The sequence below is a fragment of the Pseudomonas sp. SORGH_AS_0211 genome, assembly GCF_031453455.1.
GTDB classification, from domain to species: Bacteria; Pseudomonadota; Gammaproteobacteria; order Pseudomonadales; family Pseudomonadaceae; genus Chryseomonas; species Chryseomonas aestiva.
The window spans coordinates 453172-508909 of record NZ_JAVIZV010000001.1 but is presented as its reverse complement, the minus strand read 5'-3'; the positions used below and the strand labels follow the sequence as shown (position 1 = coordinate 508909).

The 55738-nt window shown below is 66.1% G+C and carries 52 protein-coding genes, 2 rRNA genes and 1 pseudogene (1 of these 55 cut by a window edge); 22 read left to right on the top strand and 33 right to left on the bottom strand.

Going from position 1 to position 55738, the window contains the following annotated elements:
* Positions 1–83, bottom strand: partial view of a dihydrofolate reductase gene (locus tag QE393_RS02355; RefSeq protein WP_310041912.1) — the start only. Its footprint begins 433 nt before the window's first position; 83 of the gene's 516 nt are visible here — the first part of the coding sequence; the start codon lies at positions 81–83; its stop codon lies off the left edge, out of view.
* Between the two features lie 81 nt (positions 84–164).
* On the opposite strand from QE393_RS02355, the gene QE393_RS02350 reads away from it, so the two are divergent.
* Both QE393_RS02350 and QE393_RS02345 read left to right on the top strand, forming a co-directional pair.
* The gene (locus QE393_RS02350) at positions 165–1553 is read left to right on the top strand and encodes a DUF2868 domain-containing protein (protein ID WP_310041910.1); all 1389 of its coding nucleotides are present in this window, start codon (positions 165–167) and stop codon (positions 1551–1553) included.
* Positions 1550–2926, top strand: coding sequence for a GTPase/DUF3482 domain-containing protein (locus tag QE393_RS02345; RefSeq protein WP_310041907.1), 1377 nt, complete (start codon positions 1550–1552; stop codon positions 2924–2926). Before QE393_RS02350 ends, QE393_RS02345 begins: the two co-directional genes overlap by 4 nt.
* Here QE393_RS02345 and QE393_RS02340 read toward each other — a convergent pair.
* The 4 genes and pseudogenes from QE393_RS02340 to QE393_RS02325 all read right to left on the bottom strand — a co-directional run bounded on the left by QE393_RS02340 (position 2923) and on the right by QE393_RS02325 (position 7486).
* Complete coding sequence (locus tag QE393_RS02340; RefSeq protein ID WP_310041904.1) at positions 2923–3816, bottom strand: proline iminopeptidase-family hydrolase; 894 nt, start codon at positions 3814–3816, stop codon at positions 2923–2925. The two genes, QE393_RS02345 and QE393_RS02340, sit on opposite strands and share 4 nt — an antisense overlap.
* A 1043-nt stretch (positions 3817–4859) precedes the next feature.
* Positions 4860–5022 (bottom strand): annotated as a pseudogene (locus tag QE393_RS02335) (DUF2474 domain-containing protein).
* On the bottom strand, positions 5022–6044 hold the full coding sequence (gene cydB / locus QE393_RS02330) for a cytochrome d ubiquinol oxidase subunit II (RefSeq protein WP_017640935.1): 1023 nt from the start codon (positions 6042–6044) through the stop codon (positions 5022–5024). The pseudogene QE393_RS02335 and the gene cydB overlap by 1 nt, the downstream one beginning before the upstream one ends.
* Positions 6041–7486 (bottom strand): cytochrome ubiquinol oxidase subunit I, encoded by a 1446-nt coding sequence (locus QE393_RS02325; protein ID WP_310041900.1) that lies wholly within the window; start codon positions 7484–7486, stop codon positions 6041–6043. Before QE393_RS02325 ends, cydB begins: the two co-directional genes overlap by 4 nt.
* Before the next feature lie 302 nt (positions 7487–7788).
* Between QE393_RS02325 and QE393_RS02320 the strand changes: the two genes are divergently transcribed.
* The 4 genes from QE393_RS02320 to QE393_RS02305 all read left to right on the top strand — a co-directional run bounded on the left by QE393_RS02320 (position 7789) and on the right by QE393_RS02305 (position 13506).
* The gene (locus QE393_RS02320; RefSeq protein ID WP_310041899.1) at positions 7789–9018 is read left to right on the top strand and encodes an MFS transporter; all 1230 of its coding nucleotides are present in this window, start codon (positions 7789–7791) and stop codon (positions 9016–9018) included.
* A gap of 131 nt (positions 9019–9149) precedes the next feature.
* Positions 9150–10796 carry a methyl-accepting chemotaxis protein gene (locus tag QE393_RS02315; protein ID WP_310041898.1) on the top strand — a complete coding sequence of 549 codons (1647 nt, stop codon included), beginning with the start codon at positions 9150–9152 and terminating at the stop codon, positions 10794–10796.
* Positions 10797–10880: 84 nt separating this feature from the next.
* Positions 10881–11684: an SDR family oxidoreductase gene (locus QE393_RS02310; RefSeq protein ID WP_310041896.1), complete on the top strand. Its 804-nt coding sequence runs from the start codon at positions 10881–10883 to the stop codon at positions 11682–11684.
* Positions 11677–13506 (top strand): glycoside hydrolase family 15 protein, encoded by a 1830-nt coding sequence (locus tag QE393_RS02305; RefSeq protein WP_273809712.1) that lies wholly within the window; start codon positions 11677–11679, stop codon positions 13504–13506. Before QE393_RS02310 ends, QE393_RS02305 begins: the two co-directional genes overlap by 8 nt.
* 461 nt (positions 13507–13967) lie before the next feature.
* Here QE393_RS02305 and QE393_RS02300 read toward each other — a convergent pair whose 3' ends face one another.
* Positions 13968–14372, bottom strand: a complete 405-nt coding sequence (locus QE393_RS02300) for a response regulator (RefSeq protein WP_310041895.1) — start codon at positions 14370–14372, stop codon at positions 13968–13970.
* 247 nt (positions 14373–14619) lie between these two features.
* On the opposite strand from QE393_RS02300, the gene betT reads away from it, so the two are divergent.
* Positions 14620–16584 carry a choline BCCT transporter BetT gene (gene betT / locus QE393_RS02295; RefSeq protein WP_310045606.1) on the top strand — a complete coding sequence of 655 codons (1965 nt, stop codon included), beginning with the start codon at positions 14620–14622 and terminating at the stop codon, positions 16582–16584.
* Between the two features lie 129 nt (positions 16585–16713).
* Positions 16714–17784 (top strand): AbrB family transcriptional regulator, encoded by a 1071-nt coding sequence (locus tag QE393_RS02290; RefSeq protein WP_405046223.1) that lies wholly within the window; start codon positions 16714–16716, stop codon positions 17782–17784.
* 21 nt (positions 17785–17805) lie between these two features.
* On the opposite strand, the gene QE393_RS02285 is transcribed toward QE393_RS02290, so the two are convergent.
* Positions 17806–18066, bottom strand: a complete 261-nt coding sequence (locus QE393_RS02285) for a hypothetical protein (protein ID WP_133862885.1) — start codon at positions 18064–18066, stop codon at positions 17806–17808.
* Between the two features lie 205 nt (positions 18067–18271).
* Here QE393_RS02285 and QE393_RS02280 point away from each other — a divergent pair, with 205 nt between their 5' ends.
* Positions 18272–19810: a sensor domain-containing diguanylate cyclase gene (locus QE393_RS02280; protein ID WP_310041893.1), complete on the top strand. Its 1539-nt coding sequence runs from the start codon at positions 18272–18274 to the stop codon at positions 19808–19810.
* 28 nt (positions 19811–19838) lie between these two features.
* Here QE393_RS02280 and QE393_RS02275 read toward each other — a convergent pair whose 3' ends face one another.
* The gene (locus QE393_RS02275; protein ID WP_310041890.1) at positions 19839–20858 is read right to left on the bottom strand and encodes a GGDEF domain-containing protein; all 1020 of its coding nucleotides are present in this window, start codon (positions 20856–20858) and stop codon (positions 19839–19841) included.
* A gap of 340 nt (positions 20859–21198) precedes the next feature.
* Between QE393_RS02275 and QE393_RS02270 the strand changes: the two genes are divergently transcribed.
* Together QE393_RS02270 and QE393_RS02265 are read left to right on the top strand one after the other, a co-directional pair.
* Positions 21199–22011, top strand: a complete 813-nt coding sequence (locus tag QE393_RS02270; RefSeq protein ID WP_310045605.1) for an HDOD domain-containing protein — start codon at positions 21199–21201, stop codon at positions 22009–22011.
* Positions 22012–22135: 124 nt separating this feature from the next.
* Positions 22136–22408 (top strand): hypothetical protein, encoded by a 273-nt coding sequence (locus QE393_RS02265; protein ID WP_133862881.1) that lies wholly within the window; start codon positions 22136–22138, stop codon positions 22406–22408.
* Between the two features lie 66 nt (positions 22409–22474).
* On the opposite strand, the gene QE393_RS02260 is transcribed toward QE393_RS02265, so the two are convergent.
* Positions 22475–22729: a hypothetical protein gene (locus QE393_RS02260; RefSeq protein ID WP_273809705.1), complete on the bottom strand. Its 255-nt coding sequence runs from the start codon at positions 22727–22729 to the stop codon at positions 22475–22477.
* A 152-nt stretch (positions 22730–22881) separates the two neighbouring features.
* Between QE393_RS02260 and QE393_RS02255 the strand changes: the two genes are divergently transcribed.
* Complete coding sequence (locus QE393_RS02255) at positions 22882–23649, top strand: hypothetical protein (protein WP_310041886.1); 768 nt, start codon at positions 22882–22884, stop codon at positions 23647–23649.
* A gap of 4 nt (positions 23650–23653) precedes the next feature.
* Here the strand turns inward: QE393_RS02255 and QE393_RS02250 are convergent, their stop codons facing one another.
* Positions 23654–24427: an NAD-dependent deacylase gene (locus QE393_RS02250; RefSeq protein WP_310041885.1), complete on the bottom strand. Its 774-nt coding sequence runs from the start codon at positions 24425–24427 to the stop codon at positions 23654–23656.
* 196 nt (positions 24428–24623) lie between these two features.
* On the opposite strand from QE393_RS02250, the gene QE393_RS02245 reads away from it, so the two are divergent.
* A complete protein-coding gene (locus QE393_RS02245; RefSeq protein ID WP_310041883.1) occupies positions 24624–26552 on the top strand; it encodes an AAA family ATPase in 1929 nt (642 codons plus the stop codon).
* A 71-nt stretch (positions 26553–26623) separates the two neighbouring features.
* Here the strand turns inward: QE393_RS02245 and QE393_RS02240 are convergent, their stop codons facing one another.
* Both QE393_RS02240 and QE393_RS02235 read right to left on the bottom strand, forming a co-directional pair.
* Complete coding sequence (locus tag QE393_RS02240; RefSeq protein ID WP_273809697.1) at positions 26624–27922, bottom strand: flavohemoglobin expression-modulating QEGLA motif protein; 1299 nt, start codon at positions 27920–27922, stop codon at positions 26624–26626.
* Between the two features lie 90 nt (positions 27923–28012).
* On the bottom strand, positions 28013–28438 hold the full coding sequence (locus QE393_RS02235; RefSeq protein ID WP_133862875.1) for a VOC family protein: 426 nt from the start codon (positions 28436–28438) through the stop codon (positions 28013–28015).
* Positions 28439–28576: 138 nt separating this feature from the next.
* Between QE393_RS02235 and QE393_RS02230 the strand changes: the two genes are divergently transcribed.
* A complete protein-coding gene (locus QE393_RS02230; protein WP_310041880.1) occupies positions 28577–29461 on the top strand; it encodes a LysR family transcriptional regulator in 885 nt (294 codons plus the stop codon).
* Here the strand turns inward: QE393_RS02230 and QE393_RS02225 are convergent.
* Positions 29429–31039, bottom strand: coding sequence for an inorganic phosphate transporter (locus QE393_RS02225; protein WP_310041877.1), 1611 nt, complete (start codon positions 31037–31039; stop codon positions 29429–29431). The genes QE393_RS02230 and QE393_RS02225 overlap by 33 nt on opposite strands.
* A 154-nt stretch (positions 31040–31193) precedes the next feature.
* Between QE393_RS02225 and QE393_RS02220 the strand changes: the two genes are divergently transcribed.
* Complete coding sequence (locus QE393_RS02220) at positions 31194–31838, top strand: hypothetical protein (RefSeq protein ID WP_310041876.1); 645 nt, start codon at positions 31194–31196, stop codon at positions 31836–31838.
* On the opposite strand, the gene zapE is transcribed toward QE393_RS02220, so the two are convergent.
* The 3 genes from zapE to QE393_RS02205 form a co-directional block, all read right to left on the bottom strand.
* Positions 31835–32884, bottom strand: coding sequence for a cell division protein ZapE (zapE, locus tag QE393_RS02215; protein WP_310041874.1), 1050 nt, complete (start codon positions 32882–32884; stop codon positions 31835–31837). The genes QE393_RS02220 and zapE overlap by 4 nt on opposite strands.
* Positions 32885–32972: 88 nt before the next feature.
* Positions 32973–33359 carry an MAPEG family protein gene (locus tag QE393_RS02210; RefSeq protein ID WP_310041871.1) on the bottom strand — a complete coding sequence of 129 codons (387 nt, stop codon included), beginning with the start codon at positions 33357–33359 and terminating at the stop codon, positions 32973–32975.
* A gap of 68 nt (positions 33360–33427) precedes the next feature.
* Positions 33428–34600, bottom strand: coding sequence for a multidrug effflux MFS transporter (locus QE393_RS02205; RefSeq protein ID WP_273809685.1), 1173 nt, complete (start codon positions 34598–34600; stop codon positions 33428–33430).
* Between the two features lie 112 nt (positions 34601–34712).
* Between QE393_RS02205 and QE393_RS02200 the strand changes: the two genes are divergently transcribed.
* Positions 34713–35342, top strand: coding sequence for a TetR family transcriptional regulator (locus tag QE393_RS02200; protein ID WP_273809684.1), 630 nt, complete (start codon positions 34713–34715; stop codon positions 35340–35342).
* Here QE393_RS02200 and QE393_RS02195 read toward each other — a convergent pair.
* Positions 35324–35518, bottom strand: a complete 195-nt coding sequence (locus QE393_RS02195; protein WP_310041867.1) for a cation transporter — start codon at positions 35516–35518, stop codon at positions 35324–35326. The genes QE393_RS02200 and QE393_RS02195 overlap by 19 nt on opposite strands.
* Positions 35519–35629: 111 nt before the next feature.
* Here QE393_RS02195 and QE393_RS02190 point away from each other — a divergent pair, with 111 nt between their 5' ends.
* From QE393_RS02190 to QE393_RS02175, 4 genes are all read left to right on the top strand, one after another.
* Entirely contained in the window at positions 35630–38014 is a 2385-nt protein-coding gene (locus tag QE393_RS02190; RefSeq protein WP_310041865.1) for a heavy metal translocating P-type ATPase, read from the top strand.
* Positions 38011–38397 (top strand): Cu(I)-responsive transcriptional regulator, encoded by a 387-nt coding sequence (cueR, locus tag QE393_RS02185; RefSeq protein ID WP_310041864.1) that lies wholly within the window; start codon positions 38011–38013, stop codon positions 38395–38397. Before QE393_RS02190 ends, cueR begins: the two co-directional genes overlap by 4 nt.
* A 59-nt stretch (positions 38398–38456) precedes the next feature.
* A complete protein-coding gene (locus QE393_RS02180) occupies positions 38457–38696 on the top strand; it encodes a hypothetical protein (protein ID WP_310041863.1) in 240 nt (79 codons plus the stop codon).
* 67 nt (positions 38697–38763) lie between these two features.
* Complete coding sequence (locus tag QE393_RS02175; protein WP_310041862.1) at positions 38764–39957, top strand: class I SAM-dependent rRNA methyltransferase; 1194 nt, start codon at positions 38764–38766, stop codon at positions 39955–39957.
* A gap of 54 nt (positions 39958–40011) precedes the next feature.
* Here QE393_RS02175 and QE393_RS02170 read toward each other — a convergent pair whose 3' ends face one another.
* From QE393_RS02170 to QE393_RS02130, 9 genes are all read right to left on the bottom strand, one after another.
* Positions 40012–40413, bottom strand: coding sequence for a Rho termination factor N-terminal domain-containing protein (locus QE393_RS02170; RefSeq protein WP_310041860.1), 402 nt, complete (start codon positions 40411–40413; stop codon positions 40012–40014).
* A gap of 13 nt (positions 40414–40426) precedes the next feature.
* Positions 40427–40648, bottom strand: coding sequence for a YgdI/YgdR family lipoprotein (locus tag QE393_RS02165; RefSeq protein ID WP_042138265.1), 222 nt, complete (start codon positions 40646–40648; stop codon positions 40427–40429).
* On the bottom strand, positions 40645–40881 hold the full coding sequence (locus QE393_RS02160) for a hypothetical protein (RefSeq protein ID WP_133862860.1): 237 nt from the start codon (positions 40879–40881) through the stop codon (positions 40645–40647). The genes QE393_RS02165 and QE393_RS02160 overlap by 4 nt, the downstream gene beginning before the upstream one ends.
* Positions 40882–41019: 138 nt before the next feature.
* Positions 41020–43068, bottom strand: coding sequence for an AsmA family protein (locus QE393_RS02155; protein ID WP_310041859.1), 2049 nt, complete (start codon positions 43066–43068; stop codon positions 41020–41022).
* Between the two features lie 67 nt (positions 43069–43135).
* Positions 43136–44269: an MFS transporter gene (locus tag QE393_RS02150; protein ID WP_310041858.1), complete on the bottom strand. Its 1134-nt coding sequence runs from the start codon at positions 44267–44269 to the stop codon at positions 43136–43138.
* The gene (locus QE393_RS02145; protein ID WP_310041857.1) at positions 44266–45066 is read right to left on the bottom strand and encodes a DeoR/GlpR family DNA-binding transcription regulator; all 801 of its coding nucleotides are present in this window, start codon (positions 45064–45066) and stop codon (positions 44266–44268) included. The genes QE393_RS02150 and QE393_RS02145 overlap by 4 nt, the downstream gene beginning before the upstream one ends.
* Before the next feature lie 56 nt (positions 45067–45122).
* On the bottom strand, positions 45123–46013 hold the full coding sequence (locus QE393_RS02140) for an EamA family transporter (protein WP_273809667.1): 891 nt from the start codon (positions 46011–46013) through the stop codon (positions 45123–45125).
* A 143-nt stretch (positions 46014–46156) separates the two neighbouring features.
* Positions 46157–46543, bottom strand: coding sequence for a DUF3140 domain-containing protein (locus QE393_RS02135; protein ID WP_273809665.1), 387 nt, complete (start codon positions 46541–46543; stop codon positions 46157–46159).
* Complete coding sequence (locus QE393_RS02130; protein WP_310041856.1) at positions 46540–47058, bottom strand: hypothetical protein; 519 nt, start codon at positions 47056–47058, stop codon at positions 46540–46542. Before QE393_RS02130 ends, QE393_RS02135 begins: the two co-directional genes overlap by 4 nt.
* A 123-nt stretch (positions 47059–47181) precedes the next feature.
* On the opposite strand from QE393_RS02130, the gene QE393_RS02125 reads away from it, so the two are divergent.
* Both QE393_RS02125 and QE393_RS02120 read left to right on the top strand, forming a co-directional pair.
* Positions 47182–48117: an alpha/beta fold hydrolase gene (locus QE393_RS02125; protein ID WP_310041854.1), complete on the top strand. Its 936-nt coding sequence runs from the start codon at positions 47182–47184 to the stop codon at positions 48115–48117.
* Positions 48118–48237: 120 nt separating this feature from the next.
* Positions 48238–48702, top strand: coding sequence for a hypothetical protein (locus tag QE393_RS02120; RefSeq protein WP_310041853.1), 465 nt, complete (start codon positions 48238–48240; stop codon positions 48700–48702).
* A 42-nt stretch (positions 48703–48744) separates the two neighbouring features.
* Here the strand turns inward: QE393_RS02120 and QE393_RS02115 are convergent, their stop codons facing one another.
* The 7 genes from QE393_RS02115 to QE393_RS02085 all read right to left on the bottom strand — a co-directional run bounded on the left by QE393_RS02115 (position 48745) and on the right by QE393_RS02085 (position 55735).
* Positions 48745–50037 (bottom strand): MFS transporter, encoded by a 1293-nt coding sequence (locus QE393_RS02115; protein ID WP_273809659.1) that lies wholly within the window; start codon positions 50035–50037, stop codon positions 48745–48747.
* Between the two features lie 98 nt (positions 50038–50135).
* Entirely contained in the window at positions 50136–50594 is a 459-nt protein-coding gene (locus tag QE393_RS02110; RefSeq protein ID WP_273809658.1) for a DUF3301 domain-containing protein, read from the bottom strand.
* Between the two features lie 28 nt (positions 50595–50622).
* The gene (locus QE393_RS02105; RefSeq protein ID WP_037006863.1) at positions 50623–50802 is read right to left on the bottom strand and encodes a hypothetical protein; all 180 of its coding nucleotides are present in this window, start codon (positions 50800–50802) and stop codon (positions 50623–50625) included.
* Positions 50799–51551, bottom strand: a complete 753-nt coding sequence (locus QE393_RS02100; RefSeq protein ID WP_310041851.1) for a type III pantothenate kinase — start codon at positions 51549–51551, stop codon at positions 50799–50801. Before QE393_RS02100 ends, QE393_RS02105 begins: the two co-directional genes overlap by 4 nt.
* On the bottom strand, positions 51541–52485 hold the full coding sequence (gene birA, locus QE393_RS02095; RefSeq protein WP_310041849.1) for a bifunctional biotin--[acetyl-CoA-carboxylase] ligase/biotin operon repressor BirA: 945 nt from the start codon (positions 52483–52485) through the stop codon (positions 51541–51543). The genes QE393_RS02100 and birA overlap by 11 nt, the downstream gene beginning before the upstream one ends.
* A gap of 83 nt (positions 52486–52568) precedes the next feature.
* Positions 52569–52684, bottom strand: a 5S ribosomal RNA gene (gene rrf / locus QE393_RS02090).
* Positions 52685–52842: 158 nt separating this feature from the next.
* Positions 52843–55735: ribosomal RNA gene (locus QE393_RS02085) — 23S ribosomal RNA — on the bottom strand.
* Between the last annotated feature and the right edge of the window lie 3 nt (positions 55736–55738).

The following is a 55738-nucleotide window of genomic DNA, read 5'->3' as shown; positions in this document are numbered from 1 at the left end:
TGCCAGGGGAGACGATTGTCGATGCCGATGACGCCGTTGTCGGCCACGGCGACGATCAGGCTCAGGGGAAGAGAGGTTTTCATGGTGACAGAGCATAACAGAGGCGTTAACAGCCAGGGCGCCAGGGACTATGCTCGGCGTCTTTGCCGCAAGGGCGCCGACGCGTGACCGCACTCCCCTCTCCCGCCTTCGAGGATCTCTGGCTCACCGAAGCCCTGCGCCTGACCGAGGAAGACAGCGGCCCGCTGGAAGACGCCGAGGCCAATCGCCAGGCGCGTGCGGCCGGTGGCCCCTTCGAGTCGCGGCTGGTGACCCGCGCCCGCCTGCTCGGCCAGCGCGACGGCCTGCTGGCGGCGCGGCGCCGCTGGCGCCAGGGTGCGCTGCTGGCCGCCTGGCTGCTGGGCATCGTCGCGCTGTTCTGCGGCGCGGGCCTCGCCGCCGGGGCCCTGGGTGACGGCAGCCGCCCGGTCAATGTGTTCTGGGCGCTGGGCAGTCTGCTCGGTCTCAACCTGCTCAGCCTGCTGGTCTGGACCCTTGGGCTGCTAGGTGGTGGGCGGCAGCTGGCGTCGCCGCTGGCGCGCCTCTGGCTGTGGCTCTCCGGCCGCCTGGCGCGCGATGCCCGCGCCCTGCACCTGGGTCCGGCGCTGGTCGGGCTGCTCGGCCGCGCCCGTCTGCTGCCCTGGGCGCTGGGCGGGCTGGTGCACGGTCTCTGGCTGCTGATCCTCGGCAGCGCTCTGGCGACCCTGCTGGCGCTGCTCTCCGGGCGCAGCTATCTGTTCGTCTGGGAGACCACCCTGCTTGGCAGCGACACCTTCGTGCTGCTTACCCAGGTTCTCGGCGCCCTGCCCCAGCTGCTGGGTTTTCCGCTGCCCGATCCGGCCAGCATCGCCGCCAGTGGCGATGCCGCCAGCCCCCTGGCCACGGCACGTCAGGCCTGGGCCGGCTGGCTGCTGGGCGTGGTGCTGGTCTATGGCCTGCTGCCACGACTGCTGCTGACCCTGCTCTGCCTGTGGCGCTGGCGACGCGGGCGCCAACGGCTGCGGCTGGACGTCGAGCGCCCGGGCTATCTGCAACTGCGCGAACGCCTGCTGCCCACCAGCGAACGCCTGGGCGTGAACGACGCCGCCCCCGCACAGCTGCCCCAGCAGGACGCCGGTGGCCTCGCCCGCACCGGCGACGAGGCGCTGCTGGTGGGCATCGAACTCACCGACCATACCTGGCCGCCGCCGCTGCCCGAGGGCGTGCGCGATGCCGGCATCCTTGACGATGGCCAGGGCCGGCGCCATCTGCTCGAACAGCTGACCCGCTATCCGGCGCGCCGCCTGCTGATCGCCTGCGATCCGCGCCGGTCGCCGGATCGCGGTACCCTGACCTTGCTGGCAGAGTTGTCGCGCTGCGCCACGGCGACCCGCGTCTGGCTGTTGCCCGCGCCCCTGGGCAGTAAGCTCGATCCGGTCCGCCTGGACAACTGGCGGCAGGCGCTGGACACCCTGCGTCTGGCACACTGCGCCGGCGATCTCGAAGAACTGGCCTGGCTGGAGACGAATCCATGAGCGGCCCCCTGCGCCTGGCGCTGGTCGGTCACACCAATGTCGGCAAGACCTCACTGCTGCGCACCCTGACCCGCGACGTCGACTTCGGCGAGGTCTCCCATCGTCCCAGCACCACCCGTCACGTCGAGGGTGCCCGATTGTCGGTGGACGGCGAGGCCCTGCTGGAGCTCTATGACACCCCCGGTCTGGAAGACGCCATCGCCCTGCGCGACTACCTGGAACAACTGGAACGACCCGGCGAACGCCTTGACGCCGCCACCCTGCTCGATCGCTTTCTCGACAGCGTGGAAGCCCGCCAGCGATTCGAGCAGGAGGCCAAGGTGATTCGCCAGCTGCGCGCCTCCGATGCCGGGCTCTATGTGATCGACGCCCGCGAGCCGGTGTTGGCCAAGTACCGCGACGAACTGGCGGTGCTGGCTGGTTGCGGGCGGCCGCTGGTGCCGGTGCTCAATTTCGTCGCCGCCGACGGTCACCGCGCCGACGACTGGCGCGCCATCCTGGCCCGTCTCGGCCTGCACGCCCTGGTGCGCTTCGACAGCGTCGCCCCGCCGGCGGATGGCGAGGCGCGTCTCTACGAAAGCCTGGCGACCCTGCTGGAAAGCGGCCGCCCGGCGCTGCAACGGCTGATCGCCGACCATGCCGAGCAGGCCCGCCGCCGCCATCAGCAAGGCGTGCGGCTGATCGCGGAATTGCTGGTGGACGCCGCCGCCGCCCGGCGCAGCGTGGCGCCGGGCGAGGCCGAGGTCAGCACCGCGACCGCCGAGTTGCGCGACGCCCTGCGCACCCGCGAACAGCGCTGTGTGGAAGAACTCTTGCGCTTGTTTGGCTTTCGCCCGGGCGATGCCCATGCCAGCGACCTGCCGCTGCTGGACGGCCGCTGGGGCGATGACCTGTTCAATCCGGAAACCCTGCGCCTGCTGGGCATCCGCCTCGGCGGCGGGGTGGCGGCCGGGGCGGCTGCCGGGGTCGGCCTCGACCTGCTCGCTGGCGGCCTGACCCTGGGCGCCGCCACGGTGCTGGGCGCCCTGGCCGGTGGCCTGGCCCAGACCGGCGGCCACTATGGCCGGCGGCTGTTCGGCAAGCTGCGCGGTGGACGGGAATTGTCCATGGACGATGCCGTGCTGCGCCTGCTGGCGCTGCGACAACGCCAGTTGCTGGCAGCCCTGGAAATCCGGGGCCATGCCGCCCAGGGCGCCATCGAGGTGGCCGCCCCCGACGAGCAGCGCTGGCGCGAGGGCAAGCTGCCCGCCGCCGTGCAGGTGGCCCGGGCCCATCCGGAATGGTCGGCGCTCAATCCGCGTCCGCGCCTGCAGGCCGACGACCGCCAGAGCCGCATCGACGAGATCGCCGCGGCCCTCGACGCCGACGCCTAGCCGCGCTCCACCTCGGCGAGAAAGTCCGCTACCGTGGCCATGCAGGCCTCGCGCTCCTCCACGTGGGGCATGTGGCTGGAATCCTCGAAGATCCGCCAGCGCACGTCCGCGATGAACTGGGCGAAGGGCTCCACGCAGGCCGGCGTGGCCTCGTCATGGCGGCCGGAGATCAGCAGCGTCGGCACCTGGATCCGCGGCAGGCGCTCGATCACGCTCCAGTCCCTGAGGCTGCCGATCACATGGAACTCGGTGGGGCCGTTCATGGCTTGATAGACGGTGGGATCGGCATCGATGGCGGCGAAGGTCCGCGCCACCTCGGCCGGCAGCGGCTGCACCCGGCAGACATGGCGCGCATAGAAGACCTCGCTGGCGGCGCGATACTCGGGCGAGTCGGTGGTGCCGGCGGCCTCGTGGCGCTCCAGGGTGGCCTGCACCTCGGGCGGCAATTCGGCCCGCAACCCTGTTGCAGCCTGGCGCCAGAGCGCCATGGACGCAGGCGAATTGGCGATGATCAGCCCCCGCAGTCCTTCAGGCTGACGCACCCCATGCTCGGCGGCCAGCATCCCGCCCCAGGATTGGCCGAGCAGCGCGTACTGGCGGATACCCAGATGGCGCAGCAGGTTGTTCAGCTCGTCGAGAAACAACGCCACCGTCCAGAATCCCGGATCGATGCCACGCAGGTGGGTGGAACGGCCATTGCCCAGCTGGTCGTAATGCACCACCGGCCAGCCGTGCTCGGCCAGGTCCTTGAAGCTGTCGACATAGTCGTGGGTGCAGCCGGGACCGCCGTGGGCCACCACCAGTGGCAACCGCCCGCTGGCCAGCTCACCGGTGACCCGGTACCAGGTCTGGTGGCCGTGGAAATCGGCGTAGCCTTCTTGAACCTGCATGGATGCCTTCCTCGTCTCGATGGGAACGAGGTCAGGCTAGCGGGCGGGTGAGCGAGGGATAACTGGGAAAAGTTGTAGGTTTGGGGAGTGGCCGGTTCGCGGCACCAGCGGAGGTCCCTCGCAGGATGTTCCCTCCACGCCGGACTGCCCCCTCTCCCGCTTGCGGGGGAGGGTTGGGGTGGGGGGCTCTCTCGCCAAGCTGATTCGCGGTGTATTCGGACACTTTTTGTTCCGCCCTCGCCGGGCGGGTTACTTTTTGCAATCGCGCAAAAAGTAACCAAAAACGCTCGCCTTGGTCATCCGGCCCTACGCTACGCTCCGGGTTCCCTCGCTCCGCCGCCCTTCCGGCGGGCCGTCGTCGAAGGGCCGTCCTGGCCCTCGACGCCTTTCGCGGCATCCCTGCCGCTCACCCACCTACAGAACGGCTGCGCTCAGCCTACTGAACAGGGCACAGGGTGCCGACTGACAGTGTCTTCTTACGGCGGATTGTCCCTACGTTTGGCGCGTTTCCAAACGGTTTTTGCTCGGCGGGTGCCGCCACCAGAAACCGCTAACCCAAAGCACCAAAGCACCAAAGCAACCTGAGTGAACCCCAACTTTCAGCCGGCACCCCGTGCCCCGTTTGGCCGGCCGAACGGCAACTTGTGGAAGCGGGTGAGCGGCATGGATGCCGCGAAAGGGGCCGAGGCCAGGACGGCCCTTCGGCACCTGCCGGCTGGAGCGGCGCTGACGTGAGGGCATCCTGCGCAAGGCGCAGGACCGGCCAGGTGGGGCAAGCGTTTTTGGTTACTTTTTTGCGGGGCGCGCAGCCGCAACTGCAAAAAGTAACCCGCCCGGCGAGGGCGGAACAAAAGCTCATTGAGCACGCGGTAAATCAGCCTGGCGACCAAGCTCACTACCCCCACCCAACCCTCCCCCGCAAGCGGAAGAGGGGGCTATTCAGCGTGCGGGATAAACCTCATACCCAAGGACAAGCTCCGCGTAGGGTGGATGACGGCGCAGCTTCATCCACCAGCAGACCAGCACCTCCACCGCCAGCCAAGTCAGTGCGACTTCAGCCCTGCCGCTGTCAGTACCAGTCGCAGCACCCCAGGCCACCACGCCCAGGGCCACCAGGCTGCAGGCCCAGATGCCGGCCATCCAGGCGAGCCGCTGCCAGAGCGGCTTGTTATCGGCCGGGTTGGGTTCGCGCGAGCGGCCGGCCATCAGTGGTAGCCCTCCCCCGCGCGGACCTTGCCGCGGAATACGTAGTAGCCCCAGAAGGTGTACATCAGGGTGATGGGGATGATGAACAGGGTGCCGATGAGCAGGAACAGCTGGCTCTGCGGCGGCGACGAGGCCTCCCAGATGGAAACACCCGGCGGGATGATGTTCGGCCAGAGGCTGATGCCCAGACCGCTGTAGCCGAGGAAGATCAGCGCCAGGGTCAGCAGGAAGGGCGCATGGTGCGAATCCTCACGCAGGATGGCGCGCAGCAGGGCCAGGGTCACCACGCCCACCAGGATCGGCACCGGCAGGAACCAGACCAGATTGGGCATGCTGAACCAGCGGGCGGAGATGGCCGCCTGGCTCAGTGGGGTCCAGATGCTCACCACCGCGGTAAAGGCCAGCAGCAGGAACAACAGCGGCTTGGTCAGGCGACGCATGGTCGCCTGCAGCGGGCCCTCGGTCTTCATGATCAGCCAGGTACTGCCCAGCAGCGCATAGGCGGCGATGACGCCCAGGCCGCAGAACATCGAGAAGGGCGTCAGCCAGTCCAGCGGACCGCCGACATACTGGCGATTCTCCACCGGGAAGCCTTCGATGAAGGCGCCCAGGGCCACACCCTGGCAGAAGCTGGCCAGCAGCGAGCCGAAGATGAAGGACTTGTCCCACAGGGCTTCCTTGCCTTCCTGGACCTTGAAGCGGAATTCGAAGGCCACGCCGCGGAAGATCAGGCCGATCAGCATGAAGATCAGCGGCAGGTAGAGCGCCGGCAGGATCACCGAGTAGGCCAGCGGGAAGGCGCCATAGAGCCCCGCTCCGCCGAGCACCAGCCAGGTCTCATTGCCGTCCCAGATGGGCGCCACAGTGTTCATCATGACGTCGCGATCTTCCTTGCCCTTGACGAAGGGGAAGAGGATGCCGATGCCCAGGTCGAAGCCGTCCATGACCACGTACATCATGAGGCCGAAGATGATGATGATCGCCCAGATCAGCGGGAGGTCGATGCCAGGGATGCCGTTCATGTGCGGTCTCCGGTCAGCTGGTCATTGGGATTGTCTTCTTCCAGGCCGCCATCGGCGCCGGACAGCGGACGCTTGGGATGGCGATCGGTACCCGGGCCGCCGGAGGTGGGCAGGTCGCCTTCACCGGTGTGCGGACCCTTGCCGATCATGCGCAGCGCATAGAGGGTGCCGATGCCGAACACGGCGAAGTAGACCACCACGAAGGCCACCAGGGTGATGCTCAGCTGGGTGACGCTGTGATTGGACACCCCGTCCCTGGTGCGCAGGAGGCCGTAGACGATCCACGGCTGGCGGCCCACCTCGGTGGTGAACCAGCCGGCCAGCAGGGCGATGAGGCCGACCGGCCCCATGCAGGTGACCAGGCGCAGGAAGCCGCGGGTCTCGAACAGCGTGCCGCGCCAGCGCAGCCAGGCACTCCACAGGCCGGCAGCGATCATCAGCATGCCGAGGGCGACCATGATGCGGAACGACCAGAACACCACATAGGCCGGCGGCCGGTCTTCCTTGGGGAAGTCCTTGAGCGCCGGGATCGGCTCGGTGAGGCTGTGCTTGAGGATCAGGCTGCCGAGCACCGGGATCTCCAGCTTGAAGCGGGTTTCCTCGCGCTCCATGTCCGGCCAGCCGAACAGGATCAGCGGGGTCGCCTCGCCTGGGAGGTTCTCCCAGTGGCCTTCCATCGCGGCGATCTTGGCCGGCTGGTGCTCCAGGGTGTTGAGGCCGTGGGCGTCGCCGACGAAGGCCTGGATGGGCGCCACCAGCAGGGCCATCCACATGGCCATGGAGAACATCTTGCGCACCGCCGGGTTGTCGTTGCCGCGCAGCAGGTGCCAGGCCGCCGAGGCGCCGACCAGGAAGGCCACCGACAGGTAGGCGGCGATGGTCATGTGCGCCCAGCGGAAGGGAAACGACGGGTTGAAGATCACCGCGAGCCAGTCCACCGGGACGATGCGCCCATCGACGATCTCGTAACCGCTCGGAGTGTGCATCCAGCTGTTGGAGGCCAGGATCCAGAAGGTCGACATCAGGGTGCCGATGGCCACCATCACCGTCGAGAAGAAGTGCAGGCCGCGGCCCACGCGATTCCAGCCGAACAGCATGACACCGAGGAAGCCGGCCTCGATGAAGAAGGCGGTGAGCACCTCGTAGGTCAGCAGCGGGCCGGTCACGGCGCCGGCATAGTCGGCGAAGCCGCTCCAGTTGGTGCCGAACTCGTAGGCCATCACCAGACCGGACACCACGCCCATGCCGAAGAAGATCGCGAAGATCTTCAGCCAGAAGTGATACAGATCCTTGTAGACGTGGTCGTCGGTCTTCAGCCACAGCCCTTCGAGCACGGCGAGAAAGCTCGCGGTACCGATGGACAGCGCCGGGAAGACGATGTGGAAGGACACGGTGAAGGCGAACTGGATCCGGGCGAGATCCAGGGCTTCGAGGCCGAACATAGCTATTCCTCTCAGGCACGCCGGCCGTCGAGAGCAGCCGGTCGAGTTGACGCTGACCGAGGTTCGAACCTCCGGCGTCGCCTGGGGTTCTAGCGGGACGCTAAAAGGCGCCACCGCGCTAGCCCAGAGGGCCAGGTCGGAAGCTGACGTGGATCAACGTCAGGCTTTAGAATAGTCCTCCTCGATACATTTGCTTACGTGGTTCGATGTCGCATCGGGCAGGCTGTCGCACCCCCGCAGTTGTATGACGATCAGCCTCGGGGTGGCTTAAGATGCCACCTCTGCCCTCGCGAGCCCCTGCCATGTCCGGCGATACCCTGCAGCTGCGTCACCACCGTCCCTTCGTCGCCTTCTGGTTCGCCCGCATCTGCACCGCCGGCAGTTTCCAGATGCTCACCGTCGCCATCGGCTGGCACCTCTATTCCCTCACCGGCAATGTGCTCGACCTCGGCCTGGTGGGGCTGGTGGAATTCCTGCCGCGGGTGCTGTTCATGCTGCACACCGGGCATGTCGCCGATCGCTACGACCGCCGCCGGGTCGCTGCCCTCTGCCAGACCGGCCAGGGGCTGATCGCCCTGGTGCTGCTGGTGGGCAGCCTCAATCACGCGGTGACCCGCGAACTGATCTTCATCCTGGCCTTCTGCCTGGGCACTGCGCGCGCCTTCGAGCAGCCCACCACCCAGGCGCTGCTGCCCAACATCGTGCCGCCTTCGATCTTTCCCCGCGCCATCGCCGCGGCGGCCTCGGCCATGCAGGGCGCCACCATCATCGCCCCCGCGCTGGGCGGGCTGCTCTATGCCCTGGGCGCCGCCTGGGTCTATGGCCCGGCGCTGGTGCTCTATGGCATCGCCATCCTGCTGGTCTCCAGCCTGCCGGCGCGGCAGACGCCCAGCCAGAAGGAAAAGCCGACCCTAGACAACCTGCTGGCCGGCATCCGCTTCATCAGGAGTCGCCCGGACGTACTCGGCGCCATCTCCCTGGATCTGTTCGCCGTGCTACTGGGCGGCGCCACCGCCCTGCTCCCGGTGTTCGCCGCCGACATCCTGCTCACCGGACCCTGGGGCCTCGGCCTGCTGCGCTCGGCACCCGCGGTGGGCGCCCTGGGCATGTCCTTTCTGCTCGCCTACGTCAGCCTCAATCGCCACGTGGGCCGCATCATGTTCGGCTCGGTAGCGCTGTTCGGCGTGGCCACCATCGCCTTCGGGCTATCCACCTCGCTGTGGTTCTCGCTGGGCACCCTGGTGGTGCTGGGCGCCGCCGACATGGTCAGCGTGGTGATCCGCAGTTCCTTCGTGCAGTTGGAAACCCCGGATGCCATGCGCGGCCGGGTCAGTGCGGTCAACGGCCTGTTCATCGGCGCCTCCAATCAGCTCGGCGAATTCGAATCGGGGGTCACCGCGCACTTCTTCGGCACCGTGCCGGCGGTGGTGCTGGGCGGCGTCGGCACCCTGGTGATCACCGGGGTCTGGATGAAGCTGTTCCCGGGCCTGGCCAAGCGCGACCGGCTGACGGAGCCGCGCGGCGACGGTTGAATCCTGGCCAGTCGCTCCGGGCTGGCCATTCATCCCAAGGCCATGACCGCTCGCCCGGAAAAGGGTTATCGCGCAAACCTTTACCACAAAATGTGATCCATATCACATTCCGATAGATTCCTGAGGTTTCCATGCGCACCCCTCTTTCCATGGCCGCCCGCCTGGGCCTGGGCTTCGGCCTGATCCTGGTGCTGATGCTGCTGATCACCCTCGTCGGCGTCCAGCGCGTCGGCGTCATCGACGACACCCTGACCGCCGTCAGCCAGGGCGCCAGCGTCAAGCAGCGCTACGCCATCAACTTCCGCGGCAGCGTGCACGACCGCGCCATCGCCATTCGCGATACGGTGCTGATCCACGACGTCGCGCCCCTGGCCAGTCGCCTGGCCGACATCGATCGCCTCAAGGCCTTCTATCGCCAGTCCGCCGAGCCCATGGATCAGCTGTATGCCAGCCAGGGCGCCACCGCCGAGGAACAGCGCCTGCTGGCGGCTATCAAGGACATCGAAGGCACCGCCCTGCCGCTGACCGATCGCCTGCTGCAACTGCGCCAGGCCGGCGATCTGGAAGGCGCCCGGGTGTTCCTGCTGGAGCGCGTCTCGCCGGCCTATGTCGAGTGGCTCAAGCGCATCAATGCGCTCATCGATCACGAGGAAGCCATCGCCAGCGGCCATCTGGCCGAGGTCCGCGGCATCGCCGGAGGCTTCCGCTGGCTGATGCTGGTGACCTGCGCCCTCGCCCTGCTGCTGAGCGTGACCGTCTCCATCCTGATCATCCGCCAGATGGGCGCGACCCTGGGCGGCGAACCCCACGCCGTGGCCGCCGCCATCCGCCGCCTGGCCGAGGGCCGGCTGGACGAACGCCCTGCCACCCGTCATCCGGACAGCGTGATGGGCACCCTGGGCAGCGCCACCGCGCACCTAGGCGAGACCATCGTCCAGGTACGCCATACCGCCAGCTCGGTCGCGGCGGCAGCAGCCCAGCTGCAAGGTACCGCCCAGACCAACCAGCGCCACACCGATGTGCAGTCCAACCAGGCCCAGCACATGGCTGCCGCCGTCACCGAGCTGGCCGCGACCATTGGCGAGGTCGCAGGTTACGCGGCCCAGGCCGCCCAGGCCACCGGCAATGCCAGTGCCCAGGTGGACACCGGCAACCGGCTGGTCGCCAGCTCCGGCCAGGCCATCGGTCAGCTGGTACAGGCCCTGGAGCAGGCCAGCGTCACCGTGCAGCAGGTCTCCAGCGACAGCGCCAGCATCGAGAACATCGTCGCCGTCATCAACGGCATCGCCGAGCAGACCAACCTGCTGGCGCTGAATGCCGCCATCGAGGCCGCCCGCGCCGGAGAGCAGGGCCGCGGTTTCGCCGTGGTGGCCGATGAGGTCCGCAACCTGGCGACCCGTACCCAGGAATCGACCCGCGAGATCCGCGGCATGATCGCCACCCTGCAGGAAGGCGCTGGACGCGCCGCGGCGCAGATGGAAGAGAGTCGCGGCCAGGCCCACGAGACCGCCGAGCTGACCCAGCGCGCCGTCGCGGCCCTGGCAGCCATCCAGGCGGACGTCGGCTCGGTGAACGCCATGAATGCGCAGATCGCCACCGCCGCGGCGCAACAGACCGCCGTGGCCGAAGAGGTCAACGAAAACATCAATCGCATCCACGCGGCCACCCTGGAAACCGCCAGTGGGTCGCAGCAGATCGCCGGGGCCAGTCGTCAGCTGGCGGAGCTGGCCGAAGACCTGGAACGACGCATGAGCCTGTTCCGCACCACCCGTGCCTGAACATCCGGCAACGCTCGCGGGCTGAACCTAGACGCGAGCGCAACGGTCAGCAGTCAGACACCTTTTCCGCGCAGGAGTCTGGACATGCAGCTTTCCCTCAACGGCCAGGTCGCCCTGGTCACCGGCGGCAGCTCCGGGATCGGCGCCGCCGTCGCCGAAGCCCTGGGCAAGGCCGGTGCCGCCGTCGCCATCAATTACCATTCCCACGCCGAACCTGCCGAAGAACTGGCCAGGCGCATCCAGGACGCCGGAGGCCGCGCCGTCACCGTTGGCGGTGACGTCGGTGACGAGGACGCGGTCAAGGCCCTGTTCGAGCGCACCCTGGAAGCCTTCGGCCGACTGGACATCCTGGTCGCCAACTCCGGTCTGCAAAAGGACGCGGCGGTGGCCGACATGTCGCTCAAGGACTGGAACACGGTGATCAACACCAACCTCACCGGCCAGTTTCTCTGCGCCCAGGCGGCGATCCGCCAGTTCCGCCAGCAGGGCCGCGACGAGAACATCTCGCGGGCCCTGGGCAAGATCATCCACATGAGCTCGGTGCACGAGGTCATTCCCTGGGCCGGGCACGTCAACTACGCCGCGTCCAAGGGTGGGGTCAATCTGCTGATGCGCAGCCTGGCACAGGAGGTCGCCGCCGAAGGCATCCGCGTCAACAGCATCGCCCCGGGCGCCATCGCCACCGCCATCAACGAAGAGGTGACCGGTGACGAGGCCAAGGCCCGCGAATTGCTCAGGCTGATCCCCTACAAGCGCGTCGGCCATGTCGACGACGTGGGCAACGCGGCGGTCTTTCTCGCCAGTGACCTGGCCGACTACATCGTCGGCACCACCCTGTTCGTCGACGGCGGCATGTGCCTCTATCCGGGATTCGAAGACAATGGCTGATTCCTCCTCCGTGCACGCCCGCCGCAGTATCGGCGCCCACGGTGTCATCGGCGACCTGCGCACCTGCGCCCTGGTCGCCACCGACGGCACCATCGACCACTTCTGCTGGCCGAACCTGGACAGCCCCTCGGTGTTCGCCGCCCTGCTCGATTCGGAAAAGGCCGGCTATTTCAGCCTGGCCCCGGTCTGGGAAGACGCCCGCGAGCAGCAGCTCTACCTGCCGGACACCAACATCCTGCAGACCCGCTGGCTGTCGGCGGAAGGGGTCGCCGAGGTCACCGACCTGATGCCGGTGTGCAGCAGCGAGGACACCCAGCCACGTATCGTCCGCCGCGTGCAGGTGGTGGCCGGCCGCTGCCGCTTCCGCCTGGTCTGCGCGCCGGCCCACGACTACGCCCGGGCCGAGACCCGCGCCCGTCTGGTGGACGGCGGCGCCCTGTTCGAGGCCGCTGGCCAGCCGACCCTGCGCCTGGCGTCAAGCGTCACCCTGCGGGTGGACGGCAACGCGGCATCGGCCGAGTTCGAACTGGAACAGGGTGAGCAACTGGATTTCGTCTTTGGCTGCAAGGAAGACGACAAGGTCGTCGCCGGCCAGAGCGATCTCTGCTTCGAGGACACCCTCTCCTACTGGACCTCCTGGGCCGCCAAGAGCCATTACCAGGGGCGCTGGCGCGAGATGGTCACCCGCTCGGCCCTGGCGCTGAAGCTGCTGACCTCCTGCAAGCACGGCTCCATCGCCGCGGCCGCCACCTTCAGCCTGCCGGAAGCCCTGGGCGGCGAGCGCAACTGGGACTATCGCGCCTCCTGGATCCGCGACGCCTCCTTTACCGTCTACGCCTTCATGCGCCTGGGCTACACCCAGGAAGCCAAGGATTTCACCCACTGGGTGGGCCAGTGCGTGGAAAACAGCCACAACGCCCCGGAAAAGCTGCAGATCATGTATCGCCTGGACGGCGGCCTGGACCTGCCCGAGGAAACCCTCGACCATCTTGCAGGCTATGCGAACTCGAGTCCGGTGCGCATCGGCAACGAGGCCTACAAGCAGGTCCAGCTGGACATCTACGGCGAGCTGATGGACGCCATCTACCTGTCCAACAAGTATGGCGAAGCCATCTCCCACCATGGCTGGAAGGACGTGGTGCGGATGATCGACCACGTCTGCGAGCACTGGAACCAGCCCGATGCCGGCATCTGGGAGATGCGCGGCGATCCCGAGCACTTCCTGCACTCACGGCTGATGTGCTGGGTGGCCATCGACCGCGCCATGCGGCTGTCGGTCAAGCGCTCGCTGCCGATGCCCTACGAGCGCTGGTACGCCGCTCGCGCCGCCATCCAGGAAGACATCTGGGACAACTTCTGGAACGCCGAGCTGGGTCACTTCACCTCGACCCGCCACGGCAAGAGCCTGGACGCCGCCCTGCTGCTGATGCCGCTGGTGCGCTTCGTCAGCGCCACCGACCCCATGTGGCTGTCCACCCTGGACGCCATCAAGGCCAACCTGGCCTACGACGGCATGATCCGCCGCTACAACCCGGTCGACACCCCGGCGGACAACCTCAAGGGGGAAGAAGGCGCCTTTGTCGCCTGCTCCTTCTGGTACGTCGAATGCCTGGCCCGCGCCGGTCGCGTCGACGAAGCCCACCTGGAGTTCGAAAAGCTGCTGGGCTACGCCAACCCCCTGGGTCTCTATGCCGAGGAACTGGACAAGCGCGGCTATCCCCTCGGCAACCTGCCCCAGGCCCTGTCGCACCTGGCCCTGATCAGCACCGCCTTCTTCCTGGATCGCAAGCTGAGCGGCAAGGATCCGCAATGGCAGCCGTAGGGCGAGCCGATGCGGCCATGGCGGTCCTCGATGCGGCCGCCCCTGCGGGTGCCAGCCCGATAGCTGATCGCGATCTTGCTGGAGCTGATAAAGCAAAAAACCCGCTCGGACAGCCCCCTCTCCCCCCTGGGAGAGGGTTGGGGTGAGGGCACAGCGCGGTACGTAGCTACCTGTGGAAAAGGCTGCGCCGTTTTCCACGCTACGGTGCCACCCGTGATGAGACGTGCCAGTGAGCGTGACGTTGGATTACGGACTTGCCGGAAGGAATGGAGTCGAGCCCCGCTCGTAGAGCCCCCTCTCCCCTTGGGAGAAGATTGGGGCGAGGGACCGCAGCCGCAAGGTCACCATTGAGTCACTCAGGGTTTACACCGAGCAGTCTGCATAGCTGCAATCGCGGCCATGGGCCGCTCCTACAGGGCAACTTCGACCAGTGATGGCGACGCCGCCGGGCAGCCAGCCCCTCACGCCACCCGACTCTGCCCCAGCACCTCGTTGACGCAATTGGCCATGTCGTCGATATGCCAGGGCTTGGGCATGAAGCGGGTGCGGCCGGCGCCGCGGGGGACCGTCAGGCGATCGCCGGAGGTGAGAATCACCGGGATGTGCGGCCAGCGCTGAGAGACCAATTGGGCCAGGGCCTCGCCATCCAGGCGTCCCGGCATGCGCACGTCGGTGAAGAGCACGTCGATGCGGGCACCGTTCTGTTCCAGATAGCTCAGCGCCGCATCGGCGGTCGACACGGCCACCACCTGGAGGTCCACCAAGGACTCCAGGGCCTCGGTGGCCAATTCCCGCAGCAACGGTTCGTCCTCTACCAGAAGCAGTAGTGGACGATAGGAGCCGAAGGGAGAAGATGCCTGAGTCATACCCAACAGACTTTGCCAAGAGGTTACGGTTCTGACCATTCGGCCCTGGCTCGACCAAAGTCGACCACCGGCATAAGCAAGCCCTCTAAGCGGCAACTTTCAACGCCTCGCTGACTCGAAGCGTTCACCTCGGGGGCCTCCTGTGGTATTCTTTTTTAATCGAACGATCAATTAAAAAAGCATTCTTCCCTTTGGCAGTTCGCAAGGAGTCCTCATGAGTGCGACGCCCTCATCCGGCACCGTAAAGCTGAATCCCCCCGCCTTCTATTGCGCGGCCGCAGTGATCCTGCTGTTTTCCCTGGTGGTCATCGGCCGTCCCGAGCAGGCCGGTGCCTGGCTGCTGCAGGCCCAGACCTGGGCCGCCAATACGGTCGGCTGGTACTACCTGCTGGCCATGTCGCTCTATCTGGTGTTCGTGGTGGTCACCGCGCTGTCCGGCTACGGCAAGATCAAGCTCGGTGCCGACCACGACCAACCCGAGTTCAGCTATCTGTCCTGGGCCGGCATGCTGTTCGCCGCGGGCATCAGCATCACCCTGTTCTTCTTCTGCGTATCCGAACCCCTGACCCACTTCGCCCAGCCGCCGGCCGGCGAAGGCGGCAATCCGGCGGCCGCGCGCCAGGCCATGCAGATCCTCTTCCTGCACTGGGGCCTGCACGGCTGGGGCGTGTTCGCCCTGGTGGCCATGGCCCTGGCCTATTTCGCCTATCGCCACAACCTGCCGCTGGCGCTGCGTTCGGCGCTCTATCCGCTGATCGGCAAGCGCATCAACGGGCCCATCGGCCACGCCGTGGACGCCTTCGGCATCATCGCCACCATCTTCGGCCTCGGCGCCGACCTGGGCTTCGGGGTGCTGCACCTCAATGCCGGTCTCGACTACCTGTTCGGCATCAGCCACAGCCACTGGGTGCAACTGATCCTCATCGTGCTGATGATGGGCGCGGCGATCGCCGTGGCCGTCTCCGGCGTCGACAAGGGCGTGCGCATCATGTCCGACATCAACATGGTGCTGGCCGTCGCCCTGCTGCTGTTCGTGCTGTTCGCCGGTCCGACCCAGCACCTGCTCAACACCCTGATCCAGAACATCGGCGACTATCTCGCCGCGTTGCCGGGCAAGAGCTTCGATCTCTATGCCTATGACGAGCCGTCCGACTGGCTGGGCGGCTGGACGGTGTTCTACTGGGCCTGGTGGATCGCCTGGGCTCCCTTCGTCGGGCTGTTCATCGCGCGCATCTCGCGCGGTCGCACCATCCGCGAATTCGTCTTCGGCGTGCTGTTCATCCCGCTGGGCTTCACCCTGGCCTGGCTGTCGATCTTCGGCAACAGCGCCCTGGAGCTGGTCCTCGGCCAGGGCATGACCGGTCTGGCGCAGACCGCGCTCACCGATCCGGCCATGGTCTTCTATCAGGTGCTGGAAACCTATCCGGCCAGCCGCGTGGTGATCAGCGTCGCCGTGCTGGTGAGCTTCGTCTTCTTCGTCACCTCGGCCGATTCCGGCACCGTGGTGCTCTCGACCCTGTCGTCCACCGGCGGCGAGGCCGACGAAGACGGTCCCAAGTGGTTGCGGGTGTTCTGGGGCGCGGCCGTGGCGCTGGTCACGGGCGGCCTGCTGTTCGCCGGCAGCATGGACGCGCTCAAATCCGCGGTGGTGCTGACGTCGCTCCCCTTCTCGGTGGTGGTGCTGCTGATGATGTGGGGCCTGCACAAGGCGCTGCACCTGGAATCCCAGCGCCAGCGGGCGCGGCTGCACTCGCTCGCGCCGGTGGCGACCAACGGCAAGGCCCGCCATGGCGGCTGGCGCCAGCGACTGTCCCAGGCGGTGTACTTCCCCTCGCGGGACGAGGTCTATCGCTTCATGGACAGTACCGTGCGCCCGGCCATGGAAGAGATGGTCGAGGTCTCGCGGGAGAAGGGCCTGGTGGTGGAGACCCAGTTCGACGCCACCAACGCCAACCTGCAACTCATCATCGGCCATGGCGAGGAGCATCCCTTCATCTACCAGGTGATCATGCAGGGCTACTTCACGCCCTCCTTCGCCCGCGCCGGCATCGGCGGCCTGCACCTGAAGAACCGCCGCTACTACCGCGCCGAGGTGCACCTCACCGAAGGCAGCCAGGACTACGACCTGGTGGGCTACAACCGCGAGCAGATCCTCAACGACATGCTCGACCAGTACGAACGCCATTTGCAGTTCCTGCACCTGGTGCGCTAGCCAACGGTTTTTTCAGCGACTGAAAGGCCATTGAAAGCGGCAAAGGTCGTATAATCGTCTCCAGGGTCGGCCCCGTGCCGGCCCCGGGGTCGGTACGCCGCGCCGGTCCCCCGCCGTCCGGAGACCGCCTTGCCCACCCTGCCTGCCACCTCGCCCTATCCACCCCTGCTGCAATGGCTGGCCCTGATCCTCTGTTCCGCCCTGGTCGGGGGCGGACTCAGCTGGCTGCAGGTACCCGCGGCACTCTTTCTCGGCCCCATGCTGGTGGCCATCGCCTTTGGCGTCTGCGGTGCCTCCATCCGCCTGCCGCGGCGGCTGTTCCAGACCGGCCAAGGCGTGGTGGGCTGCCTGATCGCCCACGCCATGACCGCCGCGGTGCTGCTCACGGTCGCCGAGCACTGGCCGGTGATGCTGCTGGCCACCGCCCTGACCGTGCTGCTCAGCCTGCTCACCGGCGCCCTGCTGGTGCGCTTCGGTGGTCTGCCCGGCAGTACCGCCGCCTGGGGCACCACGCCTGGCGCTGCGGCCGCCATGGTAGCCATGGCCGAGGAATACGGCGCCGATCCACGCATCGTCGCCACCATGCAATATGTCCGGGTGGTCTGCGTGGTGCTGATCAGTGCGCTGGTGGGCCGGTTGCTGGGCGCCGAAGGCAGCGGCACCGGGCATCAGGCGACGGTGGTCAGCCTGGACGGCCACTTCGCCTTCAACCTGGCGCTGACCCTGGCGGTGGCCCTCGCCGGCAGCTGGCTGGGTGGCCGGCTGTTTCCTGCCGGTGCCCTGCTGCTGCCGATCGCCCTGGGCACGCTGCTGCAACTCAACGGCTGGCTGGACATCACCCTGCCCCATCTGCTGCTCGCGGCGGCCTACGGCGCGATGGGCTGCTATGTCGGCCTGAGGTTCGATCGGGCCACGGTCGCCTATGTCTGGCGCGCCCTGCCCAAGATGATCTTCGCCTCGCTGTTGCTGATCGCGCTCTGTGCTCTCTCGGCACTGCTGATGGCGAAGCTGATGCACGTGGACTTTCTTACCGCCTACCTGGCGACCAGTCCGGGCGGACTGGATTCCATGGCCATCATCGCGGTGGATGCCCATGCCGATGTCGGTCTGGTGCTGGCCATGCAGGCGTTGCGCCTGATCGGCGTGGTGCTGACCGGGCCGCTACTGGCCCGGCAACTGGTCAAGCTGGCCCCCACCTAGCACGGGCTGAGGGCCGGGCCGTCAGGCCGAGCGGCGGCGCTCGACCTGGGCGGTGATGTTGTAGCCCTCGGCGGCATGGCCACGCACCACGACCCGGGCGTCCGGATAGAACCCCTTGAGGCGCTGTTCGAAGAGAAAGTAGATTTCCGCGCCGACCCGGATCTCCGCGGGATCGGTCAGGGTCAGGGAAAAGTTGCGCACGGGATCGGCGGCATGCTGCGGCTCGTTCTCCTCGATGCGCTGCATGGCGTCTTCGACGATCTGTTCGGCGATCTGCGACATCTTTGACCTCCCGGTCGGGCAGTTGGCTGGGCGCCATCCCAAGGACAGCTATATCGCTAGTGACCACGGCTGGGCCACGAGGATTCGTACGCTCTGCAAGATTCCGACGAAACTGTAGACTTGTCTGACTTTTATCCCCGTGTAGTGGCCTGAATCGCCCGGCTCGCGGTCTCCTGCACACCGAGGACGAGGAAGCTCTCCCGCCATGGTCGACGCCGACGATACTCCCCTCCCGCCGCGCAACCCGGCCACCCAGCGCCGGGCGCTGTGGCTGCTGGTCTGCGCCGTCGCGGTGATCCTGGCGCTGGAGTCCTGGCAGGTATGGCGCAACTACCAGAACGCCTTCGCCAGCGCGCGCAGCGACGTCGGCAACATCGCCCTGGCGGCGGCGCAGCATGCCGACGACGCCATCAAGGAAGCGGATTCGCTGCTGGTCAGCATCCGCGACCGCCTGGAGGATCAACCCCTCGATCAACTGGACCGCCCCCGCGTGCATCGCCTGCTGGCGCGCCAGGCGGCCCTCCTGCCGCAACTGCACGGGCTGTTCATCTACGGTCGCGATGGCGAATGGCGGGTGACCGACAAGAGCAGCGAACCGCCCCGGGCCAACAATGCCGATCGCGAGTATTTCCAGTTTCACCGCCAGCACGCCGCCGACGTGCTGCACGTCGGCACGGTGATCGAGAGTCGCAGCACCCACGAGTTGATCATCCCGGTATCACGCCGGCTGGAAGACCGCGACGGTCGCTTCGCCGGTGTCCTGCTGGCCACCATCCGCCTGCAGTACTTCGTCGACTACTACGAGCGCTTCAAACTGGACGCCCGTGGCGCCATCACCCTGGCGCAGGACGATGGCACCCTGATGGTCCGCCGGCCCTATGTCCCCGAGCACGTCGGCACCCCGCTGGCCAGCAGCGCGCTGTTTCGCCAGTACGTGACCCAGGCCCCCAGCGGTACCGCCCTGGTGCGCGCCATGCTCGACGGCCGTGAACGCCTCTATGCCTTCCAGCATCTGGAAGGCTATCCGCTGGTGGCGCTGGCCGGTATCTCCCGGAGCGACATCCTCGCCAGCTGGCGCCAGGACATGCTGAGGTCGGTGACGGTGGTCGGCCTCATCATCGTCGGCATGCTGGTCTTCGGCTTCAGCCTGCTGCGCGAGATCCGCGCCGGCGAACGCAGTGCCGTGGCCCTGCGCCAGGCCCATGACGAGTTGCACCTGCTGACGCTCAAGGACAGCCTGACCGGGCTGGGCAATCGTCGGCAGTTCGACAACCTGCTGCCGGTGGAGCTGGCCAGGGCGCAACGCAACGCCCAGTCGCTCAGCCTGCTGATGATCGACATCGATCACTTCAAGGCCTACAACGACCACTATGGCCATCCCGCGGGCGATCGCTGCCTGCAGGCGGTAGCCGGCGTGGTGGCCTCGGCGGCGCGCCGCCCGGGCGACCTGGCGGCGCGCTACGGCGGCGAAGAGATGGTCCTGCTGCTGCCCAACTGCGACGAAAGCGGCGCCCAGCGCGTGGCCGCCACGGTCCAGGAACGCCTGCAGGTGCTGGAGGTGGCCCATGCCACCAGTCCCTTCGGCCGCATCACCGTCAGTCTCGGCATCGCCGTCCAGCCGCCCGGCCAGACCCCGCCGCCCCAGCCCGCCGACCTGCTGGCCAGCGCCGATGCCGCGCTCTACCGCGCCAAGCACCTGGGCCGCAATCGCACCCATCCGCCGCTGGAAGATCAGGCGCTCTAGGCGTGGCCCGGGCGCCGTGCGGACGGGCCTAGCCGCAGATCATGCCGCCGCGGTAGTGCACCCGGTCCTTGCCGGCGCGCTTGGCCTGATAGAGCTCGCCATCGGCCTGCTTGAGCAGCTCCGAGGGCTGATAGCCCGGGGCGAGGCGCGCCACCCCGGCGCTGAAGGAAAAGCAGCTGCCGGTGCAGGTGTTGCTGCGGATATCGTCCAGCAGCGCCTGCAGTCGCTGCGCCAGCTGGCGCTCGTCCTCGGACTGCAATAGCACGCCGAATTCCTCGCCACCCAGGCGTCCGAAGCGTCCATCCGGGAAGTGCCTGCCCAGGGTAACGGCCATCTCCTTGAGCACCTGGTCCCCCACGTCGTGGCCGAAGCGGTCATTGATCCGCTTGAAGTCGTCGATGTCGAGCATGACGAAATACCAGGACGGCGATCCCTCTCGGCAGACCTGCTCCATGTCCAGCATCAGTGCGCGTCGGTTGCTGATCCCGGTGAGGGCATCGGTTTCCGCCTGCAGCCGATAGCGTTCCTTGAGTTCCAGGGTGCTGGCGACGATGCGTACGAAGGTGGCATTGAGCAGCAGCCCCAGTGCCAGGCTGGCCCCCAGCATGACCACGAACAGCGGCAGGGCCGCTGCAGTGATGGTGTCCAGTTCGCCATAGAACAGCAGCAACCAGACCGCCGCGGCGGCGATGCCATAGTCGAGCACATGGGAAAACAGAATGGTCGAGCCGAGGATGATGACGATGGCCATGGGAATCATCCAGGCATGGCCGGCCTCGCCCATGCTGAGGATCTGGAACCGAAAGGCCAGGGCCTCGAACAGCACGAACACCAGGGCGAACAGCCGCCAGACGGCGAAACGCCGGGCGGTGGTCATGGCCAGGCAGGAGCCGATCATGCCGGCAAAGGCCAGCCAGCCCCAGGCCGGTACCCCGGCGGTCAGGAAGGGGTTGATCAGCACGCTGATCAACCAGCCCAGGATGCCGGTGCTCTGCGCCAGCACATTGGGCAACTGCAGCATCTGGCGAATGTGAGTCTGATAAGTCATTGCACAACTCGAACGCCAAATTTAGTGGCCAACTGATATCACTGGATGCTATCCCATTCGTGGCCCGTCGTCGGCGGAAAGCGGACTCAAGCAAGACAATAGACGTCTGGTCATCGCTTCGCCCATCACTGGACCGAATAGGACCACGGCCGCGCACGGATCGAGCCAACGGACGGCGGCGAAATGACGCCACCGGTCAGCTCGTCCTGCAACCCGCAGCGCCCGGCCCGCTAAGCTCTTCGCTGCGAATTCTCGGCTAGGCTTGGCAGTGCCCAGGCCGTCGTTCATGCTTTCAACGACTTATCAGCTCCCATCTTCGGTATAGAACAAACCAGGCGCCATCATGGAAATCGATGCTCTGTTCGATCACCTGCATACCCTTCCCAGCATTCCCAAGGTGGCTCAGGAGCTGATCCAGCAGTTCGACGATCCCGACAGCAGCATCGAAGACGTCGCCCGGAACCTGGCGCTGGATCCGGTGCTCTCGGCCAAGGTCCTGCGCCTGGCCAACTCGGTGCGTTTTCGCGGCGTGCGGCCGTCCACCAGCATCGAAGGCGCCGCCATCCGCCTGGGCTTCGACGCCCTGCGCACCCTGGTGCTGGCCTCGGCGGTGACCGCGGCCTTCCGCCACAACCCCAGCTTCGATCCGCGGGATTTCTGGCAGCACAGCTTCGATGTGGCCAGCATCTGCCGCGTCCTCGCCCGCCAGGCCGGTGCCGATCCCGAGACCGCCTTCACCTGCGGCATGCTGCACAGCATCGGCGAGTTGCTGATCAGGACCGCGGCGCCCGACATCGCTGTGCGCATCGATGTCGAGCAGCGCGCCCCGGTGCCCGCCGACCAGGCCATCGGCTTCGGCTATCCGGAGGTGGGTGCCGAACTGGCCCGCCGCTGGCAGCTGCCGGTGGTGATCCAGCATGCCATCGCCTACCAGCTGCATCCCCAGGATGCGCCCGAGGATTCCGCTGCGGCGCGCATGGTCGCCCAGGCGCGCCTGATTTCCTTTGTCCTGCGGCGTCACGGCGGCATCAACGACCAGGCCAAGGCGGCCCTGGCCAATCCGCTGCTGGAAGGCGTGGATCTGGAGCTTCTGCTGGGTGAACTGCCCGAGGTGATAGAGGCGGACAAGGCCTTTGGCACCCTGATCAACTGACCGGCCGTCTCCTGCACAGGCAGCGCCACCGCCTGCATCACAAATCTGCCAGCCGGTCGTGGCAAAAGTCGAACGGGCACCTCAAGAATCGGTCAAAGCGTTATAGCTGACAGGAGTGATTGCGATGGCCGAGCCGCTGAAGTTCACGGATGCGAACACCATTATCAAGGGCGCTTTTCAACCGATGCTGTGCGCCATGACCGCCCAGGATCAGGCGACCTTCAACGTCGAGGTCTATGCGCCCAACGGCACGGCGCTCCTGCAACGCCGCATCGCTCGGGTCGATCTGCTGGACAACTCCCTGCTGGAAGCCTTCATCTGCGACAGTCGCGCCCGTATCGAGCGGGCCACCCATGAGCGACTCGACTGGCAGGTCCGCTACACCCGCGCCTGCTGAGGCTTTTCCGCCGTCACACGCTGCGATCGAAAAAAGGCGCCCCGAGAGGCGCCTTTTGCTTGACCATCAATCGTTGAGCACCCGCTTCTGCTGGCTGCCCTGGGCCTTGGTGGCAGGCGTCTTGTCGGCCTTCTTCTGGGTGGACGGGGCGGCGGTGGAGGTGTCGTCCGCACTGTCTCTGTTGCTGGTGTTGGAGCTGCCCGGCGCACCGATGCCGTTGCCGGTCACCCCGGCGTCGTTGTTGCTGTTGGCAGCCAGGCTGGGACCAGCCACCAGGGCCAGGGCAGCGCTCAGGGCAAGGATCAGCGGGGTCTTGCGCATCTTGGTGTCCTCCGGCCGCGAAAGGAAGGGTGTCGCGGGCTGCACCCTGGCTGATTAGGCCAAAGGCCGGGCCAAGCGTTCCCACCTTCCTATAGACTAACGGCCATCTCGCCGTACCCTGACAGGTGCGGCCGTCGCGTTCAGGAGTTGCCGTGAAGCACCGTTACCTCATCGTCGATCGCACCGCGCTCGATACCCCCGCGCTGTTCGACTATCTGGCCGAGGCGCCGCAGCACCGGGTCATCGTTTCCGGCGGCACCGCCGAGCAACTGTTCGCGGCGGAGCTCTGGCCGCGCCTGCGCGAACGCCTGGCACCCCACGCCGAGCGCTTCTTCTTCGCCGATTCCAGCGGTCCGCTGCTGCAGGCCGAGCTGGAGGGCCGCAAGCCCGGCCTCCTGGACCGCGAACTGACCCTGGCCTTCAAGCAGGCGGTGACCGCCGATGCCGAGGATGATCGCGTCCTGGTCCGCATTCGCCGCGAATTGCTCGATACCGACGACGATTACCAGGCCAACCGCCGCATCTTCCTCAACAGCCTGCTCGGCCAGATGCGCCGGGCCCTGCCGGCGGGTGCGGTGACCGCCGGCAATTGGCAGGACGCCGTCCGCCAGGCCATCGCCGCGGCCCAGCAGGGCCTGGCCAAGGGTTTCGCGCCGGGATTGGCCGATGCGCCCTTCAAGGTCTTTCTCAAGGCCTATCCGCTGGCAGCACGCTATGTCGCCCAGCTCGCCGTGCTGCTGATCACCGCCGGGCGCCAGGACAACGACGTCCTCATCGACCGCTTCGTCGCCCAGGATCCGGCGCTGGTCGCCACCCTGTTCGACGGTCTGCTGACCGAAGACGACGACCAGCGTCAGGCCTACACCGCCCTCAAGCGCACCCTGGATGCCCTGGGGACCGGCGGCCAGGCGCTGCACTAAGGGGCTAGAGGCGCTCCAGCAGCGCCGGCAGGAGTGCCCCGGCTGCACCCAGCAGCTGCCAGTCACCGTTGAAATCCGCCGCCGGCTGCGGATCGATGCGCACCACCGTGGCGCCCTGCTGGCGCGCCACCCCTGGCAGACTGGCCGCGGGCTGCACCAGCCCCGAGGTGCCGATCACCAGGCAGAGGTCACAACGCTCGGCCAGGGTCCAGGCGCTGGCCAGGGCCTCTTCCGGTAGCGCCTCGCCGAACCAGACCACACCAGGCCGGGCCAGACCGCCACAGAAGGCACAACGTGGTGGCGCCACCCGCTGATTTTCGGCTTCCGGTAACGCCGGCGCGGCCAAGGGCCGCGCACACGCGAAGCAGCGCGGCGCGTGCAGGCTGCCGTGCAGGTGGATGACCGCGCGACTGCCCGCGCGCTCGTGCAGGTCATCGACATTCTGGGTAACCAGGCGCAACCGCCCATGCCTCCGGCCCCACTCCGCCAGGGCCAGGTGCGCGGGATTGGGCTGGGCCGCCAGCGCCTGGGCACGACGCCACTCGTACCAGCTCCAGACCCGGACCGGGTCCTCGACGAAGGCTTCGGCCGTAGCCAGTTGCGCCGGATCGAAGCGCGCCCAGAGCCCGGTCAGGGCCTCGCGAAAGGTGGCGATGCCGCTTTCCGCCGACACGCCGGCACCGGTCAGGACCAGCACCTCGTCGGCCTGGCGCAGGCGTTCGAGCAGCACTGGCGGCAACGCGGCGAGACCGTCGCGGCAGTCGATGGGATTGGGCATGGATGCGTTGACTCCTGACATCTGCGGCAAAACAACAGGGTCTTGCGGACCGCGAAAAAGACCGAAAGTGTGACGCTACTCGACGGATGGTGAGTCCACTCATCGTTTTCCGGGGAACTGAGGTTCACCCTTTTCGCCACAGGCCGATAATCCGGGAGTCCGCGTCCGATGTCGCTCCTACCCTAACGGTATGTGAATGAAGAAGTCCGTCGTTTCCAAATATCCGCGCCTGCTCGTCGCCGGCGCCCTGGCCCTCGTCACCGTCCTCAGCCTGGCCAGCTGGCTGTGGCTCACGCCCAGCACGCCGGCGCCTACCGCCACCGCCATGCTCGCCAGCGTGCAGCAGGCTCCCGAACACTGGACCCAACAGCCACGTGATCTCTCCGTGCTGCTGGGCGATCTGCGCGCCAAGGCCATCACCGGCGCCGTGATCGGTGATCACACCCTCTACATAGACACCCGTCGCGGCGAGCACTACGCCGTGGCCGACAATGGCGGGCGCATCGCCGATCGCCTGCTGGCCGACTACGCCACCCAGGCCGAACCGCTGTTCCCGGTGGCCACCTGGAGCGAATCCGGGCAGCGTCATCCCTGGCTCGACGCCCTGCTGATCAACCTGCCGGGCTACCTGCTCCTGCTGTTGCTGGCCATCCCCCTGGCCCTGAGATTCGCCAGCCCCTTCAAGCTGCATCGCAAGGGCACCGGCATCTCCTTCAAGGACGTGGTCGGCGCCGCCGAAGCCAAGCGGGCGCTGGAAGACGTCACCACCTGCCTGCGCAATCCCAAGGCCTTCGCCGCCCTGGGTGCCCGTCCGCCCAAGGGCGTGCTGCTGACCGGCGAGCCCGGCACCGGCAAGACCCAGCTGGCCAAGGCCCTGGCCACCGAGTGCAACGCCCACTTCATCCAGGTGACCGGCAGTGACTTCTCCTCGATGTTCTTCGGGGTCGGCATCCAGAAGGTCAAGTCGCTGTTCCGCACCGCGCGCAAGAAGGCGCCCTGCATCATCTTCATCGACGAGATCGACGGCATCGGCCGCCGCGCCGAGCAGTCGCGCTCCAGCGACGCCGAGGCCAATCGCATCATCAACCAGTTCCTCACCGAGCTGGACGGCTTCGACGGCACCAGCGGCGTGCTGGTGCTGGGCGCCACCAACTTCGCCGACTCCCTGGATCCGGCGCTGCGCCGCGAAGGTCGCTTCGACCGCACCATCGCCGTGCCGCTGCCGAGTCTGGAAGACCGCCGTGCGCTGTTCGAACTCTATGCCGGCAAGCTGCCCTGCGAAGGCGAGCTGGATCTGGCCGCCCTCTCCCGCGGCACCGTAGGTCTGACCCCGGCGGCCATCGCCTACATCAGCAACCACGCCGCCCTGCTGGCCGCTCGCGAGAACGCCAGCGCCGTGACCATGGCGCACTTCGTCGAGGCCATCGAGACCTGCCGCATCGGCGAGCAACCGGTCGGCGTCACCCCGCTGGGTTCGGCCGAGCGTACCCGCATCGCCGTGCACGAAGCCGGTCATGCCCTGGTCGCCGCGGTGCTCAACGTCGGTCGGGTGGAAAAGGTCACCCTGCTGCCGCGTGGCCAGGCGCTGGGCGTGACCCTGATCACCCCCACCGAAGACAAGCGCCTGCACCTGAAATCGGAACTCGAAGGCCGCATCCAGATGCTGCTGGCCGGTCGTTGCGCCGAGCAGCTGTACTTCAACGAGGTCTCCTCGGGTGCCGCCCAGGATCTGCAGGAAGCCTCCAAGCTGGCGCTGTCCATGGTCGCCTCCCTGGGCATGGGCCCGAGCGGCTCGCTGCTCAGCCTGCAGGCCCTGCGCGACGCCGGCATCGACTTCGACGCCGCGCCCAGCATCGCCGCCGCCGATCAGCTGCTGCACAGCCTGGATCACCGCTGCCTGGCGCTGATCACCGAGCTCAAGCCGGCGCTGGACGACATCACCGACCAGCTGCTGCGCGACGAGACCATCCCTGGCAGCGCGGTGGCCGAAGCCATCGCCCGCGCCAGCGGCCTGGAAGCCTGCGGCGCCCTCAATCGCGCCCTGGCCTTCGTGCCGGAGCGTTCGGCTGATTCGCGCGCGGGTGACAGCGAGCCGAGCATCGCGGCGGCCTTCAAGGGCGAGTGATGTTGGCGACGCCTTGAAAGAAAAAGCCCCGGTCTGCCGGGGCTTTTTCATGTCCGCGCCGGCAGGGATGCTTAGAGGATGTTGGCGTAATCCGCCTCGATCCGATCCAGACTCAGGTGATTGAGGAAGTTGGAGAAGCACATCCAGGCTGCCAGGGCGTTGAGGTCCTGGAATTGCGCCGGCAGGTACTTGGGCGGTACCACCACGCCTTCGTCCACCAGCTGGCGCAGGATGCGCATGTCTTCCAGGGTGGTCTTGCCGCAGAACAGCAGCGGGATCTGCTCCAGCTTGCCCTTGCGCACCGCCAGCTGGATGTAGTTGTAGATCAGGATGAAGCCCTTGAGATAGGACAGGTCCTTGGTGAAGGGCAGCCCCGTCGGCGTCGAGCCGCGAAACACCCGGCTGGCGTTCTGGTAGCCCGACTCCAGGTCGTAGCCCTGCTCCTGGAAGAAGCGGAACACCTCGAGAAAATCGGCGCCGTCCTCGGCCAGGTGGATGGCACGGGTGCGATTGGTCAGCTTGCGCAGCCGGGTCGGATAGGAGGCGAAGGCGATCACCTCCATGAGGATCGCCAGGCCTTCCTGGGTCACGGTGGACGACGGCGGGCCCTTGGCGAGGAAGGTGCAGATCGGCTGGTTCTGGCCATTGAGGGTGGTGCCGACGTGCACCAGGCCTTCGTGGACCTCCAGCGCACGGACGTCGCGCTCGTTGAACAGGGCGTCGGCGCGCACCTTGATGTAGTCGGCGCCGGCCGCGGCGTCGGCGACGATGCCATCGGATTCGAACACCCGGATGGTGCCCTCCGTCTCACCGAACACCCGATTGAGACGCGCCTGCAGGATGGGTACGGCGTCCTTGGCGGTGAGGGTCTTGGGTTCGTCTTCCAGAGCGCCGCGATGGGCGATGTTGTCCAGGTAGCTGGACATCATCATGCCCAGGTCGGCCAGGGTTGGATCGCCGGCATGGAAGGCGTCCGAGGCAGCGCCATAGAGTTCCTGGGAGATCAGGCCGAAATCCGGGGTGCCGCGCGCCTGCAGCATGCGGATCACCATGCGGTACTCGCGGCACATGCGCCTCATGATCTGGCCGACCGGATTGAACTGGCCGAGCTGGCGGGTGACCTCGCGCTCGATGCTCTGGAATTCGCCCTTGAGCGCATCGCCGTCGAAACCCAGCGGGCGCCCCTCGTAGAAGGCGCGATCCACTGCCGGCAGGCGCTGGCCCTTGCCCTCCAGGAAGCCCTGGCGCACCCCGTCGTCCCACTTCACCGCATCGAGGATGCGGATCGGCGCCTGGGCCGCGACGATGCGATCGGACAGCTGGCGAATGGTCTGGTGATAGGGATCGAGAAAGGGCTGGCGGGCATTCATGACGGCAACCGGGCGACGGGCAAGGCTTCAAGGATGGCCGCTGCCGCGTCTTTTGCCTAGGTTGCGCGACATCAGACCTGCCGAGTCGCCCTATTTGGCGAACAGCTGGCTCATGTCCTTGAAGGCCTTGAACTCCAGGGCATTGCCGCAGGGGTCGAAGAGAAACATGGTGGCCTGCTCGCCGACCTGGCCCTGGAAGCGGATATAGGGCTCGATGACGAACCGGGTTTCCCGGGCGCGTAGACGCTCGGCCAGGGCTTCCCATTCGTCCCAGCCCAGCACGATGCCGAAGTGCGGTACCGGCACGTTGTGCCCGTCCACGGCGTTGGTATGGGCCTCGTCCTGGGACGCAGTCTTGGGATGTTCGTGGATCACCAGCTGATGGCCATAGAAGTCGAAGTCGACCCAGTGGTCGCTGGAGCGGCCTTCGGCGAGGCCGAAGACGTCACCGTAGAAGTGCCGGGCGGCGGCCAGGTCGTAGACGGGGATGGCAAGGTGGAAGGGCGACAAGGCCATGGCGGGACATCCTGTTGAGGGAGAATGCAGCCATTCTCACCCCAGGTTTTCCTGCGCATAAAGCGCATTTTCCTGCACCCGAGCGACAAAAATTTTGTGGCTCGCTACAGTGGCCTCCTCTGACTTCAGGCCACCACCATGCTTCGCGAACTCAAGACCCTGCTCGCCGTGGCCCGTCATGGCAGTTTTGCCGCGGCCGGGCTGCACGTGGGCCTCACGCCCTCGGCGGTAAGCGCCCAGATCCGCACCCTGGAACAGCACCTGGGCGTGAAGCTGTTCGACCGCAATGGCCGCAGCGCCCTGCTCAATGCCGCCGGTCGTCGCGCCCTGCCCTTGGCCGAGGAGATCCTCGCCACCTATGCGCGCATGGCCGGCGCCGGTGACGAGATCCAGGGCGAATTGCGCATTGGCGCCATCGCCAGCGTCCAGACCGGCCTGCTGCCCGGCACCCTGGTACGACTGCGCCAGCAGGCGCCACGCCTGGAACCACGCCTGGTGCCCGGCGTCTCGCTGGCCCTGCTCAGCCAGGTGGATGCCGGCGATCTGGATCTGGCCATCCTGATCCGCCCGCCCTTCGAGCTGCCCAAGGAGTTGCACGCCACCACCCTGCTGCAGGAACCCTTCGTGCTGATCGCTCCGCCGGGGCTGGCCGGCGACGATCCGCGCCGGCTGCTGGAGACCCAGCCCTTCATCCGCTACGACCGCCACTCCTTTGGCGGACGGCGGGTCAGCGCCTTTCTGCGCGAGCAGCGGCTGGCGGTGCGCCAGGTGCTCGAACTCGACGAACTCGATGCCATCGTCAAGATGGTCGAGCACGGCCTGGGCGTGGCCCTGGTGCCCTGCGCCGGCCTCTGGCTGGAGCATCCCCGGGTGCGCCGGCTGTCCCTGAGTCCCCTCACCTTCCACCGCGAACTGCAGGTCATCAGCCGCCACGCGGGGCGCGACCTGCCGGCCGTGGCGCTGTTTCGTCGCTGCCTGACCGAAGCCGTGTCAGAACAGCTGCACCAGCAGCCAGTAGAGTGAAGCGGACAGCGCCATGGCCACCGGCAGGGTGAGCACCCAGGCCAGCAGCAGATTGCGCACCGTCGCCCACTGCAGCCCGGAACCGTTGGCGGCCATGGTGCCGGCCACCCCGGACGACAGCACATGGGTGGTGGAAACCGGCAGGCCGAAGGCGTCCGCCGCGCCGATGGTGCCCATGGCCACCAGCTCCGCCGAGGCGCCCTGGGCATAGGTCAGATGGGTCTTGCCGATGCGTTCGCCGACGGTGACGACGATGCGCCGCCAGCCGACCAGGGTCCCCAGCCCCAGGGCGATGGCCACCGCCACCTTGACCCACAGCGGGATGAAGCGGGTGGCCTGGTCGATCTGCCGCTTGAACTCCTTGAGATCCTCCTGCGCCTTGGGCGCCAGCCCCGGCAGGTGCTCCTTTTCCAGCAGGCGGATGGATTCCGAAGCCAGGTACATGGCGTTGCGCACGTTGGGCATGCTCTGCGCCGGCACGTTGTTGAGCGCGCCGTACTGGCGCACCTCGCGGGCGATGTCATCGGTGATGGCCGCCAGCGCGGGTAGCACCTCGGGGTTGCTCTGCCGCTTGCGCACGAATTCCAGCAGCACCCCGTGGGGATCGGCCGGTGCGGCCTGGGGCGCCGCCTGGCGCAGGCCGCTGGCGGTGACCTCGGCGACGGCGGCGAAGGCTGGCGTGGCCGTGGCCGGCACAGCTCGGTTGAGCGCATAGGCGGTCGGCAGGGCGCCGACCAGGATCAGCATGATCAGTCCCATGCCCTTCTGGCCATCGTTGGAGCCATGGGCGAAGGACACCCCGGTGCAGGTCAGGATCAGCAGGCCGCGGATCCACGGCGGCGGCGGCTCGGCGCTCTTCGGTTCCTGATAGAGCGTCTGGTCGCGCACGATCCGCTTGAGCAGCACCAGCAGCAGCGCCGCGCAGACGAAGCCGATCAGCGGCGAGAACAGCAGTGCATAGCCGACCTTGGCCACCTGGCCCCAGTCCACGCCACTGCTGCCACCCAGGCCGCCCAGCCAGGCATGCATCAGACCGACGCCGATGATGGAGCCGATCAGGGTATGGGAGGAGGACGCCGGCAAGCCCAGCCACCAGGTGCCGAGATTCCAGATGATGGCGGCGATCAGCAGGGCGAAGATCATGGCAAAGCCCTTGCCTGCGCCCATTTCCACCACCAGGTCCACCGGCAGCAGGGCGATGACGCTGAAGGCCACCGCGCCGCTGGAGAACAGCACCCCGAGGAAGTTGCAGAAGCCGGACCAGAGCACCGCCGCATTGGGCGGCAGCGAGTGGGTATAGATGACCGTGGCCACGGCGTTGGCGGTGTCGTGGAAGCCATTGACGAATTCGAAGCCGAGGGCGATCACCAGCGCCAGTGCCAGGCCGGCGAAGGGCAGCCAGGTGGTGGGCGGGGACTGGGCATCGCTGACATCGTTGTGGATACCGCCGAGGGTTACCGCCAGACCGGTCAGCAGCAGCACGATGAACAGCACGATCCGCAGCGGACCGGGCTTGCGCGAACTGTGCAGGGGATGGGACAGCGGCGACAGGGAGGCGACTGGACTGGACGAAGGCATGGGGCAAACTCCGACACGGGATCTGCCTACCCTGCGCCGGCCACATGACGCTTTTACGTCAGCGAGGTAGCCAGACGACGGATGACCGTCGCGGAGCTTTTTTCCACGGCGTTGCTGGCCTGCTAGGCTGGGCCTTTGCCCAAGGATCGCGTCGATGCACTCACGCTGGTTGCTCTGCCCTGCCCTGCTGCTGTCCCTCGTCACCGGCTCCCTGGCCGCCGCGGGGCCTTCACCGCGCAGCTGCGCCCAGGAAATCGGGCAGCGGCCGGCCCAGGCCCTGGCCACCACCTGCCGAGCGCTCTCCCCCGCCACGCGACCGCCCTGCAACGCCGCCAACAGCTGCGCGCTGATGCAGGACGAGATCGCCCGCAGCTGCGCGCTGTTCGGCGATGGCGAGGCGGCCAAGGAACCCGGTTGCGGTCCGCTGCCCAGCAGCGCCGAGGCGGCGGCGGCCGTGGTCCAGCGTTACTACCGGGCGCTGGATGCCCGGGACTACGGCACCGCCTGGCAGCTATGGGGCAGCGACGGCCAGCCCGGCAACAGCTACGAGAAATTCCGCCAGGGCTATGCCAGGACTCGCAGCGTCCAGGTGACCCTCGGTCAACCTGGCCCAGTCGAGGGTGCGGCCGGTTCGAGCCATGTCAGCATCCCGGTGACGGTGAAGGCGCGCCTCGCCGACGGTACCCGCCAGACCTTCAGCGGCCGCTATCAGCTACGCCGGGTCAACGATGTCGACGGCGCCTCGGCCGAGCAGCGCCGCTGGCACCTGGACAGTGCGAAGCTGAAAGCCGAGCGCTAGTCCGGCCCGATCTGCCGCAGCTGCGATAGCCGGCTGCGCGTCCGCGACATGTCGGCGATCTCGCTGTCGGCCAGGGTCTCGTCGAGGGGCGCGGTGCTGATCAGGAACAGCGCCAGCCGGCGGTCGTAGAGCACATCCACCAGATTGATGAAGCGCTGGCGGGCAGCGGGGCTGGCGTCGCGCAGCGGCGGTACGGCATCGAGCAGCCAGCGCTGCCAGGTTTCGCTCAGGGTCAGGTAGTCGAGGACCGCGGTGGGGCCTTCGCAGAGATCGGCAAAGCTGAACTGCAGCAGCCCATCCGTGGCGCTGATGGCGGGCAGGCTGCGATGGCCTACCGGCACCTCGATCCTGGTCTGCGCCAGCGGCGGCAGCCCCAGCGCCTGGCGCTGTCCCAGGCTGCCCGGCCAGAGATAGGCACCGATACCGAAGGGATCGGGCTCGGCAGGACTGGCGCCGCGATAGTCCTGGGGGCCGGCCACCGAGAGGATGTCCATGCGCGTCTCGATCAGCCGGATCGCCGGCAGGAAGCGCTCGTGGTAGAGCGGATTGGGCAGCAGTCCCTCCGGCGGATAGTTGGAGGTGGTGATCAGCACCACGCCGCGGCTGAACAGGGCCTTGAACAGCCGGGTAATGAGCATGGCGTCGCCGATGTCATGCACATGGAATTCGTCGAAGCAGAGCAGTCGACAGCCGGCGAGCAGTTCGTCCAGGCTGGCGGCCAGGGCATCGCCACCGGGCGGCTGGCGAAACATCCGCTCGTGCAATTCGCGAAAGAAGGCATGGAAGTGCACCCGGCGCTTCTCGGCGAACGGCAGGGCGGCGAAGAAACCGTCCAGCAGAAAGCTCTTGCCGCGCCCTACCGGGCCCCAGAGATAGAGGCTGCGCGGCGCCTGGCGCCGGAACAGCCGCGGACGCAGCAGGTCATCGGCCAGCGCGGCGAAGCGCTCGATGGCTGCCTGCTGGGCACTATCCAGGGTATAGCCACGGCGCTCGGCGAGTTCGGCGAAATGCCCCAGCACCTGCTGGGCGGGCGAAGCAGCGGTCATGAAGGCGGCTGGCCAGAAAGGATAGGTCGCTAATCAGGCCGCAGCCAACGTCGGCGGTCAAGACCGGCGACGTTGGTACGCGAGCGACTCAGGCCGCGGCGATGAACAGGAACAGGCAGCAGAAGAATCCACCGGCCCAGGCCAGCGAGCGGCGGGTGGCGTGGTCGCGGATGTACAGCCAGGTGTAGGCGATGCGGCTGAGCAGGAAGAGAAAGGCCCAGAAATTGATGGTGCCCTGCTCGGCGCCACCGGTGATGTGAGCGACGATCACCGCCGCGGCGAACAGCGGATTGATCTCGAAGGCATTCTGCTGGGCGGCGTTGGCCCGCGCCCGGGCACCCTCCAGCTTGCCGAGAAAGCCACGCGGATCCCGATTGTCCTCGGGCGTGAAGCCGCTGCCCTTGAACTTGGCGTAGTAGGCCGCACCATAGGGCACGAGGTAGACGAGGAAGATGCACCAGTAGGCGAAGGTCATGTCGGCGTCCCTGGAAGGATGAAGGTTCGCCTATCTGACCTGCCCCGCCGGGAAAAATCCACTCCGCCTCAGACGGCTGTGGCTCTGTGGGTCCAGCGCGCCATCAGCGCGGTCGCCACCGCGCAGAGCGCCAGCACCGCGCACATGGGCACCACGGTGCCGTTGTGCAGGGCACCCACACTGCTGGAGGCCAGCGCCGCCAGGATGAATTGCAGGCTGCCCATCAGCGCCGAGGCACTGCCGGCATTGGCGCCCTGCCCGGCCAGGGCGCAGGCCGAGGCATTGGGCACGATGCCGCCGAGCAGGGCGATGGCGCAGAACAGCGGGATCATCAGTACCGGCAGCGCCTTGGGCTGGAAGGCGCCGACCAGCAGCAGGACCAGTCCCGCCGCGGCATAGGCCACTACCGCGCGCCGCAGCCAGAAGGCCGGTCCCTGGCGGACCACCAGGCGGGCATTGAGTTGTCCGAGCAGGATGAAGCCGGCGGCGTTGAGGCCGAATACCCAGCCGTAGTGCTCGGGTTTGACGCCATAGAGTTCGATCAGCACGAAGGGCGAACCGGAGATGTAGGCGAACATCCCGGCCATGGCGATGCCGCCGGTGAGGGTGTGGCCGATGAAGGTGCGATCGCGCAGCAGCCGCAGGTAGTTGCGCAAGGCACCCCGCAGCGGCGGCCGCGGATGGTGCGCCGGCAGGGATTCGGGCAGCCAGAGCGCCACCGCGGTACCGCAGGCGGCGGCGAACAGCGCCAGGCTGACGAAGATCGCCTGCCAGCCAAAGGTGCTGAGCAGCAGACTGCCGGCGAAGGGCGCGATGATGGGCGCGATCCCGGTCACCAGCATGATCTGCGAAAAGGCCCGCGCCGCGGCCATCGGTTCGCAGAGATCGCGCACCACGGCCCGCGCGATCACCATGCCGGCGCAACCGCCCAGGGCCTGTACGAAACGCGCGGCGATCAGCCAGGGCAGGCTGGGCGCCAGGGCACAGCCCAGCGAGGCCAGGCAGAACAGGCCGATGCCGATCAGCAGCGGCAGGCGGCGACCGAAGCGGTCCGCCAGGGGGCCATAGAACAGCTGGCCGCTGGCGAGACCGGCGAAATACACCGCCAGACTCAGCTGCACGTGTTCGATGTCGGTGGCGAACGACCGGGCCAGCGAGGGGAAGCTGGGCAGGTACATGTCGATGGCGAAGGGAGCGAAGGCCGAGAGGGCCCCGAGAATCAACAGTAAGCGAAAGGTCATGAAGCCTGATCCGATGGAAGCGGAAGTGTCACGCAGTTACATACAATCATGTTTGTAAAAGCGGCGAGGCGCGCTAGACTGCGTGGCAGACCCACTGCCAGTCAGATCGCCCATGCGTCGTACGAAAGAAGAAGCCGAACAGACCCGCCAAGCCATTCTCGATGCGGCGGAAGCCCTGTTCCTGACCAATGGCGTGGCGCGTACCAGCTTGGAAATGATCGCTCGCGAATGCGGCGTCACCCGGGGGGCAGTGTACTGGCATTTCCAGAACAAGGCCCACCTGTTCCACGAAATGCTTAGCCAGATAAGGATCCCGGCCGACGAACTGACCGAGCGCCTGCGCGTCGACGGCGAGGAGGACAGCCTGCAGCGGCTGTTCAAGCTGTGCATCGAAGGCATGGCAAAATTCACCCAGCCCGGCCGGGAGCAGCGGGTGATGACCATCATGTTGCACCGCTGCGAGTTCACCGAGGAGCTGCGCGAGGCCGAGGAGCGCGATCTGCAGTTCCTGCGGCAGTTCATCCGCATCACCGACGCCCTCTTCACCGCCCAGGCGCATCGCCTGCAGCCGGGCGTGACGCCGCAGCTGGCCAGTCGGATGCTGCACAGCCTGTTTCTCGGCACCCTCTCGGACCTGCTGCGCGACGAACAGACCTTCGCCCCGCTGCTGGCCGCCGATCAGGTGTTCACTACCTTCTTCCGCGCCATCGTGCGCGACTGGGTTCAATCGGCGACGGTATAGCCCGCCAGCTCGATAGCCGCGCGAAAGGGCGCAGCTACCTCGGCGCTGTCGATGCGCACCTCGCCCGCCTGCAGATCAACCTCCACCCGCGCGCGATTGTCCACCTTGAGGACCGCGGCCTCGATGGCGCTCACGCAGTGGGCGCAACTCATTCCGATCACCTTGATGACATGCATGGTCTGCTCCTGTCTGTCTTGACCTCTTTCTCCTGACGCCAGCGCCAGGACCGGGTTCCAGTGTTGACCTTGACCCGAGGTCAAGGTCAACACTGGGATCAGGAGGTGCCCATGCACGAATTCGAACTCTCCATCAGCGGCATGACCTGCGCGGCCTGCGCCGGTCGGGTCGAGCGCGCCCTGCAGAAGGTCCCGGCGGTCAGCGCGGCCGGCGTCAACCTGGCCAGCGAAAAGGCCCGCGTCAGCGCGCCGGTCGACGCGGCGCCAGCGCTGGCCGAAGCCATCACTGCCGCCGGCTACCGGGTGGCCGAGGCCGAGCACGACCTGGCGCTGTCCGGCATGAGCTGCGCCAACTGCGCGGGGCGGATCGAAAAGGTCCTGCGTGCCGTGCCCGGGGTGCTGGCCGCCGAGGTCAACCTGGCCAGCGAAAGAGCCCGGGTGACAACCCTGGCCGCGGTCGAGACGCAAGCGCTGATCGCCGCGGTGGAAGCCGCCGGCTACGGCGCCCAGGATCGCCGTGCCGAAGACGAGCATTCAATCCCCGCGCGTCAGGGCGTGCCCTGGGAACGTCTGGAGCTGGCCCTGGCGCTGCTGCTGGCCGCGCCGCTGGTCCTGCCCATGCTGCTGGCGCCCTTCGGCTGGCACCTGATGCCGCCCGCCTGGCTGCAATTCCTGCTGGCGACGCCGGTGCAGCTCCTGGTCGGCGCGCGCTTCTATCGCGGCGCCTGGCATGCCCTGCGCGCACGCAGCGGCAACATGGATGTGCTGGTCGCCCTGGGCACCAGCGCCGCCTTTGGCCTGAGTCTCTATCTCTGGCTGGTCAAGGGCAGCCCGCACCTCTATTTCGAGACGGCGGCCATGGTCATCGCCCTGGTGCGCCTGGGCAAATACCTGGAGACCCGCGCCAAGCGCCGCACCGGCGCGGCCCTGCGCGCCCTGGAGGCCCTGCGCCCGGAAAGCGCCCGGCGCCTCGACGCGGACGGCGAGGAAGAAGAAGTCGCCCTGAATCGCCTGCGCCTGGGCGATCGCCTGCAGCTGCGTCCAGGCGAACGCATCCCGGCCGACGGCCGCATCCTGCAGGGTGAAAGCCAGGTGGACGAAGCCCTGCTCACCGGCGAAAGCCGCCCGGTCGCCAAGGGTCCCGGCGACGAGGTGGTGGGGGGCGCCATCAACGGCGAGGGCAATCTGCAGATCGAGGTCACCGCCCTGGGTGGCGAGACGGTGCTGGCCGGCATCATCCGCCTGGTGGAAGACGCCCAGGCCACCAAGGCACCCATCCAGCAGCGGGTGGATCGCATCAGCCGGGTGTTCGTCCCGGTGGTGGTGGCCCTGGCCCTGGTCACCCTGCTCGGCTGGCTGCTGAGCGGCCACGCCCTGGAGCCCAGTCTGCTCGCCGCCGTGGCGGTACTGGTCATCGCCTGCCCCTGTGCCCTCGGGCTGGCCACCCCCGCCGCCCTCATGGCCGGCACCGGGGTGGCGGCGCGCCACGGCATCCTGATCAAGGACGCCGAAACCCTTGAACGCGCCCAGGGCATCACCACCGTGGTCTTCGACAAGACCGGTACCCTGACCGCCGGCCAGTTGCGCCTGCGCCAGCAGGCCACGGCACCCGACATCGAGGAAGCCGAATTGCTGAGCCTGGCCGGCAGTCTGCAACGCGGCAGCGAGCATCCCCTGGCCGCGGCGGTCCTCCTGGCCTGTCGTGACCGCGGCCTGGACACCCCACCCGCCCGGGACGTGCGCGCCCTGCCCGGCCGTGGCCTCCAGGGTATTTGGCAGGAGCGCTCCCTGCTGCTGGGCAATGCGCGGCTCCTGGCGGAACAACAGCTGGACGCCGGCCCCCTGGCCGACGCCGCCCGCGCCTGGGAAGACCAGGGCCTCACGCTGTCCTGGCTGCTGGAGACCGGTGCCCCGGCGCGGGTGCTGGGGCTGCTGGCCTTTGGCGACGAGATCCGTCCGGGCGCCGCCCAGGCCATCGCCCAGTTGCGCGCGGACGGCATCGACAGCTGGCTGCTGACCGGTGACAACCGCGGCAGTGCCCGCCAGGTGGCTACCGCCCTGGGCATCGAGCAATGGGAGGCCGAGGTGTTGCCTGCCGACAAGGCCGCCGTGGTGGCCCGGCTGCAGGCGACCCGGGGCGGCGTCGCCATGGTCGGCGACGGCCTCAACGACGCCCCGGCGCTGGCCGCCGCCGAACTGGGCATCGCCATGGGTTCGGGCACTGCCGCCGCTCGCCATGCGGCCGGTATCACCCTGCTGCAGGAGAACCCGCGCCAGGTGGTGGCGGCACTGGACATCGCCCGGCGCACCCAGCGCAAGATCCGCCAGAATCTGTTCTGGGCCTTCGTCTACAATGTCATCGGCCTGCCGCTGGCCGCCCTGGGTCTGCTCGATCCGGTCTATGCCGGCGCCGCCATGGCCTTTTCCAGCGTCAGTGTCCTGGCCAATGCCCTGCTGCTCGGCCGCTGGCGCCCGTCCGGAGATTCCCTGTCATGAATATCGGTCAGGCCGCCAAGGCCAGCGGGCTTACCGCCAAGATGCTGCGCTACTACGAGCGCATCGGCCTGCTGGCACCCGCCGGGCGCACCGACAGCGGCTATCGCCAGTACGGCGCCGAAGACCTGCGGGTGCTGGCCTTCGTCCGCCGCTCGCGGGAGCTGGGCTTCAGCCTGGAGGAGATCCGTCAGTTGCTCAGTCTCTGGCAGGACCGGCAGCGTGCCAGTGCCGACGTCAAGGCGCTGGCCAAGCGGCACATCGCCGAGCTGGATCTGAAGATCGCCGAACTGACCCGCCTGCGCAGCACCCTGGGCGAGCTGGTGTCCTGTTGCCATGGCGACGCCAGCCCCGACTGCCCGATCCTCGATAGCCTGGGGGGCTGACGCAACCGCTGTCGCCCAGCGGGGTCCATCGCTTATCCCCCCGCTACCGAGGCACGCCCATGCAGACCCTGCACCACTACCAGATCCGCTATCGCCTCAATGGCGAGCCACTCAGCCACGAGCTGGAGAGCTTCGAGCCGGTCACCGAGGAAGAAGCGCTGCTGCAATTGCTCATCAAGCACGTCGAGGAACCCCAGGTGGTGGTCGATGCGCCCTGGGAGCGCCATGCCCAGCCGAGCATCGCCCGCCGCGCCCAGGAAGCCGGGCTGAGCGACATCGAGGTCAGCCAGCGGGACTGACGGCCGGCCCAGGCAGGTGGCTTTGCGCTATAATTCCGCGCTTTTGTCCCCTTCGTTGGAGTGATTCATGACCCTGCCTCGCCTGCGCCTCAAAGCCAATGCCGACCGCCGTCTGCGCGCCGGGCACCTCTGGGTGTACAGCAACGAGGTGGACGTCGTCGCCACCCCGCTCACCGCCTTCGAACCGGGCGACCAGGCCATCCTGGAAACCACCAGCGGCAAGCCGCTGGGCCTGGTGGCGCTGTCGCCCAACAACCTGATCTGCGCCCGGCTGTTCTCCCGCGACACCGGCTACCTGCTGGACAAGTCGCTGCTGGTGCACCGCTTCAAGGTCGCCCTGAGCCTGCGCGAGCGGCTGTTCGGCAGCCACTGCTATCGCCTGGTCTACGGCGATGCGGATTTCCTGCCCGGCCTGGTGGTGGATCGCTTCAACGACATCCTGGTGGTGCAGATCGCCTCGGCGACCATGGAGCGCCAGCGCGACGCCATCCTCGCCGCCCTGCTGCAGGTGTTCAAGCCCCAGGGCGTGCTGTGGAAGAACGATGGCAGCGCCCGCGCAGCCGAAGGCCTTTCCAGCTACGTGGAAGTGGCCTACGGCGAGGTCCCCGACTGGGTGGCGCTGGAAGAGAACAGCGTGCGCTTCGAGGCCCCGGTGCGCGAAGGCCAGAAGACCGGCTGGTTCTATGACCACCGCCTGAATCGTGCGCGCCTGGCGCCCTATGTCGAAGGCAAGCGGGTCCTCGACCTGTTCAGCTATATCGGCGGCTGGGGCGTGCAGGCCGCGGCCTTTGGCGCCAGCGAGGTCATGTGCGTGGACGCTTCCGGCTTCGCCCTCGACGGCGTGGAGCGCAATGCCACCCTCAACGGCCTGGCGGAAAAGCTGGTGTGCGTCGAGGGCGATGTCTTCGAGGCGCTCAAGGAACTCAAGGCCGGCGAAGAGAAATTCGATGTCATCGTGGCCGACCCGCCGGCCTTCATCAAGAAGCGCAAGGACCTGAAGAACGGCGAGGCCGCCTACCGCCGCCTCAACGAACAGGCCATGCGGCTGCTGAACAAGGACGGCATCCTGGTCAGCGCTTCCTGCTCCATGCACCTGCCCGAAGACGACCTGCAGAACATCCTGCTCGGCAGCGCTCGCCATCTGGATCGCAACCTGCAGATCCTCGAACGCGGTGCCCAGGGCCCGGATCACCCGGTGCACCCGGCCATCCCGGAAACCCGCTACATCAAGAGCCTCACCTGCCGTCTGCTACCCAGCTAAACGCCAGGCAAAGAAAAGCCGGACACTGTCCGGCTTTTTTGTGTCTTTGCCGCCTCAGCTCAGGGCACGAATCAACTCGTCTTTCTTCATTCGCGACCGACCGCGAACGTTCTGCTCGGCCGCCTTCTTGACCAGCTCATCGCGCGTCATGTCACTGAGCGAGGTGCTGCCAGTGCGCGAACGCCGTGCTGCAGCGTGCCCGCCGTTGGGCGACTGGCCCTGCTTGGTCGCCACCGCACGCCGGGCGGAATCCTTGCGATCCGCGCTCTTGGCGGTACCGCTCTTGGTCTTGCCGGAACCACTCTTTTCGCCACCGCCGGACTGCTTGTTCACCGTCGCCCAGGCCCGTGCCTCGGCTTCATCCTTGGAGACGCCTTTTTTCTCGTAGCTCTCCTCGATGTGCTCGGCCTTGCGTTCCTGCTTGTCGCTGTACGTGGATTTGTCGCCGCGGGGCATGGCAGTCTCCTGGCTAGTCTTCCGCCTTGATGGTGGCCACGTCAGCTGCCTTCACCCGCACATGACGACCCGCCACATCGGTGAATTCATAGAAGCCGTCGGCCGTCTTGGTATTGGGCCTATCTTCGGTGATGTACTGGGTACCGTCCTGCAGGGTCACCACCGTCTCGGTGGAACAGGCCGTCAGTCCCAGCAGGGTCAGGGCCAGAAGTCCACCACTCAATAGGCGCTTCATGGGGCTTCCGGTGCGACGCGATGGATGGAGACATCGTGCAGCGCCACCAGCGCCTGACCGGACTCGATGTCAGCGAGGTGGAAGCGCTCGTCGTTGATCGCATCCAGGTGCCGGCAGGCCAGTTCACGGACCACGTCGGTGATGGGTACGTCAAGGTTGCTGATACGGTCGGTATAGCTTTCGCCCAGCAATTTGTAGTGGATTTCGTAGTGGCTATCGGTGTCGTCACGCATGAGGGATCTCCGCGAAAAGGCTGCCCGACTCGGGTTATTCCTATAGAGCCTGGGCAACCAGAGCGGTTCTTTTCCGCCCGTCAGACGCCGCCGAACGGTCGTCTGTCAAGTACCGAGAACCGGCTCTGGCGCAAGAGTTCAACGCCCTGAGCGCATCTGCTGCAACAGGGCGCTGCACTGGGCGCCCTGCTCGTTGCTGGGCGCCACCAGTGCCAGCAGACCGGCGGCCGGTGCTGCGAAGGTGGCCAGCAGTGCCGCCGCCGCACCGCGGGCCGCCAATGGCAATGCCTTGACCCCCGGCGAGGGACTCTTCAGGGTGCCGCGCACATAGAGCGGCGAGCGCAGCGAGAAGATGCGCAGGCCCTTGCTGTGGGGATCGACGGTGAGATCCAGGCGCTCGCTCGCCAGGTTGACGGTGCCGGTGATGTTGATCAGGGCGTTCTCGGTGTCGAGCACGAAGACCTGGGGCTGCACCTGGCCCTTCTTGAAGTCGAGATCGGCGACCGCACAGTTGATCTCCACCTCGTCGTCGCCGAAGAGCCGATCGACCAGGTAGTTGCCGACATTGAGTCCGGCCAGCTCCATTAGGCTGCGGCTGATACGGCCGTCGTTCATCAGCAGCTTGAGTTCGCCGTTGCTGGTGCCGAGCAGCGCCGCCACCGAATTGCCGGTGCCACTCAGGGTGGCGTCGCCATTGAGCTCGCCCATGCTGCGCTTCATGGTCTCCACGGTAGGAAACAGTTGATTCAGCTTGACCCGGCGCACGTGCAGATCGACCCGCCCCTGCAGCGGCGTCTTGTCGCCTTCCAGGCGCACCGTGGTGTTCAGATCGCCCCCGGCCACGCCGAAACGCAGGGGATCGAGCAGCAGCACACCATCGGTCAGGCGCACGTGGGTATTCAGATCGGTGATCGGCAGCTGCGCGTTCTGCACGATGCGCTTGCCGGTGAAGCGTACGTCGGCATCCATGGCGCGCCAGCGCTCGGTGCGGAATTCGGAGACCGGCAGCGCCTTGTCCGCCGGCTGCTGGCTGGTCTCGCCCTTGGCCGCCTGCTGCTCCTTGGTATCGGCGCCGATCAGCGGTGCCAGGTCCTCGAACAGCAACTGATCGGAGCGCAGGGTGCCACTGAGCTTGGGTCGCGGCTTGCCGCCGGTGAACAGCACCTCGCCATGCAGATCGCTCTTGCCGACCCGGCCATTGAAGTCTTCATAGCTGAAGCGCGCGCCCGCCGGGTCGTTGAGCTTGACCGTGAGATGGCCATCGGTGGCATAGGGCGCCGTCTCCGGCAGGGTGACCCCGGTCAGCGGATAGAGCTGCGCCAGGCTCTTGCCTTCCAGCACCAGGTGCAGATCCAGGGCGCCCAGGCGCCGCGGATCGGTCAGGGTGCCAAAGACCTGGACACGGGTATCGCCCGCCCGGGCATCGAGCTGGATGGGGAAAGGCACATCGGCGTCCTGCAGCGCCAGCAGCCCACCGATCTGGCCACGGCCACTGACCGGCACCTGCTTGTAGCTGCCGTCCACCGCCAGGGCGAACTGGAAGGGCTGGGTCTGCTTGACGTTGGAGCGCTGGCGCGAGGTGCCCTGCTTGCCCACCAGATCGGCATAGGCGATGGGAGCGTCCAGGGAAGTGATCCGCGCGCGCAGCCGGGTAGCGGTCTGGGCATCGTCGAAGCCGACCTGGCCGGCGTCGAAGCCGATGGTGCCGATGTCGACGGTCCAGGCCGAAGGCTCGGCCTTGGGGTCCTTCTCGGCGGTCTCGAAGGTCCAGCTGTTGCGGCCATCGGCGAGTCGCTGGGCATTGACCACCGGCCCGCTGAGGTCGATGCGCGGGATATAGATCTGCTTGGCCAGCAGGGCCAGCGGCGAGATCCGCAACTGCACCCGGTCGAGGTGAACGAAAGTCTTTTCCTTCGCCCAATCCGGGTTGCCCAGGGTCAGGTCTTCGGCGGCGATGTGCGGCCAGGGAATCCAGGCGCGCCAGCTGCCCTGATCCGGCTCGCGGTGCCAGACCACGCCCAGGTTGCCCTCGATGGCGAAGGGCCGGTGCAGGGCGCTCGACACCTGCTCGTTGATGGTCGGCTTGAGCCGATTCCAGTCGAAGGTGGCCAGCACCACCACCAGCAGGACGAACAGCAGCAGGATGATTCCCAGCAGCCAGGCGAGGATCTTGCGTGGGCGCGTCATGGCCGCCTCCTTGGATTTCCGTTCCCTCTTGGGTCTGCTCAGCGCAGCGGGGTTCCCTGGACAGACATCATGCCTTGCGTTGGCGCAGGGCGAGCAGCGCCACCGCCACCCCGATCAGGGTCAACAGCAGCAGACTGCCACGCAGGCCCACCTGCCCCGCTACGGCGCCGATCAGCGGCGGGCCGAGCAGGAAACCGAGATAGCCGGCCGTGGCGGTCATGGCGATACCCGCAGCCGGCGTCTCGGCCACCTGGCCGGCGGCGCTGAAGGCCGCGGGCACCACATTGGACAGGCCCAGGCCGACCAGCGCGAAGCCGAGGATGGCGGTCCAGGGCGCCGGCAGGAGGACCGCCAGCGCCAGTCCCAGGGTCGCCAGCAGGGCACCGCCAACGATTACCTGGGGGCCGCCGAAGCGAGCGCGGATGCCGTCGCCGAACAGCCGGCCCACCAGCATGGTCAGCGAAAAGGCCGCATAGCCCAGGGTTGCCACCACCGGACTCGCCCCGCCCACCTGGCCCAGGTAGACGGCGCTCCAGTCGGTCATGGCGCCCTCCAGCATCAGGCAGCCCAGGGCGATCAGTCCCAGCGCCAGGACCCGCCGATCCGGCAGCCGCAGGGCCTGACTCACCGGACTGCGATCGCCTTCGTCCAGGGCCAGGGCGGCGGGCAGCGCCAGCACCAGCGCCGCCAGGGCCGCAGTCAGCAGCACCGCCAGCGCCGAGGCGCCCAGGTGCAGCACCAGCGCCCCCAGGCCGGCGCCAAGAAATCCGCCCAGGCTGAAGGCAGCGTGGAAGGACGACATCAGCGGGCCGTTCCAGCGGCTTTCGACATCGCTGGCATGGGCGTTCATGGCCACGTCGATCAGCCCGTTGCAGGCGCCGAGCAGCAGTGCGCAGGGCAGCAGCCAGCCCAGGGACGGCGCCACCCCGGGCCAGCTCAGCACCAGCACGAAGGCCAGGATGCTCAGGCGGGTGAGGCGTCCGGTCCCGCCCAGGCGCGGCACCAGCACCCCGGCGAAGGGCATGGTCAGCAGGGCGCCCAGGGCGACCGCCAGCAGCACCAGACTGAGTTGGCCGTCGCCCAGCGCCAGATCGCGCTTGAGTTCGGGAATGGCCGCCGCCCAGCCGCCGATCCCGCAACCGTTGGCGAGAAAGACGGTAAAGGTGGCGCGACGTTGGCGACGCAATACGGCAGCAGTCATGGCGATCCTTGGGCGCGAGTCTGGCGATCGAGCGAATGCAGCTGCAGCCCGGCGTCACGATAGGGCTGCAGGCGCTCCTCGCTCAGCCCCGGTTCCAGCACCAGATGGTTCAGCTGATCGAGCCGGAGCACGTGATAGAAGGCCACGCTGTCGAGCTTCTCGGCGGTCACCGCGACGGCGACCTGGCTACTCTGCTCGGCCACGGCCACCTTGAATTCGGCTTCTTCCAGGTCGAAGCCGGTCACGCCGGTTTCCACCGCCAGGGCGCAGGTCCCGAGAAAGGCCAGGTCGGCGCGCACGCCACGCAGGTCACGCAGGGCCCGGGCGCCCAGGCAGGCACCCGACTCCGGCGCAGCCAGGCCGCCGATCATCAGCACCCGGATCCCCGGGCGCTGCAGCAGCGCCGCGGCGATCACCGGTGCATTGGTGGCCACGGTCAGGTCAAGATCCGTGGGTAGCGCCTGGGCGATGGCCAGATTGGTCGAGCCGGCGTCCAGCAGCAGCAATTGCCCCCGTTGCGCCAGCCTGGCCGCGGCTCGCCCGAGTGTCTGCTTGGCCGCCTCGTCCTGAGCGATACGCGCCGGCAGCGCCTCCGGCGGCGTCAGCAGCGAGAGCGCCCCGCCGTACACCCGACGGCACAGGCCCTGGCGGGCCAGTTCGCGCAGGTCGCGACGCACGCTGTCTTCGGAAATGCCCCAGGTCGCGGCCAGTTCGGCCGACAGGACCCGGCCCTGTTCGCGCAACAGGGCCAGGATCGCGGCCTGGCGTTCTTCGGGAAGGTGGACGGCTGCGTTCATGCTGATACTCCAAGAGGACCAGCACATCATGCACAATCATTTACGACCGTGCAACATCACGCACTGGACGACGCCTTGCTCCGGGCATCCAGCCAGCGGCCACCAAAGACATTGATCAGCAGCCCGAGCATGACCGCCACGCCGCCCACTTCCTGCTGAGTGGTCATCTGCTCACCCAGCAGCACGGCGGCCGAGCTCAGCCCCACCACCGGCACCAGCAGCGAAAAGGGCGCTACCTGGCCGGCCGGATAACGCGACAGCAGCCGGCTCCAGATGCCGTAGCCAACCAGGGTAGCGATAAAGGCCAGGTAGACGATGGCAAAGACCGAGCCGCCCGACAGCGACGTCAGCGCCGTGGCGATCTGCTCGGGGCCTTCAAGCAGCAGCGACAGGATGAAGAAGGGGATGGGGGGGATCAGGCTGCCCCAGACCACCAGGCCGAGCATGTCCACCTTGCCGATCTTCTTGGTGACGATATTGCCCAGCCCCCACATGGCCGCCGCCGCCAGGGTCAGCAGGAAACCGGCCAGGGTCATGGTGACGCCATGTTCGGTGCCGATCAGCAGCAGGCCGAGCGCCGCCACCAGCAGCCCGACCAGACTCGCCCGCCGTACCTTTTCCCCGAGGAAGGTAGCGGCGAAGGCCAGGGTAAAGAAGGCCTGGGCCTGCAATACCAGCGAGGCCAGCCCAGCCGGCATGCCCACGTACATGGCCGAGAACAGAAAGGCGAACTGGCCCAGCGAAATGGTCAGGCCGTAGGCCAGCAGCAATCGCCAGGAGACCTGGGGGCGTCGCACGAAAAGGATGGCCGGAAAGGCCGCCAGGCAGAATCTCAGGGCGCCCAGCAGCATGGGCGGCACGCCATGCAGGCCGAGCTTGATGACCACGAAGTTCACCCCCCAGGCCAGGATGACGACCAGTGCCAGCAACAGATCCCGGGGTGCCATCGACAACTCCTTGAACACGTTCAGATAGATAGGCGGCTACCCTACTCCTTTGTGTCCGCGCTGCGGCGTCACAGTTGCCCACAAATTCGGCCAGTCACTCTCTGCAAAAGAAAAACCGCAGCCTGGGCTGCGGTTCGTCGGGATCAGGCACTGCGCTTGTCGCGCAGGGGGTCGTGGCCCCAGTTCATAAGCGACTTGCGCCAGCGCGAGTCTTCGATGTCGCCGTCCGGTCGCTGCTTGAGATGGCGATGCACATAGCCGATGACCTTGCGCATGGCCTTGTAGTCATCGTCTTCCAGTTCGGCCTGGCGCTTGCCCTTGAGCTCCAGGATACGCTCACCCATGGCATGGCCGACCGCCTTGCCATCGTTGGCCGCCGTGACCTTCTTGCCACCCTTGGTCATGCCCACGCCCTTGCTGGTGTCGCCACTGAGCCATTTGCGCAACTGGCTCGGGGTCATGTTGACCACCTGCTTGAACTCGCTGCGGACGTCTTTCTTGTCGTCATCGGCCGCCTTCTTGGTGCTCATTTTTCACCTGCCTTTTGCAACGCCTTGACCAGTTCGTCTTTCTTCATGCGCGAACGCCCCCGCACCTCGCGGCGCGCCGCTCGCTTCATCAGCTCGTCCTTGGTCAGGCCGGCTAGGCCCGACTCACGCGCCGCGGCCGTTTTGCGCGCCACATCGGCGGGTTGCTTGGAGTGCTGCTGGCCCCGTCGCGTGTCACGGCGCTTCTTGGCGGTGGTGCGCTGGTACTCTTCCTTGCTCAGGGAGTCCCGGGCCTTTTCCGGCAGATAGCGTTCGCTGGTCTCCTCGGACTTCTTGCCGGAGCGGGTGTCCCACTTCTCGTCGGTCCACTGCTGCAGATGATTGTCCTTGCCCTTGTCGCCCTGGTATTCGCCACCGCGCTTCTGGTACTCCTGGGAGGCCAGTTGCGCCTTGCGCGCCGACCACTGACCGGGCTTGCCGCCCTTGTCGCCCTCGGTAATCTCTTTCTTCACCTTTTCCCAGAGTTCGGGATCGCTCTTCTTGGCCGTCGCACTCATGGCTCACCTCGGATTGGGGGTCACTGCAGTCGCTGTCTCTAGGATGACTGTCCAACCGAAACGGGGGTTCGCGCCAGGCGACGAACGCCCCTACCCCGCGTCTTCCGGTATCCAGAGAAAGCCATGTCCCTCGCCACCCTGCTCCGCCGTCGCCTGATCCCGCTGCTCTTCGTCACCCTGCTGGTAGGGGTTGGGGTCCCCTATGGCTGCTCGGAATTGGCCTATCGCGAACGCCAGTGGGTCTTCAGCATCGAGCCCGGCAACGCCAGCTGGTTCACCGGCGTGCCGGAAGGCGTCCGCCAGTTCAATCTGCCGGTCCCCGACGGCCTGACCGGCACCGACTACCTGCACGCCTGGTGGTGGCCCGCCCGCCGTCCGGACGCCCCCACCCTGCTCTATCTGCATGGCACCCGCTGGAATCTCACCGCCCAGGTCCGGCGCATCGCCACCCTGCGGCAACTCGGTTATTCGGTACTGGCCATCGACTATCGCGGCTTTGGCGAAAGTCCTGGCGACGTGCCCTCCGAACGCAGCGTCTACCAGGATGCCCGTGTCGCCTGGAAGTACCTGCAGAGCCTGCAACCCGATCCTCGCAAGAGATACATCTATGGCCACTCTCTGGGCGGCGCCGTCGCGGTGGACCTGGCCTGGCGCATCGCCCGCGACGGGGATCCCACTGGCGACTACCCCGCCGCGGCCGGCCTGATCATCGAATCCACCTTCACCACCCTGGCCGATGCCGCCTCGGCGGTAGTCGACACCCGCTTTCCCCTGCGCTGGCTGATGTCGGAGAAATTCGATTCCCTGGACAAGATCCCGGACATCCATATCCCGGTGCTCATCGTCCACGGTGGCGACGATCGCTATGTGCCTCCACGCTTCAGCGAGGCCCTCTATGCGGCGGCTCGGCCGCCCAAGCGTCTGCTGCTGATCCCCGGCGGGACCCACTCCAACAGCATGGTGATAGGCACGCGCGACTACGCCGCCGCCTTGCGCGAACTGTTCGGCGGCGCTCAACTGAGTGGAGCGGAAAAGGGGCAATCATCGACGGGAAGCTAGAGACTTTCTGAAAGGCATCGACGGCGCTGATAGTCACTATCTGGCCAGTCTATTTTTTCTGGGCGGTCCTGCTCGGGATACTGAACGCACTCCAGCACAGTTTCCCCAGAGGACACCACCATGAACCTGCGTATCGCCTTCGGTTTCGCCCTGACCGCCCTGGCCCTGAACACCTTCGCCCAGGACTTCGCCTTCACCCCGAACGCTGCCACCCAGATCGCCGAGGAATCCGGCCAACGCCCACTGGGCCAGCTGATCAAGCAACAGCAGCAGCGCCTGCAGCAACGCACCCTGGCCGAAGAATCCAGCCTGCGGCCGCTGGGTGAGGTCATCAAGCAGCAGCAACGCCAGCTGCAGGAACGTCGGATCGCCGAGGAATCCAGCCTGCGCCCCCTGGGTCAGGTCATCGAAGACCAGCAGCAGCGTCTCGGTGACGATGCAGTGGCCGAGGAATCCAGCCAGCGCCCCATGGGTCGGCTGATCGACCGCCAGCAGCATCACCTGCAGAATGGCGCCCTGGCCGAAAATGGCTCGGCCCAGACCCTCGACCGCCTGATCAAGGCCGGCCAGACCCGTCAGGCCTGAGCCCTACCTGCCCCTTCCTGCCCGGCCTCGCGCCGGGCTCGCTCAATGGATCTTCTCGCTACCCGGCCCAATGCTGGCAGGGGCCTCCACCACCATCTCCTGCGGCACCTCGTCGATGCGCGGATCCAGTGCCGCCGCCATCGGACTCACCGAATCCGGCATGGCCACATGATGCAGCGGTGCCGCGTCCAACCGGTGCTCGCCACTGACGAAACGGGGCTGCACGAAGACGATCAGGATCAGCGCATAGGCCGAGGTCAGTACATAGAAGGTGCCGGGGCCGAAATGCTCCATGGCCGCGCCGGCCAGCAGTGGCCCGATGCAGGCACCGACGCCATAGGTGGTCAGCAGCATCGCCGACAATTCCACCCGCCGCTCGGGCTCGACGTGATCGTTGGCAAAGGCCGTGGCCAGCGGATAGAGGGTGAACAGCAGCATCCCCGAGACGAAGCCCGCGGCCAGCAGCCAGGGATAGGGCAAGCTGATCAGCCCCCACAGCGGCACCGCCGCCAGGCACAGCAGCACCGCATTGGCACGGATCAGCTTGCAGCGGTCAAGACGATCCGACAGCCAGCCCAGCGGCCACTGCGCGCAGAAACCCGCGACGATGCACAGCCCGACATAGAAGCTCGACTGCGCCGTATCCAGGCCACTGCGACTGGCGAATACCGGCGCCAGGCCATAGAAGCCCCCTACCAGCAGGCCCGCGGTAAAGATGGTCACCAGCGACTGGGGTACCCGCTGCCAGAAGAAACGGATTTCCAGCGGCGCCGCCACCAGCTTGGCCGGGTGCACCCGGCGGGTCATGGCCAGGGGAATCAGGCAGGAGGCGAAGCAGATGGCGACCAGCAGCAGCGGCTTGTAGTCGAGTTGCGGATGCCAGGCCAGCAGCGCCTGGCCGATCACCAGCCCCAGGTCCACCGCTACCATGTAGCCGGCGAACACCTTGCCGCGCTGGTGATTTTCCGCCTGCTCGTTGAGCCAGCTCTCGATCACCATGTACTGGTTCATCATCACCACGCCCATGACAAATCTCAGCGCGATCCAGACGTTCAGGTCATCGATCAGGGCGTGGATCAGCACGGTGACCGTCGCTGCGCCCGCGCAGGCCACATAGGAACGGATATGGCCGACACTGGCGATCAGCCGATGGCCGAACTTGCCACCGCAGACCAGTCCGAAATAGTAGGCCGCCATCAGGGCGCCGGTCCACAGGTCCCCCGCGCCCTCGCCGGTCAGTCTCAGACCGATATAGGTGGTGAAGAGGCCGGAGCCGGCCAACATCAGGAGAGTAGCGAAATAGAGCGCAGGAAAGGTAACGAGAGGGCTGAACATCAGGGATCACATGAAAAGAAGCGGAAAGCCAGAACGGACCAGCCGGAGCTGATCGACGGGACTACGGAAGGAAAAGCATTAGGAGATAGCGCCGGAAATCACTCCGGCTCTTGGCGCCTGCTGGTCTCGGTACGCTGGCGCTGCCGCCACTGATCCAGATAGACCACCTGGCCGTGCTCGGGCTTGGCCTGATAGGCAGGCGCTGAAGCCACCACCGAATCCGCCGTTGGGCGTTCCACCTCGGGCACCACGAAAGGCGCGAACTCGACCTTGGCCAGCGTCTTGCCGAACAGAGCCAGAGAGGCATCGAGCCGCTCTTCGCCCGTCACGGTGAATTCGAAGGCGAACAACCGCGCCAGGCGCTTGCGCCCCTTGGCATCGGCCAGCCAGCGAAAGCGGGAAAAGGCCACGGCGCCATCGAGCAGCATGACCTTGCGGCGACGACACTCCTGCTCGGCCAGCACCAGCGCCCGTTCGCGAATGCCGTGGGCGTGCCAGAACCACAGGCCAATGCCGACTGCGCCCAGTAACAGGCAGAGATTACCTAGCGTCAGCATCTTCGCTCCTCATCGAAGGGTACCGCCGTCACTGACGCCGTGCAGCGTCACCAGATGCCGTCTCGTTCAACAGGCGAATGTTTTCACGCTCGCCTTTGTACAGCGCCAGAGGGGCGATTTCCTTACCCAGCAACGGCACCTGCTGTTGGTGCCATATGTAGTAGAAAACGTTCAGTACCACCAATAGCAGAAACAACCAACGCATCATTCGTTCTCGAGCGGACACGCCAAAGCCAATCCAGCAAACACCATATCGGGCACGATTCGCGCGCCCGGAACGACATGTTTGACCAGTTCCGCGTCACCCCCGGTCAGAAAGATCTCGCAACCTTCGGCGAACATCTCCTGAGCCAGTTCGTACTGGGTACGGACGAATCCCTTGAGCATGTACAGACACCCACGCTCCACGGCCTCGCTGGTCGTGCGTCCCGGCGCCTCGTAGCGTTCACCACTGGCCCAATGTGGATCGTAGCGGATCCGCCGGGTATGGGTCTGCAGTTCCCGACGCATCAACGGAATCCCCGGACAGATGAACCCTCCCTGGTGCTCGCCCTGGGCATCGACCAGATCGGCCGTGACCGCAGTGCCCAGATCCAGGACCACGCAAGCCTTGCCCTCGGCCAGTTGCACCGCGGCCAGGATCACCAGCCAGCGATCCATGCCCAGGCGCTGATGATCACGATAGCCATTGCGCACGCCATTCCAGGCCTCGACCGGAACGGCCTGGTGACAGGGAATACCGAAGGTAGCGGTCAGCCGCTCCTTGAGCCGCTGGGTCTCTTCGTCGCTGCGCACGCTGACCAGGCGACAAGCCGCCAGTGGCGGTGTATCCGGCTGGGACAACGCAGCCACCAGGGCATCGTCGCTGTCGACGATGCCCGTAGCGGCCACTTCGGCGCCGGCGGCAAGCAGCCGCCACTTGATCAGGCTGTTACCGCAATCGAGTTCAAGAATCATGATCTAGGCTCAGGCTCAATTCGCCACCGCTGAAGGCCTGTGTCCGACCGTCTACATGCATGAGGATAGCCCCATCTTCGGCAACTCCTGCCACTGTGCCCTGAATACAGCGAACCCCCGAAGACAGGGTTACCGCTCGACCTTGCCAGCCATGATAACGCTCCCACTCGCCACGCAGGGCGGCGAATCCGACCTGGCGATGAATCTGCCACAGGTTATCAATCTCGCGGAGCAGCAGGCTGGCAACCTGGTTGCGATCCTGCAGACCGCCCAGGGCTTCGGCCATGGAGATCCAGGGCTGATCGATGTTGTCGGCCAGACGCATGTTGACGTTGATACCGATGCCGATGATGGCCTGACAGACATCCTGCGGATCACCCGACAACTCGATGAGGATGCCGGCCAGCTTGCGGCCACGCACCAGAACGTCGTTGGGCCACTTCAGGCAGGCATCCTCGACGCCCAACTGTTGCAGCGTCCTGATGACCGCCAGGCCCATGGTCAGGCTCAGGGCCTGCAACTTCTGGATCCCGCCCTGGCTGGACACCACGGCGGTGAGATAGAGATTCTTGCCATAGGGACTTACCCAGGCGCGCCCACGACGGCCGCGACCGGCCTGCTGATGCTCGGCCAGCAAGGCGAATGGAGGCAATTGCTGATGCAGACGCCGCTGCGCTTCGGCATTGGTGGAGTCGATGGAAGCCAGGACCGTTACCGGCCAGCCGCCCTCCCGGGCGATCCGCTCCGCATCGAGCAGCGACAGGGGCTCTTCCAGGCGGTAACCCCGGCCCGGCACCTTGAACACCTCGACGCCCAGGTCATCTTCCAGCGTCTTCAGCCGCTTCCAGATGGCACTTCTGGAGACGCCCAGGGCCTCACCAAGCTCGACGCCGGAATGAAATTTTCCATCACTCAGCAGTTTCAGCAACGGCATTCCCAGACTCCGTTCGACTTTCTTCCGCCCCAAAGACAACACCCCCGCCAGAGTGAACTGAGCGGGGGTGCTGGGTGTTAGGCGCTTGACGATGACCTACTCTCACATGGGGAAACCCCACACTACCATCGGCGATGCATCGTTTCACTTCTGAGTTCGGGAAGGGATCAGGTGGTTCCAATGCTCTATGTTCGTCAAGCAATTCGGTTGGCTGACCAGGCGATGCTGCATGCCTGGCTGGCCCAATTGGGTCTGTGATCGAAGTAGACAACTCGTCCTGGGTCTTGCGAACCCACGCGCCGTTTTCGGCGTCGTCTTCCTCACGCTCTGACCGCGGTCAGATTGTTTGGGTGTTATATGGTCAAGCCTCACGGGCAATTAGTATCGGTTAGCTCAACGCCTCACAGCGCTTACACACCCGACCTATCAACGTCGTAGTCTTCGACGGCCCTTTAGGAAGCTCAAGGCTCCAGTGAGATCTCATCTTGAGGCAAGTTTCCCGCTTAGATGCTTTCAGCGGTTATCTCTTCCGAACGTAGCTACCCGGCAATGCCACTGGCGTGACAACCGGAACACCAGAGGTTCGTCCACTCCGGTCCTCTCGTACTAGGAGCAGCCCCTCTCAAATCTCAAACGTCCACGGCAGATAGGGACCGAACTGTCTCACGACGTTCTAAACCCAGCTCGCGTACCACTTTAAATGGCGAACAGCCATACCCTTGGGACCGGCTTCAGCCCCAGGATGTGATGAGCCGACATCGAGGTGCCAAACACCGCCGTCGATATGAACTCTTGGGCGGTATCAGCCTGTTATCCCCGGAGTACCTTTTATCCGTTGAGCGATGGCCCTTCCATACAGAACCACCGGATCACTAAGACCTACTTTCGTACCTGCTCGACGTGTCTGTCTCGCAGTCAAGCGCGCTTTTGCCTTTATACTCTACGACCGATTTCCGACCGGTCTGAGCGCACCTTCGTACTCCTCCGTTACTCTTTAGGAGGAGACCGCCCCAGTCAAACTGCCCACCATACACTGTCCTCGATCCGGATAACGGACCAGAGTTAGAACCTCAAGATTGCCAGGGTGGTATTTCAAGGATGGCTCCACGCAGACTGGCGTCCACGCTTCAAAGCCTCCCACCTATCCTACACAAGCAAGCTCAAAGTCCAGTGCAAAGCTACAGTAAAGGTTCACGGGGTCTTTCCGTCTAGCCGCGGATACACTGCATCTTCACAGCGATTTCAATTTCACTGAGTCTCGGGTGGAGACAGCGCCGCCATCGTTACGCCATTCGTGCAGGTCGGAACTTACCCGACAAGGAATTTCGCTACCTTAGGACCGTTATAGTTACGGCCGCCGTTTACCGGGGCTTCGATCAAGAGCTTCGCTTGCGCTAACCCCATCAATTAACCTTCCGGCACCGGGCAGGCGTCACACCCTATACGTCCACTTTCGTGTTTGCAGAGTGCTGTGTTTTTAATAAACAGTCGCAGCGGCCTGGTATCTTCGACCGGCATGAGCTTACGGGGTAAACCCTTCACCCTCACCGGCGCACCTTCTCCCGAAGTTACGGTGCCATTTTGCCTAGTTCCTTCACCCGAGTTCTCTCAAGCGCCTTGGTATTCTCTACCCGACCACCTGTGTCGGTTTGGGGTACGGTTCCTAGTTACCTGAAGCTTAGAGGCTTTTCCTGGAAGCATGGCATCAACCACTTCTCCTTCTAAAAGAAGGATCGTCATCAGCTCTCGGCCTTAACTGTCCGGATTTACCTAAACAGTCAGCCTACCACCTTAAACTTGGACAACCAACGCCAAGCTGGCCTAGCCTTCTCCGTCCCCCCATCGCAGTAACTAGAAGTACGGGAATATTAACCCGTTTCCCATCGACTACGCCTTTCAGCCTCGCCTTAGGGACCGACTCACCCTGCGTCGATTAACGTTGCGCAGGAACCCTTGGTCTTTCGGCGTGCGAGTTTTTCACTCGCATTGTCGTTACTCATGTCAGCATTCGCACTTCTGATACCTCCAGCAAGCTTCTCAACTCACCTTCACAGGCTTACAGAACGCTCCTCTACCGCATCACCAAAGGTGATACCCGTAGCTTCGGTGCCTGGTTTGAGCCCCGTTACATCTTCCGCGCAGGCCGACTCGACTAGTGAGCTATTACGCTTTCTTTAAAGGGTGGCTGCTTCTAAGCCAACCTCCTAGCTGTCTAAGCCTTCCCACATCGTTTACCACTTAACCAGGACTTTGGGACCTTAGCTGACGGTCTGGGTTGTTTCCCTTTTCACGACGGACGTTAGCACCCGCCGTGTGTCTCCCATGCTCGGCACTTCTGGGTATTCGGAGTTTGCATCGGTTTGGTAAGTCGGGATGACCCCCTAGCCGAAACAGTGCTCTACCCCCCAGAGTGATACATGAGGCGCTACCTAAATAGCTTTCGAGGAGAACCAGCTATCTCCGAGCTTGATTAGCCTTTCACTCCGATCCACAAGTCATCCCCTGCCTTTTCAACGGAAGTGGGTTCGGTCCTCCAGTCAGTGTTACCTAACCTTCAACCTGCTCATGGATAGATCGCCCGGTTTCGGGTCTATTCCCAGCGACTAAACGCCCTATTAAGACTCGCTTTCGCTACGCCTCCCCTATTCGGTTAAGCTCGCCACTGAAAATAAGTCGCTGACCCATTATACAAAAGGTACGCAGTCACCTAACAAAGTAGGCTCCCACTGCTTGTACGCATACGGTTTCAGGTTCTATTTCACTCCCCTCTCCGGGGTTCTTTTCGCCTTTCCCTCACGGTACTGGTTCACTATCGGTCAGTCAGGAGTATTTAGCCTTGGAGGATGGTCCCCCCATATTCAGACAGGGTTTCTCGTGCCCCGTCCTACTCGATTTCATTGATAAGAGCGTTTCGCGTACAGGGCTATCACCCACTATGGCCGCCTTTTCCAAAGCGTTCCGCTACTCTCAAATCAACTTAAGGGCTGGTCCCCGTTCGCTCGCCACTACTAAGGGAATCTCGGTTGATTTCTTTTCCTCAGGGTACTTAGATGTTTCAGTTCCCCTGGTTCGCCTCTTAACCCTATGGATTCAGGTTAAGATACCTAGCTTATGCTAGGTGGGTTTCCCCATTCAGAGATCTCCGGGTCACAGGTCATTTGCCACCTCACCGAAGCTTATCGCAGGCTATCACGTCTTTCATCGCCTCTGACTGCCAAGGCATCCACCGTATGCGCTTCTTCACTTGACCATA

Bases quoted from the DNA above. Each gene is read 5' to 3' on its own strand.
- QE393_RS02160 (WP_133862860.1), bottom strand. From the start codon at position 40,881: ATGCGTGACGACACCGATAGCCACTACGAAATCCACTACAAATTGCTG.
- QE393_RS02175 (WP_310041862.1), top strand. From the start codon at position 38,764: ATGACCCTGCCTCGCCTGCGCCTCAAAGCCAATGCCGACCGCCGTCTG.
- QE393_RS02150 (WP_310041858.1), bottom strand. From the start codon at position 44,269: ATGACTGCTGCCGTATTGCGTCGCCAACGTCGCGCCACCTTTACCGTC.
- QE393_RS02285 (WP_133862885.1), bottom strand. From the start codon at position 18,066: ATGTCGCAGATCGCCGAACAGATCGTCGAAGACGCCATGCAGCGCATC.
- QE393_RS02145 (WP_310041857.1), bottom strand. From the start codon at position 45,066: ATGAACGCAGCCGTCCACCTTCCCGAAGAACGCCAGGCCGCGATCCTG.
- QE393_RS02165 (WP_042138265.1), bottom strand. From the start codon at position 40,648: ATGAAGCGCCTATTGAGTGGTGGACTTCTGGCCCTGACCCTGCTGGGA.
- QE393_RS02135 (WP_273809665.1), bottom strand. From the start codon at position 46,543: ATGAGCACCAAGAAGGCGGCCGATGACGACAAGAAAGACGTCCGCAGC.
- QE393_RS02100 (WP_310041851.1), bottom strand. From the start codon at position 51,551: ATGATTCTTGAACTCGATTGCGGTAACAGCCTGATCAAGTGGCGGCTG.
- QE393_RS02105 (WP_037006863.1), bottom strand. From the start codon at position 50,802: ATGATGCGTTGGTTGTTTCTGCTATTGGTGGTACTGAACGTTTTCTAC.
- QE393_RS02130 (WP_310041856.1), bottom strand. From the start codon at position 47,058: ATGAGTGCGACGGCCAAGAAGAGCGATCCCGAACTCTGGGAAAAGGTG.
- zapE (WP_310041874.1), bottom strand. From the start codon at position 32,884: ATGACCGCTGCTTCGCCCGCCCAGCAGGTGCTGGGGCATTTCGCCGAA.
- QE393_RS02280 (WP_310041893.1), top strand. From the start codon at position 18,272: ATGGTCGACGCCGACGATACTCCCCTCCCGCCGCGCAACCCGGCCACC.
- QE393_RS02170 (WP_310041860.1), bottom strand. From the start codon at position 40,413: ATGCCCCGCGGCGACAAATCCACGTACAGCGACAAGCAGGAACGCAAG.
- QE393_RS02325 (WP_310041900.1), bottom strand. From the start codon at position 7,486: ATGTTCGGCCTCGAAGCCCTGGATCTCGCCCGGATCCAGTTCGCCTTC.
- birA (WP_310041849.1), bottom strand. From the start codon at position 52,485: ATGCCGTTGCTGAAACTGCTGAGTGATGGAAAATTTCATTCCGGCGTC.
- QE393_RS02320 (WP_310041899.1), top strand. From the start codon at position 7,789: ATGTCCGGCGATACCCTGCAGCTGCGTCACCACCGTCCCTTCGTCGCC.
- QE393_RS02155 (WP_310041859.1), bottom strand. From the start codon at position 43,068: ATGACGCGCCCACGCAAGATCCTCGCCTGGCTGCTGGGAATCATCCTG.
- QE393_RS02265 (WP_133862881.1), top strand. From the start codon at position 22,136: ATGGCCGAGCCGCTGAAGTTCACGGATGCGAACACCATTATCAAGGGC.
- QE393_RS02205 (WP_273809685.1), bottom strand. From the start codon at position 34,600: ATGACCTTTCGCTTACTGTTGATTCTCGGGGCCCTCTCGGCCTTCGCT.
- QE393_RS02195 (WP_310041867.1), bottom strand. From the start codon at position 35,518: ATGCATGTCATCAAGGTGATCGGAATGAGTTGCGCCCACTGCGTGAGC.
- QE393_RS02260 (WP_273809705.1), bottom strand. From the start codon at position 22,729: ATGCGCAAGACCCCGCTGATCCTTGCCCTGAGCGCTGCCCTGGCCCTG.
- QE393_RS02120 (WP_310041853.1), top strand. From the start codon at position 48,238: ATGAACCTGCGTATCGCCTTCGGTTTCGCCCTGACCGCCCTGGCCCTG.
- QE393_RS02240 (WP_273809697.1), bottom strand. From the start codon at position 27,922: ATGAATGCCCGCCAGCCCTTTCTCGATCCCTATCACCAGACCATTCGC.
- QE393_RS02250 (WP_310041885.1), bottom strand. From the start codon at position 24,427: ATGCCCAATCCCATCGACTGCCGCGACGGTCTCGCCGCGTTGCCGCCA.
- QE393_RS02345 (WP_310041907.1), top strand. From the start codon at position 1,550: ATGAGCGGCCCCCTGCGCCTGGCGCTGGTCGGTCACACCAATGTCGGC.
- QE393_RS02275 (WP_310041890.1), bottom strand. From the start codon at position 20,858: ATGACTTATCAGACTCACATTCGCCAGATGCTGCAGTTGCCCAATGTG.
- QE393_RS02140 (WP_273809667.1), bottom strand. From the start codon at position 46,013: ATGGCACCCCGGGATCTGTTGCTGGCACTGGTCGTCATCCTGGCCTGG.
- QE393_RS02180 (WP_310041863.1), top strand. From the start codon at position 38,457: ATGCAGACCCTGCACCACTACCAGATCCGCTATCGCCTCAATGGCGAG.
- QE393_RS02190 (WP_310041865.1), top strand. From the start codon at position 35,630: ATGCACGAATTCGAACTCTCCATCAGCGGCATGACCTGCGCGGCCTGC.
- QE393_RS02200 (WP_273809684.1), top strand. From the start codon at position 34,713: ATGCGTCGTACGAAAGAAGAAGCCGAACAGACCCGCCAAGCCATTCTC.
- cueR (WP_310041864.1), top strand. From the start codon at position 38,011: ATGAATATCGGTCAGGCCGCCAAGGCCAGCGGGCTTACCGCCAAGATG.
- QE393_RS02235 (WP_133862875.1), bottom strand. From the start codon at position 28,438: ATGGCCTTGTCGCCCTTCCACCTTGCCATCCCCGTCTACGACCTGGCC.
- QE393_RS02315 (WP_310041898.1), top strand. From the start codon at position 9,150: ATGCGCACCCCTCTTTCCATGGCCGCCCGCCTGGGCCTGGGCTTCGGC.
- QE393_RS02340 (WP_310041904.1), bottom strand. From the start codon at position 3,816: ATGCAGGTTCAAGAAGGCTACGCCGATTTCCACGGCCACCAGACCTGG.
- QE393_RS02225 (WP_310041877.1), bottom strand. From the start codon at position 31,039: ATGCCTTCGTCCAGTCCAGTCGCCTCCCTGTCGCCGCTGTCCCATCCC.
- QE393_RS02230 (WP_310041880.1), top strand. From the start codon at position 28,577: ATGCTTCGCGAACTCAAGACCCTGCTCGCCGTGGCCCGTCATGGCAGT.
- QE393_RS02245 (WP_310041883.1), top strand. From the start codon at position 24,624: ATGAAGAAGTCCGTCGTTTCCAAATATCCGCGCCTGCTCGTCGCCGGC.
- QE393_RS02305 (WP_273809712.1), top strand. From the start codon at position 11,677: ATGGCTGATTCCTCCTCCGTGCACGCCCGCCGCAGTATCGGCGCCCAC.
- QE393_RS02210 (WP_310041871.1), bottom strand. From the start codon at position 33,359: ATGACCTTCGCCTACTGGTGCATCTTCCTCGTCTACCTCGTGCCCTAT.
- QE393_RS02125 (WP_310041854.1), top strand. From the start codon at position 47,182: ATGTCCCTCGCCACCCTGCTCCGCCGTCGCCTGATCCCGCTGCTCTTC.
- QE393_RS02310 (WP_310041896.1), top strand. From the start codon at position 10,881: ATGCAGCTTTCCCTCAACGGCCAGGTCGCCCTGGTCACCGGCGGCAGC.
- cydB (WP_017640935.1), bottom strand. From the start codon at position 6,044: ATGAACGGCATCCCTGGCATCGACCTCCCGCTGATCTGGGCGATCATC.
- QE393_RS02110 (WP_273809658.1), bottom strand. From the start codon at position 50,594: ATGCTGACGCTAGGTAATCTCTGCCTGTTACTGGGCGCAGTCGGCATT.
- QE393_RS02220 (WP_310041876.1), top strand. From the start codon at position 31,194: ATGCACTCACGCTGGTTGCTCTGCCCTGCCCTGCTGCTGTCCCTCGTC.
- QE393_RS02115 (WP_273809659.1), bottom strand. From the start codon at position 50,037: ATGTTCAGCCCTCTCGTTACCTTTCCTGCGCTCTATTTCGCTACTCTC.
- QE393_RS02300 (WP_310041895.1), bottom strand. From the start codon at position 14,372: ATGACTCAGGCATCTTCTCCCTTCGGCTCCTATCGTCCACTACTGCTT.